54 protein-coding genes and 1 tRNA gene (2 of these 55 cut by a window edge) are annotated in these 56844 nt (G+C 70.0%); 24 read left to right on the forward strand and 31 right to left on the reverse strand.

What is annotated here, in order from left to right; genetic code table 11:
* The 3 genes from F4553_RS18285 to F4553_RS18295 all read right to left on the reverse strand — a co-directional run.
* On the reverse strand, positions 1-974 hold the 5' portion of the coding sequence (locus F4553_RS18285) for a type I restriction endonuclease (RefSeq protein WP_184837631.1). The gene continues 106 nt to the left of window position 1, outside the view; the window shows 974 of its 1080 coding nt (coding positions 1-974); the start codon lies at positions 972-974; its stop codon lies off the left edge, out of view.
* A 396-nt stretch (positions 975-1370) separates the two neighbouring features.
* Positions 1371-2042: an ABC transporter ATP-binding protein gene (locus F4553_RS18290; protein WP_184837633.1), complete on the reverse strand. Its 672-nt coding sequence runs from the start codon at positions 2040-2042 to the stop codon at positions 1371-1373.
* On the reverse strand, positions 2043-3356 hold the full coding sequence (locus tag F4553_RS18295) for an ABC transporter permease (protein ID WP_184837635.1): 1314 nt from the start codon (positions 3354-3356) through the stop codon (positions 2043-2045).
* Between the two features lie 148 nt (positions 3357-3504).
* Between F4553_RS18295 and F4553_RS18300 the strand changes: the two genes are divergently transcribed.
* Together F4553_RS18300 and F4553_RS18305 are read left to right on the forward strand one after the other, a co-directional pair.
* On the forward strand, positions 3505-4170 hold the full coding sequence (locus F4553_RS18300) for a response regulator transcription factor (RefSeq protein ID WP_184837637.1): 666 nt from the start codon (positions 3505-3507) through the stop codon (positions 4168-4170).
* On the forward strand, positions 4167-5213 hold the full coding sequence (locus tag F4553_RS18305) for a sensor histidine kinase (RefSeq protein ID WP_184837639.1): 1047 nt from the start codon (positions 4167-4169) through the stop codon (positions 5211-5213). The genes F4553_RS18300 and F4553_RS18305 overlap by 4 nt, the downstream gene beginning before the upstream one ends.
* On the opposite strand, the gene F4553_RS18310 is transcribed toward F4553_RS18305, so the two are convergent.
* Complete coding sequence (locus F4553_RS18310) at positions 5206-6360, reverse strand: acyl-CoA dehydrogenase family protein (protein ID WP_184837641.1); 1155 nt, start codon at positions 6358-6360, stop codon at positions 5206-5208. The two genes, F4553_RS18305 and F4553_RS18310, sit on opposite strands and share 8 nt — an antisense overlap.
* A 192-nt stretch (positions 6361-6552) precedes the next feature.
* Between F4553_RS18310 and F4553_RS18315 the strand changes: the two genes are divergently transcribed.
* The 4 genes from F4553_RS18315 (at position 6553) to purE (ending at position 14769) form a co-directional block, all read left to right on the forward strand.
* Positions 6553-7974: a UDP-glucose dehydrogenase family protein gene (locus F4553_RS18315; protein ID WP_184837643.1), complete on the forward strand. Its 1422-nt coding sequence runs from the start codon at positions 6553-6555 to the stop codon at positions 7972-7974.
* Positions 7975-8209: 235 nt separating this feature from the next.
* Entirely contained in the window at positions 8210-13087 is a 4878-nt protein-coding gene (locus F4553_RS18320; RefSeq protein ID WP_184837645.1) for an SCO7613 C-terminal domain-containing membrane protein, read from the forward strand.
* A 24-nt stretch (positions 13088-13111) separates the two neighbouring features.
* Positions 13112-14287, forward strand: a complete 1176-nt coding sequence (locus tag F4553_RS18325; RefSeq protein ID WP_184837647.1) for a 5-(carboxyamino)imidazole ribonucleotide synthase — start codon at positions 13112-13114, stop codon at positions 14285-14287.
* Entirely contained in the window at positions 14284-14769 is a 486-nt protein-coding gene (gene purE / locus F4553_RS18330) for a 5-(carboxyamino)imidazole ribonucleotide mutase (RefSeq protein ID WP_184837649.1), read from the forward strand. Before F4553_RS18325 ends, purE begins: the two co-directional genes overlap by 4 nt.
* 174 nt (positions 14770-14943) lie before the next feature.
* On the opposite strand, the gene F4553_RS18335 is transcribed toward purE, so the two are convergent.
* The 4 genes from F4553_RS18335 to F4553_RS18350 form a co-directional block, all read right to left on the reverse strand.
* Complete coding sequence (locus F4553_RS18335) at positions 14944-16929, reverse strand: asparagine synthetase B family protein (RefSeq protein ID WP_184837651.1); 1986 nt, start codon at positions 16927-16929, stop codon at positions 14944-14946.
* Between the two features lie 48 nt (positions 16930-16977).
* Positions 16978-18999, reverse strand: a complete 2022-nt coding sequence (locus tag F4553_RS18340) for a thioredoxin domain-containing protein (RefSeq protein ID WP_184837653.1) — start codon at positions 18997-18999, stop codon at positions 16978-16980.
* Positions 19000-19074: 75 nt separating this feature from the next.
* A complete protein-coding gene (locus F4553_RS18345; RefSeq protein WP_184837655.1) occupies positions 19075-19425 on the reverse strand; it encodes a hypothetical protein in 351 nt (116 codons plus the stop codon).
* 116 nt (positions 19426-19541) lie between these two features.
* A complete protein-coding gene (locus F4553_RS18350) occupies positions 19542-20525 on the reverse strand; it encodes a helix-turn-helix domain-containing protein (protein ID WP_184837656.1) in 984 nt (327 codons plus the stop codon).
* A gap of 181 nt (positions 20526-20706) precedes the next feature.
* Here F4553_RS18350 and F4553_RS18355 point away from each other — a divergent pair, with 181 nt between their 5' ends.
* Complete coding sequence (locus tag F4553_RS18355) at positions 20707-20916, forward strand: hypothetical protein (RefSeq protein WP_184837658.1); 210 nt, start codon at positions 20707-20709, stop codon at positions 20914-20916.
* 301 nt (positions 20917-21217) lie between these two features.
* Here F4553_RS18355 and F4553_RS18360 read toward each other — a convergent pair whose 3' ends face one another.
* Positions 21218-22579, reverse strand: coding sequence for a CBM96 family carbohydrate-binding protein (locus F4553_RS18360; RefSeq protein ID WP_312875252.1), 1362 nt, complete (start codon positions 22577-22579; stop codon positions 21218-21220).
* A 190-nt stretch (positions 22580-22769) separates the two neighbouring features.
* On the opposite strand from F4553_RS18360, the gene F4553_RS18365 reads away from it, so the two are divergent.
* The 4 genes from F4553_RS18365 to F4553_RS18380 all read left to right on the forward strand — a co-directional run bounded on the left by F4553_RS18365 (position 22770) and on the right by F4553_RS18380 (position 26433).
* Positions 22770-24032, forward strand: a complete 1263-nt coding sequence (locus F4553_RS18365) for an MFS transporter (protein ID WP_184837662.1) — start codon at positions 22770-22772, stop codon at positions 24030-24032.
* Positions 24029-25027 (forward strand): TolB family protein, encoded by a 999-nt coding sequence (locus F4553_RS18370; protein ID WP_184837664.1) that lies wholly within the window; start codon positions 24029-24031, stop codon positions 25025-25027. Before F4553_RS18365 ends, F4553_RS18370 begins: the two co-directional genes overlap by 4 nt.
* Positions 25028-25072: 45 nt before the next feature.
* A complete protein-coding gene (locus F4553_RS18375; protein ID WP_312875253.1) occupies positions 25073-25858 on the forward strand; it encodes a GNAT family N-acetyltransferase in 786 nt (261 codons plus the stop codon).
* 83 nt (positions 25859-25941) lie between these two features.
* Entirely contained in the window at positions 25942-26433 is a 492-nt protein-coding gene (locus F4553_RS18380) for an anthrone oxygenase family protein (protein ID WP_184837666.1), read from the forward strand.
* On the opposite strand, the gene F4553_RS18385 is transcribed toward F4553_RS18380, so the two are convergent.
* Positions 26430-26936, reverse strand: coding sequence for a DUF2269 family protein (locus tag F4553_RS18385; protein ID WP_184837668.1), 507 nt, complete (start codon positions 26934-26936; stop codon positions 26430-26432). The genes F4553_RS18380 and F4553_RS18385 overlap by 4 nt on opposite strands.
* A 57-nt stretch (positions 26937-26993) precedes the next feature.
* Between F4553_RS18385 and ilvA the strand changes: the two genes are divergently transcribed.
* Positions 26994-28214: a threonine ammonia-lyase gene (gene ilvA, locus F4553_RS18390; RefSeq protein ID WP_184837670.1), complete on the forward strand. Its 1221-nt coding sequence runs from the start codon at positions 26994-26996 to the stop codon at positions 28212-28214.
* A gap of 83 nt (positions 28215-28297) precedes the next feature.
* Here ilvA and F4553_RS18395 read toward each other — a convergent pair whose 3' ends face one another.
* The 3 genes from F4553_RS18395 to F4553_RS18405 form a co-directional block, all read right to left on the reverse strand.
* Complete coding sequence (locus tag F4553_RS18395; RefSeq protein ID WP_184837672.1) at positions 28298-29203, reverse strand: hypothetical protein; 906 nt, start codon at positions 29201-29203, stop codon at positions 28298-28300.
* 135 nt (positions 29204-29338) lie between these two features.
* Positions 29339-29830, reverse strand: coding sequence for a transcription elongation factor GreA (gene greA / locus F4553_RS18400; RefSeq protein ID WP_184837674.1), 492 nt, complete (start codon positions 29828-29830; stop codon positions 29339-29341).
* Between the two features lie 84 nt (positions 29831-29914).
* Positions 29915-30352, reverse strand: coding sequence for a DUF4307 domain-containing protein (locus F4553_RS18405; RefSeq protein WP_184837676.1), 438 nt, complete (start codon positions 30350-30352; stop codon positions 29915-29917).
* A 78-nt stretch (positions 30353-30430) separates the two neighbouring features.
* On the opposite strand from F4553_RS18405, the gene mca reads away from it, so the two are divergent.
* From mca to F4553_RS42465, 3 genes are all read left to right on the forward strand, one after another.
* A complete protein-coding gene (gene mca / locus F4553_RS18410) occupies positions 30431-31309 on the forward strand; it encodes a mycothiol conjugate amidase Mca (RefSeq protein ID WP_184837678.1) in 879 nt (292 codons plus the stop codon).
* The gene (locus F4553_RS18415; RefSeq protein ID WP_184837680.1) at positions 31306-31506 is read left to right on the forward strand and encodes a hypothetical protein; all 201 of its coding nucleotides are present in this window, start codon (positions 31306-31308) and stop codon (positions 31504-31506) included. Before mca ends, F4553_RS18415 begins: the two co-directional genes overlap by 4 nt.
* 238 nt (positions 31507-31744) lie before the next feature.
* Positions 31745-34240, forward strand: coding sequence for a putative bifunctional diguanylate cyclase/phosphodiesterase (locus tag F4553_RS42465; protein ID WP_221469941.1), 2496 nt, complete (start codon positions 31745-31747; stop codon positions 34238-34240).
* Positions 34241-34364: 124 nt separating this feature from the next.
* Here the strand turns inward: F4553_RS42465 and F4553_RS18425 are convergent, their stop codons facing one another.
* Together F4553_RS18425 and F4553_RS18430 are read right to left on the reverse strand one after the other, a co-directional pair.
* Positions 34365-35765, reverse strand: a complete 1401-nt coding sequence (locus F4553_RS18425; RefSeq protein ID WP_376776225.1) for an amidase — start codon at positions 35763-35765, stop codon at positions 34365-34367.
* Positions 35766-35797: 32 nt separating this feature from the next.
* The gene (locus F4553_RS18430) at positions 35798-36937 is read right to left on the reverse strand and encodes a cystathionine gamma-synthase (RefSeq protein ID WP_184837685.1); all 1140 of its coding nucleotides are present in this window, start codon (positions 36935-36937) and stop codon (positions 35798-35800) included.
* Positions 36938-36960: 23 nt separating this feature from the next.
* Between F4553_RS18430 and msrA the strand changes: the two genes are divergently transcribed.
* A complete protein-coding gene (gene msrA / locus F4553_RS18435; protein WP_184837687.1) occupies positions 36961-37620 on the forward strand; it encodes a peptide-methionine (S)-S-oxide reductase MsrA in 660 nt (219 codons plus the stop codon).
* A 99-nt stretch (positions 37621-37719) separates the two neighbouring features.
* Positions 37720-38658 carry a toll/interleukin-1 receptor domain-containing protein gene (locus tag F4553_RS18440; protein ID WP_184837689.1) on the forward strand — a complete coding sequence of 313 codons (939 nt, stop codon included), beginning with the start codon at positions 37720-37722 and terminating at the stop codon, positions 38656-38658.
* Between the two features lie 54 nt (positions 38659-38712).
* Here F4553_RS18440 and F4553_RS18445 read toward each other — a convergent pair whose 3' ends face one another.
* Genes F4553_RS18445 through F4553_RS18455 form a run of 3 tightly spaced genes read right to left on the reverse strand, consistent with a single transcriptional unit; the run spans position 38713 to position 40327 of the window.
* Complete coding sequence (locus F4553_RS18445) at positions 38713-39681, reverse strand: NAD(P)-dependent alcohol dehydrogenase (RefSeq protein ID WP_184840869.1); 969 nt, start codon at positions 39679-39681, stop codon at positions 38713-38715.
* A 29-nt stretch (positions 39682-39710) separates the two neighbouring features.
* Positions 39711-40007, reverse strand: coding sequence for a hypothetical protein (locus F4553_RS18450; protein ID WP_184837691.1), 297 nt, complete (start codon positions 40005-40007; stop codon positions 39711-39713).
* Positions 40004-40327, reverse strand: coding sequence for an ArsR/SmtB family transcription factor (locus tag F4553_RS18455; protein ID WP_184837693.1), 324 nt, complete (start codon positions 40325-40327; stop codon positions 40004-40006). The genes F4553_RS18450 and F4553_RS18455 overlap by 4 nt, the downstream gene beginning before the upstream one ends.
* Positions 40328-40450: 123 nt before the next feature.
* Between F4553_RS18455 and F4553_RS18460 the strand changes: the two genes are divergently transcribed.
* Positions 40451-40960: an inorganic diphosphatase gene (locus F4553_RS18460; RefSeq protein WP_184837695.1), complete on the forward strand. Its 510-nt coding sequence runs from the start codon at positions 40451-40453 to the stop codon at positions 40958-40960.
* A gap of 68 nt (positions 40961-41028) precedes the next feature.
* On the forward strand, positions 41029-42090 hold the full coding sequence (locus tag F4553_RS18465; protein WP_312875254.1) for a fatty acid desaturase family protein: 1062 nt from the start codon (positions 41029-41031) through the stop codon (positions 42088-42090).
* Positions 42091-42173: 83 nt separating this feature from the next.
* Here the strand turns inward: F4553_RS18465 and F4553_RS18470 are convergent, their stop codons facing one another.
* On the reverse strand, positions 42174-42344 hold the full coding sequence (locus tag F4553_RS18470) for a hypothetical protein (RefSeq protein WP_184837696.1): 171 nt from the start codon (positions 42342-42344) through the stop codon (positions 42174-42176).
* A 256-nt stretch (positions 42345-42600) separates the two neighbouring features.
* Entirely contained in the window at positions 42601-43455 is an 855-nt protein-coding gene (locus tag F4553_RS18475; protein WP_184837698.1) for a peptidase associated/transthyretin-like domain-containing protein, read from the reverse strand.
* A gap of 189 nt (positions 43456-43644) precedes the next feature.
* Between F4553_RS18475 and F4553_RS18480 the strand changes: the two genes are divergently transcribed.
* Entirely contained in the window at positions 43645-44118 is a 474-nt protein-coding gene (locus F4553_RS18480) for a DUF4352 domain-containing protein (protein ID WP_184837700.1), read from the forward strand.
* On the opposite strand, the gene F4553_RS18485 is transcribed toward F4553_RS18480, so the two are convergent.
* The 6 genes from F4553_RS18485 to F4553_RS42990 form a co-directional block, all read right to left on the reverse strand.
* Positions 44087-44407, reverse strand: a complete 321-nt coding sequence (locus F4553_RS18485; RefSeq protein ID WP_184837702.1) for a 4a-hydroxytetrahydrobiopterin dehydratase — start codon at positions 44405-44407, stop codon at positions 44087-44089. The genes F4553_RS18480 and F4553_RS18485 overlap by 32 nt on opposite strands.
* Positions 44408-44416: 9 nt before the next feature.
* Positions 44417-44734 (reverse strand): antibiotic biosynthesis monooxygenase family protein, encoded by a 318-nt coding sequence (locus F4553_RS18490; protein WP_184837704.1) that lies wholly within the window; start codon positions 44732-44734, stop codon positions 44417-44419.
* Between the two features lie 239 nt (positions 44735-44973).
* Positions 44974-45333: a hypothetical protein gene (locus tag F4553_RS18495; RefSeq protein WP_184837707.1), complete on the reverse strand. Its 360-nt coding sequence runs from the start codon at positions 45331-45333 to the stop codon at positions 44974-44976.
* 108 nt (positions 45334-45441) lie between these two features.
* Entirely contained in the window at positions 45442-46809 is a 1368-nt protein-coding gene (locus tag F4553_RS18500) for a choice-of-anchor A family protein (RefSeq protein ID WP_184837709.1), read from the reverse strand.
* A 38-nt stretch (positions 46810-46847) separates the two neighbouring features.
* Positions 46848-48206 carry a cystathionine beta-synthase gene (locus tag F4553_RS18505; RefSeq protein WP_184837711.1) on the reverse strand — a complete coding sequence of 453 codons (1359 nt, stop codon included), beginning with the start codon at positions 48204-48206 and terminating at the stop codon, positions 46848-46850.
* Between the two features lie 4 nt (positions 48207-48210).
* The gene (locus tag F4553_RS42990) at positions 48211-48549 is read right to left on the reverse strand and encodes a YkvA family protein (protein WP_376776226.1); all 339 of its coding nucleotides are present in this window, start codon (positions 48547-48549) and stop codon (positions 48211-48213) included.
* A gap of 190 nt (positions 48550-48739) precedes the next feature.
* On the opposite strand from F4553_RS42990, the gene F4553_RS18515 reads away from it, so the two are divergent.
* The 3 genes from F4553_RS18515 to F4553_RS18525 all read left to right on the forward strand — a co-directional run bounded on the left by F4553_RS18515 (position 48740) and on the right by F4553_RS18525 (position 51872).
* Entirely contained in the window at positions 48740-49720 is a 981-nt protein-coding gene (locus tag F4553_RS18515) for an SGNH/GDSL hydrolase family protein (RefSeq protein ID WP_184837715.1), read from the forward strand.
* A gap of 22 nt (positions 49721-49742) precedes the next feature.
* On the forward strand, positions 49743-50534 hold the full coding sequence (locus tag F4553_RS18520) for an SGNH/GDSL hydrolase family protein (RefSeq protein WP_184837717.1): 792 nt from the start codon (positions 49743-49745) through the stop codon (positions 50532-50534).
* Positions 50535-50624: 90 nt separating this feature from the next.
* Positions 50625-51872: an acetyl-CoA C-acetyltransferase gene (locus F4553_RS18525; protein WP_184837719.1), complete on the forward strand. Its 1248-nt coding sequence runs from the start codon at positions 50625-50627 to the stop codon at positions 51870-51872.
* Here F4553_RS18525 and F4553_RS18530 read toward each other — a convergent pair whose 3' ends face one another.
* Together F4553_RS18530 and F4553_RS18535 are read right to left on the reverse strand one after the other, a co-directional pair.
* Positions 51873-52166: a hypothetical protein gene (locus tag F4553_RS18530; protein ID WP_184837721.1), complete on the reverse strand. Its 294-nt coding sequence runs from the start codon at positions 52164-52166 to the stop codon at positions 51873-51875.
* A gap of 1 nt (position 52167) precedes the next feature.
* Positions 52168-52248, reverse strand: a tRNA-Leu gene (locus F4553_RS18535).
* An 81-nt stretch (positions 52249-52329) separates the two neighbouring features.
* Here F4553_RS18535 and F4553_RS18540 point away from each other — a divergent pair.
* A complete protein-coding gene (locus tag F4553_RS18540; RefSeq protein ID WP_312875255.1) occupies positions 52330-54153 on the forward strand; it encodes a DUF6311 domain-containing protein in 1824 nt (607 codons plus the stop codon).
* Positions 54154-54233: 80 nt separating this feature from the next.
* Here the strand turns inward: F4553_RS18540 and F4553_RS18545 are convergent, their stop codons facing one another.
* The 3 genes from F4553_RS18545 to F4553_RS18555 all read right to left on the reverse strand — a co-directional run.
* Positions 54234-55640: an NAD(P)/FAD-dependent oxidoreductase gene (locus tag F4553_RS18545; RefSeq protein ID WP_184837722.1), complete on the reverse strand. Its 1407-nt coding sequence runs from the start codon at positions 55638-55640 to the stop codon at positions 54234-54236.
* Positions 55641-55820: 180 nt separating this feature from the next.
* The gene (locus F4553_RS18550; RefSeq protein ID WP_184837724.1) at positions 55821-56363 is read right to left on the reverse strand and encodes a hypothetical protein; all 543 of its coding nucleotides are present in this window, start codon (positions 56361-56363) and stop codon (positions 55821-55823) included.
* A 13-nt stretch (positions 56364-56376) separates the two neighbouring features.
* Positions 56377-56844 carry the end of a DUF58 domain-containing protein gene (locus F4553_RS18555; RefSeq protein ID WP_184837726.1) on the reverse strand. Its footprint extends 918 nt past the window's final position, so the window shows 468 of its 1386 coding nt (coding positions 919-1386); its start codon lies off the right edge, out of view; the stop codon is at positions 56377-56379.

Below are 56844 nucleotides of genomic sequence, written 5' to 3' on the forward strand. Positions count from 1 at the left end.
GTGCCGAGGTATTTCCTGGACTTGCCGTTGAAGTGCAGGCGCGCGATGGGTCGACGGTTGTTGTCGTCGAGCAGAATCGCGAAGTACGACTTGGCGTCGCGTCCCACAACCCGTTGCGGCTTGACCTCACTGCACGCGATCGCCTTGACGATCTGGAAGCCGGTGAGCTCCTCCAGCGTGGTCTCGACTTCGGTTTCCCGATCGCCTTCGCTCACCGCGTCAGCCTCCGGTGTCTCCTCGACAGGCTGTGCGGGAGTGTTCACATATAGCGCGCTCTTGAGCCGGTCATTCACCTGATCCCTGACGAACTGCGCGGCCGCCTTCGCCACGAGTGGCCGGTACTGCTCACGCACCTTCTGCGTAAACGGTCCGTCGTGAAGGCGCACCGCAAAATACCGGACCCAATCGTCGTCGGGTTCCTTGAACTGATCCGCCATCGCCCGCTTGATCTGGCCGAGCAGCTTCATCTCGCCGGCCGCGAAGATGAGGGAGTCGAGATCGAAACCTTCCTTGGAGAGCTTGCGCAGCTCGGCAAGGTTGGCATCGTCGACGTCTTCCAGATCCAGCACGAGGAACGGCTTCTCGTCCATCAGGTTCGGAGCGTCGAGATCGGTGTAGAAGTGGTAGACCTGACCGTTGGTGAGGATGGCGATTCGCGCCTTCGTCACGGAGAAGTACCGGTACAGCTGCGACGCATGCTCGACCTTCAGCGAATCGCGGGGGTGCTTGCATTCGATGAGGATCTGGACATCGTCGCCACGCTTGATCGCATAGTCGACCTTCTCTCCCCGCTTGGTCCCGTAGTCTGCCGTGAACTCGGGCACGACCTCCAACGGATTGAACACGTCATAGCCGAGGATTCGCTCGATGAACGGCATGACGAAAGCGTTCTTGGCAGCCTCTTCCGTCAGAATCACCGCCCGGTGGTTCCGGACCTTCGTGGCGAGCGCGGCGATCTGCTCCTCGATATCCATGTAGCACACACCTCTGCGAATCCTGCGTCGACCACGGCACCCGTGCTTCTTCGGTGCCTCATCAACAGCCGAGTCCCGATCCTGGGACGACCACCGGATGTTATCGAGCGATTGCGGAGCGCGTACCCACGAAAACCGGCCGACTGCCCCCTCCGTTCGTCGAACAAATACAGCAGAAGGAACCGGCCACGGTATCCATATCGCACCGGACGCCCATCAGAATCGTCGTGGGCCATCGCCGGCCGCGACGGCGACGCCCTACAGCGCGGCTGGAACGCCGGCGGGCGTACCCGCTGATGGCGCCCAGCTCCCGCTTCCGCTGTCGGGACGTGGCTACGACGAACTGGTGGACTTCATCATCAGCCCGTGCACCGGCATCACGACTGATCGCCGTCATCAGCCATTGCCGGCCCCGACGGTGATGCGGCCTTTCGCCAGTGTCAGTGCCTGGTCGGATTGGCGGGCCAGGTGGGTGGAGTGGGTGACGACGATGACGCAGGTGCCCTGCTCGTGGGCGAGTTCGCGAAAGATGTCGATGATGCCCTGTGCGGTGTCGGCGTCGAGGTTGCCCGTCGGTTCGTCGGCGAACAGCAGGTCGACCTCGCAGGCCAGGGCACGGGCGATCGCGACTCGCTGCTGCTGCCCGCCGGACAGCTGCATGACGTTGCGGTGCGCGTCGTCCGCGGTGATGCCGACGCGTTCGAGCAGCTCCACCGCCCGGCGGCGGGATGACCGGTGTCCCGTGATCTCCATTGCGGTGCGGATGTTCTGGGCGGCGGTCATATAGGTGAGCAGGTTGTAGGACTGGAAGATGGTCGCGGCGTGCTTACGACGGTAGGCGCCCAGGCCGAGGGTGCGCAGGTCGGTTCCGCGGTAGCGGATGGTGCCTTCGGTGGGCAGGTCCAGTCCGCTGGCGAGGCTGAGCAGGGTGGTCTTACCGCTGCCCGATGGGCCGAGAATGCTGGTGAAGGTGCCCGCTGCGAAGGTGTGGCTGGCCTTCTTCAGCACCCAGCGCTGCTTGCGGGCGCCCTGGTAGGCATGGCTGACGTTGTCGATCTCGAGGATCATCTATTCGCCTTTCGTGAGGATTTCGCGAGGTTGCAGGCCGACGATCCGGAAGGCGGGGACGGCGACGGCGATGAGCGCGATGAGCAGGCCGATCAGGCCGACGCTGACGATGTCGCCGACTCCGAGCAGGACGTCGAGCTTGTCGATGGGGGCCAGGGCCGGTTCGAGGTCGACACCGGCCCGGCCGGGGATCGGCACGGTCGGCGGCGGTACGTCGGCCAGCTGCCGGCCGAGCAGGGCGTCGGTGACGGGTTGGGCGAGTAGTCCGCCCAGCGCGGTGGCACCGGCCAGAGCGACTGTGGCGATCGCGAGGACCTCGGTGATCTGTTGCGCGACCAGGCGCCAACGCCGTTCGCCCATGGCGAGCAGGACACCCAGCTCGCGGCGGCGTTCGCGCAGCCATAATGCGATGAGCAGGCTGACGATGGCGGCTCCGGCGACGCCGACCAGTCCCACGGTCACCCGGGCGAACGATGCGACGTTCTGGATCGGGCCGATGAGCTGCTGGTACTGCTTGTCGTTGACGGTCAGGCCGAACACGTTCATGTCGAGCCCGGCGGCGGTGGCCTGCTTGCGGAGCGCGTCGAGCTGAGCGGGGTCCTTCAGGGTGTAGACGGCCTCGTTGATCCGCATGCCGCCGTCGAGCTTCTCCTCGGGGTTGAGGCGGCCGAGTGCGTCCAGCGGGACGTACATGAGGTTGCCCGGATCGGACTGCGGGGAGGCCCACTGCTTGGGCGACTGCGCCGGATTGCGGTAGACGCCGACGACTTCGAACTCGCGCAGGTTGCCACCGCCGGCGGTGCCGAGCTTGACCTTGCCGCCGACCTTGAGCCGATTGGCCTGTGCCAGCCGCTCCTCGACCACGACGACGTCGCGGTCCTTGTCGGCGCCGGTGAGTCCCCGGCCCTCGACGATCGTGAACTGGCCGTCGCGAAAGTCTCGCAGCTGCTCGGTGTCGCGCACGCCGTGCAGCGGCAGCACCCGATCATCGCGCATATCGGCGGGCAGACCGCTGGGAGGCGGGATGGTCGAGGCCGGTTTCAGATCGGACGCCGAGGCGTTCTCCAATGTGTAGTTGTAGCCCCTGACCAGGTCAGAGGTACCGATTTTGTCGGCGGCGGTCGTGCTGAGCCGAGCGTTGTCGGGCAGCGTCCCGCCGAATCCACCGTTGGCGAAGGCCTTGTCCATGTCCCACTGAAGCGTGGCCTGCGCCCCGACCCGCCCCTTGGCCGCGGTCGCTGCCGCGTCCGCGGCACGCTGCACCAGCAGGCCGCCCATGACCAGGGTGCAGATCGTGACAAACAGGCCAAACATGATCAGAGTACGGCCTCTGCGTGCGAGCAGGCTCAGCCCCGCTCTCTTGACGAAGTTCATGCCGGTCAGCTCACCAGGCAGCGTGTTTTCCCAGCGTCTGGTCGTTTCCATACGCCCGCCATAACCCAGACATGATGGACTTGACCATGTGCGAGTGCTGATCGTGGAAGACGAGCCCATGCTGGCCCAGGCGCTGGCCGCCGGGCTGCGCCACGAAGCCATGGCCGCCGACATCGCCGCCGACGGACAGCAGGCCCTCGACCGGCTCACGGTCAACGACTACGACATCGTGATCCTCGACCGCGACCTGCCCGTCATCCACGGCGACGATGTCTGCCGACGCATCACCACCGACCATCCGCACTGCCGGATCCTCATGCTCACCGCCGCCGTCCGCCTGGGCGACAAGGTGGCCGGACTCACCCTCGGCGCCGACGACTATCTGGCCAAGCCCTTCGACTTTCCCGAGCTGGTCGCCCGGCTGCGCGCGCTCAGCCGCCGCATCACCCCCGCCCAACCACCCGTCCGGCACTTCGCGGATCTCACCGTCGACCCGCACCGGCGCCACGCCTACCGGAAAGGCCGCTACCTCGACCTGACTCGTAAGGAATTCGCCGTGCTGCTCCTGCTCGTGCAGGCCGAAGGCGGTGTCGTCAGCGCAGAGCAGCTGCTGGAGAAGGCCTGGGACGAGCACGCCGACCCGTTCACCAATGCGGTACGCATCACCATCTCGACACTGCGCCGCAAACTCGGCGAGCCCTCGCTGCTGCATACCCGGATCGGCGAGGGCTATTACCTGGAGGAGCCACGATGACCGTCCGAGCGCGGCTGACCCTCATCTATGGCGCGCTCCTCGCCCTGGTCAGTGCCCTGCTGCTGACCATGGTCTATCTCGTCGTCCGCTACGTGCCGCCATACACGATCAGCGCCGTCGACATGCCCGACGTCGGCATGGGCCAGGCGATCGCGGTGACGCGCTCGAACTTCCTCGACGTGCTCGTCTGGGCCTGCATCGCGGGCTTCATCGTCGTCACCGGCCTGGGCCTGCTCGCCGTCTGGGTCGTCGCCGGGCGGGTACTCAGCCCGCTGGACCGGATCACCGCCACCGCGAGCGAACTCGGCAGCGGCAACCTGCATGAACGCATCGCCCTGTCCGGCCCGGACGACGAACTCAAACGCCTCGCCGACACCTTCGACAGCATGCTCGCCCGCCTGGAGCATGACTTCGACGCCCATCAGCGCTTCGCCGCCAACGCGGCGCACGAACTGCGTACCCCGCTGGCCTCGTCCCGGACGCTGTTGCAGGTGGCGCTCGCCAATCCGGCCGGCTACACCGTGGAGGGCCTCTCCGTCCAGCTGCTCGCCGCCAACGAACGCAGCATCCAGACCACCGAGGCGCTACTGGCCCTGGCCGACGCCACCCACGCCCCGCTGGAGCCGGAGGTCGTCGACCTGACCGAACTCGTACGCTCGCTGCTGCCCGCCGTCGGCGTCACCGCCCGGCTCACACCGTCCTGTGTCGACGGCGATCCGGCCCTGCTGCGGCACCTCGCCGGCAACCTGATCAACAATGCCGTCCAGCACAACATCCCCGGCGGCCGCGTCACCGTCACCGTCGCCGACGACACCCTGACCGTCGCCAACGACGGCCCGCTCGTGACCGACGTGGACCGCCTCTTCGAACCGTTCTATCGCGCCTCGGGTCGAAGCCACACCGGCCACGGCCTGGGCCTCGCCATCGTCCGCGCCGTCGTCGACGCCCACCACGCCCGCCTGACGGCCACGCCCAACCCGACCGGCGGCCTCACCGTCGCGGTGAGGTTCACCGGGCAGGCCGAGCGCGGCGAGGCTAGATGACGCCCTTGAGCAGCTGCCGAGCCATGACGATGCGCTGGACCTGGTTGGTGCCCTCGTAGATCTGCGTGATCTTGGCGTCGCGCATCATCCGCTCGGCGGGGAAGTCCTTGGTGTAGCCGTACCCGCCCAGCACCTGCACGGCGTCCGTCGTGATCTCCATCGCCGCGTCCGACGCGAAGCACTTCGCCGCCGCACCGAAGTAGGTCAGGTCGGCGTCCCCGCGCTCCGAGCGCGCCGCCGCCGCGTAGGTCAGCTCCCGGGCCGCCGTCAGCTTCATGCCCATGTCGGCGAGGAGGAACTGCATCCCCTGGAAGTCGGCGATCGGCTTGCCGAACTGCCGGCGCTCCTGGGCGTACGCCAATGCGGCGTCCAGCGCACCCGCCGCGATCCCGACGGCCTGGGCGGCGATCGTGACCCGGGTGTGGTCGAGGGTCTTCATCGCGGTGGCGAACCCGGTCCCCGGCTCGCCGATGATCCGGTCCAGCGGCACCCGCACGTTGTCGAAGTAGACCTCGCGCGTCGGCGATCCCTTGATGCCGAGCTTGCGCTCCGGGGCGCCGAAGCTGACACCCGGATCCGACTTCTCGATCACGAAGGCGGAGATGCCCTTGGGCCCGATGCCGGGGGTCGTCACGGCGAAGACGGTGTAGTACTCGGAGACGCCCGCGTTGGTGATCCAGCGCTTGACACCGTTGAGAATCCAGTGATCTCCATCACGGTCTGCCCGGGTCGTCATGGAGCCCGCGTCACTGCCGGCCTCGGGCTCGGAGAGGCAGTAGGAGAACATCGCTTCGCCCCTGGCCACCGGGGTGAGATAGCGCTCCTTGAGGGCTTGGTCACCGGAGAGGAGGAGGGGCATCGTGCCGAGCTTGTTGACGGCGGGGATGAGGGAGGAGGAGGCGCACGCGCGGGCGACCTCCTCGATCACGATCGCGGTCGCGAGCGCGTCGGCACCGGCACCGCCGAACTCGGCCGGGATGTGCGGGGCGTGGAAGTCGGAGGAGCGCAGAGCGTCATAGCTGGCCTGCGGAAACTCGCCGTTCTCGTCGGCGGCCGCGGCGTTGGGCGCCACCTTGGCGTCGCACAACTCGCGCACAGCCTCGCGCACGGCGATGTGATCCTCGGAGAGCTGGTAGAGATCAAACATGGCGCGGTCCTCCCACGGTCTCGCAATGTACCGACCAGTAGCTTAACGCCGCCTCAGTTCAGCGAATCATCCGAGTCTGACGTAGGCTGCTTCACCAGTTGCCCTGACCGGCGTAGGCTCGGCGTTCTCACGTCTCGACCGGGGTGGGGACCAACAGTTGAGACGCAGCCGATTCAGAGCGGAGACGATGGCGTGACGATTCCGTACCCGACCACGTTCGTACCCAGCGCCTCGGTGACCCCACCCTCCGGCGCGGCCCGTCCCCGGCTGACCTTCCTGGGCTGCGGTTACCTGGGTGCCACCTACGCGATCTGCTACGCGGAGCTCGGCTACGAGGTCATCGGCTACGACGTCGATGTCGCGAAGATCGAGAACCTGTCGCGCGGCGAGGTCCCCTTCCACGAGCCCGGACTCGATGAGCTGCTGCGGCGCAACGTCGCCTCGGGCCGCCTGCGCTTCACCACGTCGATCGAGGAGACGGCCGACTTCGGCGACGTCCACTTCATCTGCGTCGGCACCCCGCAGCGCTCCGACGGCATGGGCGCCGACCTGCGCTATGTCGAGGCCTCGGTCACCGACCTCGCCAAGAACCTGTCCCGCCGCGCGCTCATCGTCGGCAAGTCGACCGTCCCGGTCGGCACCGCCGAGTGGGTCGAGCGCCTCGTCGAGAAGCACACCTCCGAGGAGCTGGGCGTCGAGGTCGCGTGGAGCCCGGAGTTCCTCCAGGAGGGCTTCGCGGTCGAGGACGTGCTGCGGCCCAACCGGATCGTCGTCGGCGTCAAGACCGAGTGGTCCAACGCCCTGCTCTACGCCGCGCACAAGGGCGTCTTCGACCTCGCCTCGACCGAGGACCGCGAGGTCCCCGTCGTCGTCACCGACTTCGCGACCGCCGAGCTGGTCAAGGTCGCGGCGAACGCCTTCCTCGCCACGAAGATCAGCTTCATCAACGCGATGGCCGAGGTCTGCGAGGTCGCCGGCGGCGACGTCACGCAGCTCGCCAAGGCGATCGGCTACGACCCGCGCATCGGCAACCGCTTCCTGCAGGCCGGTGTCGGCTTCGGCGGCGGCTGCCTGCCCAAGGACATCCGCGCCTTCCAGGCCCGCGCCCAGGAGCTCGGCGCCGGTGAGGCGCTGCGCTTCCTGCACGAGGTCGACCTGATCAACCTGCGCCGTCGGGCCCGGGTGCTGCACCTCGCCGCCGAGCTGCTCGACCGCCGCCAGGGCCCCGCGGGTCCCGACCTCGCCGGCGCCCGCGTGGCCGTCCTGGGCGCGACCTTCAAGCCCAACTCCGATGATGTACGCGACGCGCCCGCCCTCGCCGTCGCCGGCATGCTGCACGAGGCGGGCGCCGATGTCCGGGTCTACGACCCGCAGGGCATCGACAACGCCCGCAAGGCACACCCGGAGCTGACCTTCGAGAAGTCCCTGCAGGAGGCCGTCGCCGAGGCGGACCTGGTCTGCGTACTCACCGAGTGGGCCGAGTTCCGCAACGCCGACCCGGCAGCGCTGGCCGCGATCGTCGGCAAGCGCCTGGTCATCGACGGCCGCAACTGCCTCGACGCGTCGGCGTGGTCGGCGGCCGGCTGGACCTACCGCGGCCTCGGCCGCCCGTAATACTGAATTTTAATGCTGGACACACCGCAATAACTGCAACAAAAGTCAGGATCGATTCGGCACGTCGGATCGATCCTGACTTTTGTTCTAGGACATGCGGCGTGTCCAGCATTAAAATTCAGGGTGGGGTGCGGGTTCGTTGATCCGCATCCTATTCGTGCCTAAATGGGGCTGTTCAAACCTTGCCTTGATTAGGCATGCTGAGGCGACGACGTGCGCGCCTCGGAGGTAGCAGATGGAACAGACCCAGTGCTCCATGTGCGGCCGACTCCGCGACCCCGCCCAACGCTGTCCGAGCTGCGGAAACACCGCCGAGGACCTCGCCGCCGAGCTGGACCGGCTCAACCGGGCGATCGCCGACATGAGCGCCGAGGACCTCACCCTCGCCTCCGCCCGCTCCGGCCTCAGCAAGAAGATGCAGGCGGCCCTGCACCAACGGCGTCTCATCCAGCACGCCGAGCAGGAGCGGCTCAAGGCGGCGAATACCCCGAAGCAGCGCCGACTGCGGCGTAACGACCCGCCGCCCACCGGCTCCATCCCCGCCCAGGGCACCGGGCCGGACCGGCCTCGCGTGGCGCCGCTGCTCAATCAGCCGGCGCCCGAGACCTCGGCCCGTTCGGCGCAGAACCTGTTGCTCGCCCTCGGCGGCCTACTGCTCGGCGTCGCGGCGATCGTCTTCGCCGTCGTCGCGATCAGTTCCTTCAGCCCGGCCGCCCGGGTCACCATCCTCACGCTCGTCACGCTGCTGCTGCTCGGCGGCGCACCGTTCCTGATCAAGGCTCGGCTCACCTCGACCGCCGAGACGCTCGCGACGGTCGGCCTGGTGCTGGTGCCGGTGACCGGCTATGTCGTCGGCATGCTGCCCGGTGTCACCGCCTCGATGACGATCGTCTCCGGGTTCGTCTTCGCGGTCACCTCCGCCGTCGCCTACGGCTATCACCGGCTCACCCTGCTCACCTCGGCCCGGTACGCCGTGGTGATCGCCGTGCAGCCTGTCGTGCCGTTGCTCGCCTTCGACCTGATCCGCGGACCGGCCGGCTGGGCGCTCGTCTTCGCGCTGATGGCCGGTGCCAACGCGGTGATCGCACGTGCCGTGGAGCACTCGCACAGCATGCCGCTGCGGGTGGGCGGCAGCCGCAACATCGGCGACTTCGTCCACCGGCCGGTCGTGCTCGAGGGCGCCTGGTCGAGCTACTGGCTGCGCGAGCTGACCTGGGTGCTGCACGGACTCACCGTCATCATCGCCCTCGCCTTCGGCACGTTCGCGATGATGAGCGCCGACGAGCCGTGGGCCGCCGCCCGGGCGGGCGCGACGGTGCTGCTCGCCGCCGGAATCGGCTTCGCCGGTGCGTCGGTCCTGGCGCTGAAGCCGCTGCCCGAGGTCACCGCCGGAATCCTGACGATCGCGGTCATCGCCGTCGTCGGCCGGGTCACCGCGCTCGCCCTGCCGGGTCGCGAGCTGCTCGCCGTCGCGGTCGCGGCGGTGGTGACCGGGCTCGGCGTCCGGCTGCTGCCCCGAGCCGCCCGACGCGGACCGCAGATCGCCGCGAGCGTGGCCCTCGCGATCATCGGATTCTTCGTGCTCAGCGGCGTTCTCCGGGCGGCGATGGCACCGATTCGGGCCGCGTTCCCGGCCTGGCGCGCCGACCTGAGCACCTTCGGTGTGCGGATGTCCGACGCGGCCGGCCCCGACGGCTGGTCCCTCGTGACGACGATCGCCCTGGTCACGATCGCGGCGGCACTCGCGCTGCCGCCGTCCTTCCGACGCGAGGCGGTCGTCGCGGGTGCCACGCTCACCGGGCTCGCCGCTCCCGCGTCGCTGGGGCTGAGCTGGATCGCCACGCAGTGGCTGCTCACCGCGTGGGCCATCGCGATCGCGGCGGCCGGTATCGGTGTCGTGGGGTCGGCGGTGCCGAGCCAGCGGTTGCGCCTGCCCAGCTTCTCCCGCATCCGCAACCAGGACGGGAGCACGATCGGCCTCTCCGACCGGCTCTTCGGCCCGGTCGTCGAGACACCGGTCGCGCCCGGCCTCGGCGCGGGCACCCGGCGTGCCGCCCGGGCCCACGTCGCGGGCGTCACCATCGTCGGGCTCGCCGCGATCCTCGCCTCCGTGGCACGGCCCTGGTCGACCGCGAGCGTTCTCGTCGCGATCAGCGTGGCGGGCGTGCTCCTCGCCGTCGCGCAGCGGCTCCTGCGCACCGCGGCACCCACCGCCGTGATCGGCGACGCCTGCGCCGGTGCGGTCGCCCTCGCCTTCCCCTCGGCCGTCGCGGCCTCCGTCGTCACCCTGGCGCCCGACGCGCCCACCTCGACGGTGCTCGCCTGCGCCTGCCTCGCCGCGAGCGGCACCCTGGGCTATGTCGCGATGCGGCTCGTCGCGCAGCGCCACATCGGCACACCGTTGGCGGTCGGCGCCGGGCTGGGCGCGCTGGCGATCACTCTTGCGACCTTCGGCGTACCCAACGCGACGGTGCTCGACACGCTCGTCGCGACGGTTCTGCTGGTCGGGGCCGTGCTGCTGGGTCTGAGCAGCTCCATCGACGCCGGGCGGCAGCGCGCCGACCGGCTCCTCGACGGGGCCGACTACGCGGCTGCCGCGGTCACCGCCGGTGGTGTCGCCGCGCTGGCCCGGGCCGCGTCGCTGATCGCACCCGGCATCTGGGTGCTCTCCACCGCGATCATGGTGCTCATCGTCTCGGCCTCGGTGCAGTTGATGCCCGAGGAGTGGCGGCGCGGCCCGATCGCCGGTGTCACGATCGCCGGTGCGGTCGTCCTCGTCATCGCCGGCTACCCCGCGCTCACCGGCGGGTTGCAGGCGATCGCCGTACCGGGCGGGTTGTGGGAGGGCGACCTCGGCAGCGTCGCCGCCGCGTCGTCGCTGGGCTGGCAGGGACCCGCCGCGCTGGTGGTCCTGGCCTGCGCCGCAGCTCTCGGCCTGCCCAAACCGCTCGGCTATGACGCCGCCGGGCTCGCCGTCGGGCTCGCCACGGTCGGCACCCCGGCCGCGCTCGGCGGGCCGTGGTGGTCACCGATCGTCATCGGCCTGGCGATCTCCACCGGATACGCCATCGCCTCCGTCATCGCCCCGGAACCCCGCGCGGGCTATGCCCGGCTCACGGTCGCGGTCGCCCTCGCGCTCTACGCCTTGGGCTCGTCGCTCGTCCGCGACTGGACGACCGCCGCCGCACTCGGCGTCGTCGCCCTCGTCTGCGTCGTGGTCGCGGCCCTCGTCGCCGGGTACGCCAGGATCCGGCTCGGTGACACCAGCATCGACGAGGAAGGTCCCGAGGGCCCGCACCTCAGCCTCATCGGTGGCACCGCGACGGTCGGCGCCCTGCTCGCCGCGCCCGGTGCCGTCGCAGCGCTCGCCGCCACCATGGACCGCGACCCCCGGACGATCCTCGCCGCCTGTCTCGCCACCACCGCCGTCGGTGTGGCGATCCTCGGCGCGGTTCGCAAGGCGGTCCCGGCGTACCTGGGGTGGGCGACGGTCGGCGTCTCCGCCGGTGGCACCATCGTGGCGCTCGCCGAGCTGACCCTGCCCCACCCCACCGGCGTCTACGCCGCCGCGGCGGCCCTGATGTGCGTGCTCATCGAGCTCATCCGCACCGGTACGCCGATGGTGAAACCGATCCGGCCGACCACGCTGGAGCAGCCCGCCTTCCGGCCCGACGAGGCGGTGCGGTGGCGGATCGCGGGGTGGAGCCCGGAGCTGCCGCAGTGGCGCCGCTGGCCGTCCTACCCCGCCGCCGGTGCGTTCGTCGCCGCAGCCCTGCCCGCGCTCATCGCCGTCATCGCCATCGCGCCGACGATCCGGGAAGCGATCGCCACGCCGTACCGCAGCCTCGACGCGATCTGGGAAGGACCGCCCGCGGGAATCGGATCGGCGGTCAACGCCACCGCCGTGCTCACGGCGCTGCTGCTCACCATCGCCGCCGGGATCGCCGCGATCGGTTTCGGCGGCGGGGTCACCAGGTCGGTCACCCGGGTCACCGCGATGGCCGGGCTGACGCTGCTCATCCTGCCCACGGCACTCAACCTCTCCTGGTCTGCGCGGGTGCTCGCCGGGCTCACCGTCTTCACGGTCTGCGTGCTCAGCGTGGCGCTGACGGAGCCTCCCACCGACTCCGACACGGACCGGCCGCTGCGGACGGGGCGGTTGGGCGTACTCCTCATGGGTCTCATCGCCGGTGGGGCGGGCCTGGCCGGCGCGCTCGCGACTCCCGGCATGACGATCTTCACCTTCGGCGGCGCCGTCGCCGTCGGCGCGGCCGCCGCGCTCGGCGGCCGGAGCCAGACCGCGCGCATCCTGGGCTGGCTCGGCGCCTCGGTCGCGGCGGAGCTCTTCGTCGTCGCCATCAGCATCGACGCCGGGCTCGCGCCGCAGTGGACGGCGTTCGGTGTGCTCGCGATCGGTGCGCTGCTCATGACCGGCGCGACCACCCTGCCCCGGCTCGCCCGAGTGGAGGCCGAGTATGAGGCCGCGACCGTCGAGTGGGCCGGGCACATCGCGGCGATCATCGCCCTCGTCGTGGTCGTGCGGGCACCGCATTACATGGCGCCGCTGCTCGCCGCCTGGGGTTCGGTGATCGGCATCGCCCTGATGCGGGCCGGGCTGCGCCCCAACCGCCGGATTGTGCTGCTCGGTGCGATCGGGCTCACCCAGATCATCGCGTGGTGGCTGATCGGCATGTCCGCCGAGAACGTCTCGCCGGAGGCCTACACGGTGCCGTTCGCCGCCGTGGCGCTCATCGTCGGTGCGATCGAGCTGCGCCGACGCCAGGAGCTGCTCGACAGCTGGACCGCCTTCGGGCCCGGGCTCGTCACCGCCTTCGGACCGACCGTCGTGATCGTGCTGGTCACGGAGGCCGCCCCGATCCGGGAGGTCGGGCTCATCGTCGCCGCCGTGCTGACCCTGATCTACGGCTCGGTCCGGCGCCAGCAGGCACCGCTCGCGATCGGCTCGGTCGTCACCGCGATCGCCGCGCTGCACGCACTCTCGCTGGTGAGCCCCTGGCTGATCCTGGTGCCGCTCGGCATCACGCTGGTCATCCTCGGCGCCAGCAGCGAGCGCCGCCGCCAGTTGAGCGAGGGCTACCGGACGCTCCAGTAACGTGAACATTTAAGCTGCTAGGCGATGGATAACCGGACTGGACTACCCGTGGTCGGCATGGTGGGTGGCGGCCAACTGGCCCGCATGACCCACCAGGCGGCGATCGCCCTTGGGCAGTCACTACGCGTACTCGCCACCTCCGCCGACGACGGTGCCGCCCTGGTCGCGGCCGATGTGCAGCTCGGCTCCCACGACGACCTCGCCGCGCTGCGGACCTTCGCCAAGGGCTGCGACGTGGTCACCTTCGACCACGAGCACGTCCCGGGCGAGCACATCCGGGCGCTCGCCGACGACGGCGTCGCGATCTATCCCGGAGCCGACGCCCTGATCTTCGCCCAGGACAAGCTCGCGATGCGCCGCCGCCTCGGCGAGCTCGGCGCACCGATGCCCCGCTGGCGCGAGGTCCAATCGCTCGACGACATCACCGCCTTCGCCGACGAGACCGGCTGGCCCGTGATCGCGAAGGCGACCCGGGGCGGCTATGACGGCAAGGGCGTCTGGGTGCTCCGTGACCCGGCCGCCGCGCAGGAGCTCGTCGCCACCGGCACGGCCCTGATCGTCGAGGAGCGCGTCGCGCTGCGCCGCGAGCTCGCCGTGCAGGTCGCCCGGTCACCGTTCGGGCAGGTCGCGGCCTATCCCGTCGTGGAGACCGTGCAGCGCGACGGCATCTGCGTCGAGGTGCTCGCCCCGGCTCCCGACCTCGATCCCGACCAGGCCGCGCAGCTCCAGGAGCTCGCGATCCGGCTCGCCACCGAGCTCGGCGTCGTCGGCATGCTCGCCGTGGAGCTCTTCGACGACGGCAAGCAGGTCACCGTCAACGAGCTCGCCATGCGGCCCCACAACTCCGGTCACTGGACCATCGAGGGGGCCAGGACCAGCCAATTCGAGCAGCACCTGCGCGCGGTCCTCGACTACCCGATGGGCGACACGGGCCTGACGGCGCCGGTCGTCGTGATGGCCAACGTCCTCGGCGGACCCGAGGGCGGCATCTCGATCGACGAGCGGGTGCACCACCTCTTCGCCCAGGAACCCGGCGTCAAGATCCATCTTTATGGCAAGCAGATCCGGCCCGGTCGCAAGGTCGGACACGTGACCGCGCTCGGCTCCTCGCTCGCCGACACCCGCGCCCGAGCCGCTCGCGCGGCGCACTGGCTGCAGTTCGGCACCGCACTGCCCGAGAACGAGGGAGACCCCGCATGACCGTCGGCGTGATCATGGGCAGCGACTCGGACTGGCCGGTCATGCAGGCCGCCACCGAGGCGCTCGCCGAGTTCGGCGTGCCCTTCGAGGTCCAGGTCATCTCCGCGCACCGGACCCCGGTCGCGATGATCGAGTACGCCCAGGGCGCCGCATCGCGCGGCCTCAAGGTGATCATCGCGGGCGCGGGTGGGGCCGCACACCTGCCGGGGATGGTCGCGTCGACCACCGCGCTGCCGGTGATCGGGGTGCCGGTGCCGCTGAAATACCTCGACGGGATGGACTCGCTGCTGTCGATCGTGCAGATGCCGGCCGGGGTTCCGGTGGCGACGGTGTCGATCGGCGGGGCTCGGAACGCGGGACTGCTGGCGGTGCGGATTCTTGCTGCCGGGGACGCTTCTCTGCTGGCCGCGATGGAGGCTTACCAGGAGTCGTTGGTCTCGGTGGTCGCCGCCAAGAATGCCGCCCTGCTGGAGTCGCTGTAGCGGTCAGCTCCCATCGGTGCCGAGTTTAGGACCAACTCTTCAAGAGTTGCGGCGATCTTGGCGACCCGCCGCAGGCGTCACCGGCGCAAGCGGCGGCTGCGGGCAGCAGCAGCAGACAGTGGCGGGCAGCGCCGGGGTCGTAGCGAGTGCTGCGACTCGGCGGCGGCGTGGCGGTCAGCGGCGGGACTTGGTGGGCTTGGCCTTGCGGGTGGACGGGGTGGCGTGGACCGTGGCCCGCGGGGCCGCCGCCGGGGCGTGAGCGGCGATCACCATCGGGGTCAGCTCGGTGGACGAGCCGAAGGGATCCCCTGCGGCGAGCGCCAGTGCGATGTCGGGATCGCCCGGACCGGACCAGCCGATCACCCGGCCACCGCTGATGACGGCGCAGCCGCGGAACCCGCCCCACGCGGCCGCGGACAGGTTCTTCTCCAGCACGGCGCTGAGCTGCTCGGCCACGAGATCGGGGCGGTCCGGGCGAGGGACCACGCTCACGTTCGCCGGTGAGACCGCCGACGGCCGGGGCAGGCCGACCGCGCGCATCTCGATCATCCGGGAGGCCCACTTACGCGGGAGCAGGAGGGCACCGGCGGCGCGGAGGGCTCCGCCGTGGTCGATGACGGCCTGGACCTGCCACGGTTCGTGCCGGGCTAACCTCGCGAGGCAACGCGCCAGCCCGCCCGGCCGCAGCCGCCACACGTTGCGAGCGAGCCCCTGCGCGACGGCGACGGGCTTGGCTGCGACAAGGAGGTACCACTGCTGGCGCAGGCGGTCGGCGGCTTCGGTGGCGTGGAACGCGAACCGCTCCACCACGAGATCGTCGGCGCGCAGGGCCTCGGTGGTGATCGCGTGGCGGCTCCACTCCTTGCCGTTGACCCGCAGGGACGGCGACGGTACGCGAGCCGACGCCACCGGCTGCGCCACCAGGGTGAGCCAGCGCTCCACGACGAGCCGGCGGAAGAGTGCCTCGGCATCGATGCGGCGTCCGCTGAAGAGCCCGGTGAGTACGCCGACCTGCGACTTCAGCCGCGCGTGCACGAGCGGGGTGAGCTGATCGTCGGTCATCCCGGCGAGCACCTCGACGACACGCGGGTCCGCAGCCGGGCGTCCGCTCGCGGCGCGGGCGGGAAAGCGCAGCTCGACGCCGTAGCGGCTGGCTACGCGGTCGGCGAGGCGCGGGAGGTGATCGCCGTGGGTGGCGCCGTCGAGGAGCACGTCGACCTCGCCGCCGGTGGCGCGTACGGTGGCCCAGATGAGGTAGCTCTCCAGGTCGGGCATGGGCTCGCCGACATCGTGCAGGAAGCTGTCGAGGTCGAGCTCGTCGGCGAAGCACGGCGTGGCCCGGTGCCGGAAGCTGCCCCTCGGGAGCGAGCCGAGCAGGGCGTGTTCGGGGGTGCCGCTCTCGAAGCCGGGGAAGTGCGTGGAGAAGACGGCCAGCGGCAGCGCCTCCATCTCCTCCCCGTGCCGCAGCGCGGCCTCCAGCGCCGTGGCGGTTCCGGCGGAGAGCGACACGCGGCAGCCGACCCGGCGGCTCACCGAGCGCAGCGGCAGCGGGCGCACCTCGGCGACGCGCCCGGTCGGTTCGTGGACGATCGCCTGCTCGGCGGTGACGACGACGACCTGGCCGGGCAGGACGCGGCGGATCTCGGCGAAGAAGGTGGCGGCCGTGTCGTCGCAGCGCCCGGTGGCGAGGAACCGTTCGACCACGGCGCTGTCGGGGTCGGCGGGCACCCCGGCCGCGATGAGCGCGGCGGGTTCGGAGGCGACGAGCGCGCCGCTGCGGGTCCGCGCGTAGTACAGCGGTGCGCCGTCACCGTTGCGCGCCAGCACCAGGCCGTCGCGCACCGGGTCCGCCAATATCAGCGCGTACGCCGAGGAGCCCCCCACCAGCCCCGACGGTCCCCGCTGGACATACTCCCCGACCAGCGTGCCGACCTCCGCAACGCCGTCGACGACGACCGTGCAGCCGTCGACCTCCTGGATGTGCGGCAGCGCCGCCCGGATCACCACGGTGAGCCGGCCGAGGGTGCGGTGCGCGTGCTCGGTGCCTCTGGCGCTCAGCGCGCGGGAGAGCGCCTCGCTGATCTGCTTCAGCTCTTGCTGAGCTGCTGCTTTGGGAGTGTTGCCTGGTGTGGTGCGCAGGAGTGCGGCAAGCCCGGCCATGTCCGGAAATGCTAGCCGCATATGTCCGAATAGCCAGGACAAAGGATGCTATTGGGTGAGAACTGTCGTAAGGTCGACAGCCGTCGTCACCGGACGATCACAGACAAAGCCCCGGCAGACGTACGCGGTGGGCGTACCCCCCAGCATGGGACGACCCGCGAGGAGCGGGACGCCCGGCTTGTCGGTCTCGCCCACGACGATGACCGCACCCGGCGGTGCCAGCCTGATCGCGGTGGCGACGAGCTCGTGCGCCGGGTCGTCCGTGACTATGGCGATCTCGACCGGACCGCTGAGCAGGGCCTCGGCCGCTGCGGCGGACGCGCCCGCGAAGCGCGGATGCCGTGCGATCAGCGGGGCCACCCGGGCCAGCGCGGCCTCGGCGACCTCACGGTGCAGGCTCGACCCGGCGAGCGCGGAGTAGGTCACCAGCGCGTTGACGACCGAACCGAGCCCGCTCGGCGTCGCGTTGTCGGTCGGATCGGCGGGCCGCGTGACCAGCTTCTCCGCGTCGTCGGCCGTGTCGAAGAAGCCGCCGTCGCCGTCACCGAAACGGGTGATCGCGATCGTCAGCAGCAGCTCCGCGCGGGACAGCCACCTCGGATCGCCGGTGAGCTGGTGCACCGCGCAGAACGCCTCGGCGAGGCAGCCGTAGTCCTCGAGCACCCCGGCGGGCTGGCCGACCGTGCCGCCGAGCGAGACCCGCCGCAGCCGCACGTCGCCGTCGGACTCGACCAGGTGCACCCTCGCCAGCAGGGACGCGGCGCGGACCGGCGCGATCAGCTCCGCCGGCGACCAGCCGTGGTCGACGTCCATCGCACCCTCGACCTGGACGTATTCACACATCGCGGTGATCGCCATCGCCGCCCAGGACGCGATGACCTTGTCGTCGGTGGCCGGCTGCGGGCGCTGCTCGCGGGCGTCGGCGAGCGCCCGGCGAACCTTGCGCCAGCGCTCCTGCACCTCGGGGCTCGCCTCGTCGATGTCACGGGCCAGCCGCAGCACGCTGCTCCCGTGCTCGAAGGTGCCCTCCGCCGTCACCTCGAAGAGGTCGGCCGCGAACGCGCCGTCCTCCTCGCCGAGCACCTCGACGAGCTGCGCGGGCGTCCAGACGTAGGTGGTGCCCTCGACCCCGTCGGTGTCGGCGTCCCACGACGAGAAGAGGCCGCCCTCCGGCGTCGTCATCTCGTGCACCAGGAAGCCATAGGTCTCCCCCGCGATCCGGCCCGCCATCGGATCGCCGGTCAGCCGCCAGAGCTGGGTGTAGACCCGCAGCAGCAGGGCGTTGTCGTAGAGCATCTTCTCGAAGTGCGGCACGGTCCAGTGGCCGTCGACCGCATAGCGGTGGAAACCGCCGCCGACCTGGTCGTAGATGCCGCCACGGGCCATCGCCTCGGCGGTGTGGCGCACCACGTCGAGGACGGATTCGTCCCCGGTGCGCTGGTAGTGCCGCAGCAGGAAGTGCAGCGCCAGGTGCGGCGGGAATTTGGGTCCGCCCTCGCCGAAACCGCCGTACCGTTGATCGTGCGACCGCGTCAGTGCCGCCGCGGCCGCCCCGAGCACCTCCGCCGTCACCGGCTGACCCGGCCCGATCACGCCCGGCGTGATCGCCTCGACGACGGCGGCACCCTGCTTGACGATCTCCTCGCGCTGGTCGCGCCACGCCTCGCCGACCGCCAGCAGCAGCTTGCCGAACTGCTCGCGCGGGAAATAGGTCCCGCAGAGGAACGGCGTGCCCTCGGGGGTCGCGAAGACCGTCATCGGCCAGCCGCCCTGGCCGGTCATCGCCTGCGTCGCGGCCATGTAGACGGCGTCGACATCGGGGCGCTCCTCCCGGTCGACCTTGATCGCCACGTAACCAGCGTTGGCGATCGCGGCGATGCCCTCGTCCTCGAAGGACTCGTGCGCCATGACGTGGCACCAGTGGCAGGCCGCGTATCCGACGGAGATCAGGACCGGGACGTCCCGGCGCTTCGCCTCCTCGAACGCCTCGTCACACCACGGCCACCAGTCGACCGGGTTGTCGGCGTGCTGCAGGAGATAGGGCGAGGTAGCGCTACCGAGCCGATTCACTCGGCCACTCTCCCACACCGCTTCCGGCGGTGCTGCCGGTGTCCCAGCGAACACCGGCAGCACCCACCAGCGGAACTACTGCCAGTACTGCAGGCAGTTGAGGGTCATGCCCGTGTTCACCGACGTACCGTTCGGCCGGGTGTAGGTGACCCCGATCGAGAAGCGCAGGTTCGCCGCGCACTGGCCGTAGAGGCTGCTGTGGCCGTTGCCCGCGGCCACGACCGACCCGTTGTACTTCCAGACCTGGTTGGTCAGCGGACCGGCGTCCAGAATGACGCAGGTGTAGTGGTAGTAGCCGCCGGACTCGCACTCGAGCAGTCCGGCCGGGTTGATGCGGGCGCTCGCGGGCGAGGACATGGCCACGGCACCGACCACGGCGAGTGTGGTGGCCGCCAGCGTGGCCCCGAGACGCGACAACATGCGCATGGTGACTTCTCCTCCGGTGAGACATTGATTGCGGGCCCTGAAATTAGCCAGCCACATGTGTCCTCACCAGGGATTTGACAGGGCAGCAACCGGTCGTTGCCGGTTTGTGCCAGCGGTCAGCCTTCGGCGCGTACCCATCCGCGTCTTGCCGCATGGACGCCGGCCTGGAACCGGCTTTCCGCAGCGAGCCGCTCGACGGCGAGGGAGATGAGCCGGCGCACGGTCCGCACCGAGAGGTCCAGCCGCCGCGCGATGGTCTCGTCCTTGTGGCCCTCGGCGAGCATCGCGACGATCCGGTGCAGCCGGTCCTCCTGCGCGTCCCACGCCTCCCCCTGCCCGTCGAAGGGCTGGGCCGCCTGCCACAGGGTGCGGTGCAGCACGATCAGCGGCTGGACCAGGGCGGGGCTGTGCAGCACGAGCGCGCCGCGGCCGGGCGACTCGGTGTCGACCGGCACCACGGCGGTCTCGCCGTCGATGACGAACAGCAGCACGGGCGGGTCCGGGTGCAGCCGCACCTCGTCACCGGCCGCGACGACCTCGCCGAGGTACTCCCGCATGGCCTCGCTGATCTGCACCGCGGTGGAGAAGATGGATCTGCTGCGCACGCCCCGGGCGCGAGTCAGCTCGTCCATGGACCGGCTGGCGGCCAGGGCGCGACGCGACGGCGCCGGTCCGGGATTGACGGTCCAGACCTCGCGCCGAGCGGCGACGGCGAGCTGATAGAGCCGCGAGCGCACCGCGTCGGCACCGATGACCTGCTCGATCAGGCCGCCGAAGACCTCGCTGCGGCCGTTGACGAATTCGGCCACGAGGTCGGCGACGCCGCCGCGAAGGTCGGCCAGGGCCGCCCGCCGCGCCTCCAGGGCCGCCTCCTCCTGCGCGATGAGGAGCTCCAGCGCCCGCTCCGGGGGCTCCACCCGGAACCTGCGCCCCTTGGCCTGGTGCGGCGTGACGAGGCCGCGCTCGATGAGTTCCGCGACGGCCGCGTCGGCCGGGCCGTCGAGCGCCAGCGTCAGCGCGCTCGGGTCCAGGCCGGGATCGGCCAACAGGAGGGAGTACGCGGACTCGGCCTGAGCCGATATGCCGAACGTCTCGAACATGCCGCCTCGCAGACTTCGACCGGGCACGACGCGGCGCCGCATGATCGTGTCGGCGCCGACACTTTCGCACCATACCCATGGATGGCCACTTATGGACATGGCCCCTTGTGGCAGTCGGTTCCACTGGATCGGAAGGCCCCGAATCCCGATACTCGGATGGCTGGACGCGGAGGAGAAGACGATGGGTGCACCACGACGTACGCCTGGCAGCAAGACCATCCGGCTGATCGCCATCGCGGTCGCCGGGGTGCTCACCGCGGTCATGACTGCGACGCCGGTGCGGGCGGACCCGCCGCAGTGTCCGCCGCTGGCCCAGCGCAACCCGCCACCGCCGCCGCAGCTGTGCATCCAGCCGTGGGTCTGGCCGGACGACGACCGGCCGGCGCCGTGATCCGGTGTCGTCGTCCGTCGACGTCGCCATGCCCCCCCGCGTGACAGCGGCGATGTGCAAGATCGTGCTTCTTCCCGGAAGTAGTCCCCACGGAGCCTGTCCGTAGGGGCTACTTCCGGGAAGAAGCACGATCTTGCAGGCTGGTAGGGGCAGTTTCCTGGAACCTGCGCGATCACCGCCGAGCCTTCGAACCTCGGCGGCGCTTGATCGCACCATCTTCGGGGAAGAAGGTGCGATCAAGGTGCATGATCACACCTTCTTCCCCGAAGATGGCCGGACCTTCCAGCAGCAGCCGCCGCCGTCAGTGGCAGTTGTTGGTGCCGCTGTCGGCGTAGGTCTTGCCCGCCTGCGGCACGAACTGCCAGTCGTAGCTGTTGGCGTGCAGCGTGAACTTCAGAACGCCCCACGTGTCGCTGTTGCGGGCCTCGCTGTTCGCCTGGATCGTCCCGAACCCGTAGAAGCCCGCGCCGCCCATACCCGCCACGAACGACCGGATCCCGCGCGTGTTGTCGAGCCCACCCGACGGGTTCATCGGCGCGAACCGCTCGTACTGGTGGTTGTGCCCGGTCACCACGACGTCGGCGTTGTAGTCGTAGAGCGCCTGGTAGAGCGGCCGGGTCGAGGTCGAGGGGGCGTGGTTGGCACCGGAGGTGAAGAGCGGGTGGTGCCAGTAGGCCAGCGTGCACGACTTCGCCGACGCGGCGAGGTCGGCGCGCAGCCACTGCTCCTGCGCCGAGCCGGCCGACATGCTGATGTTGGAGTTCAGCGAGACGATGTGCCAGTTGCCCAGGTCATAGGAGTAGTAACCCCGTCCCGACGGTCCGGCGACGGAGCCGTAGTAGCTGTAGTACCCGGTCGCGCCCGACGTGTTGTAGTCGTGGTTGCCCGGCGCCGGACGGGTCCGGGCGAGGTGCCTGCCCCAGGTCGGCGCGTAGTAGGAGTTGAACTCCGACAGCGTGCCGTTGGTGTAGACGTTGTCGCCGGCGGTGAAGACGGTGCCCGCGATGTTGTCGAGCAGCGCGGCGGTGGCCGTGTCACCCGAACCGGAGTCGGCGATGTCGCCGGCCCCCACGAGAACCGGGTCACCTGAAGGCGGAGAAACCGACGGGGACGGCGACGGCGTCGTGCCCGTGGTGATCACGAGCTGCGGCGCGTCGGCCCCGCTCTCCCGGGTGTCGTAGTAGGCACCGTCGCTGTTCGACGAGGTCGCGCCGAAGCTGAAGGTGCCGTTGCCGGTGACGTACGAGGTGACCGTCACCTCGTACCAGGCGTCCTTGGTGACCGACCCGAGCGTGCCGAGAGTGGCCCCGAGCGCGGGCTGGTTGTTCCAGTTGGTGCCGGTCTCCGTCCAGGTGTTGCTGGCGACGGCGCGGAAGGTGCCGCCCGCGACGCTGCCATCGTTGCCGCTGATCGTGCGCAGCCGCAGCTTGGCGCTGGTCACCGTGCCGGTGACGCCGGTGACGGTGAAGCGCAGGAAGGAACGCCGGACCGGCGAGTTGTCGACGACGATCTGCGCCGACGTGCCGTAGTTGGTGGTCGCGGTGTCGCTCTGGACGTAGGTGTCCGCGACCGGGGTGAACGTGGCCGTCGCGGCGGCGGCGGGAGCGCTCGTCGTCAGCACGGCGGTGGCGGCGATCAGCACGAGCGCGGAGCCCGTGGTCACTGCCAGTCGAATGTGGCGGTTGCCCATCCGGCAGTCCCTTCATGGTGGGGGTTTGTCGGAAGGAATTTAGGGAACTGGATGAACCACTCGCCCAAGACTGGGTAAACGTTCGGGGGCGACACCGATTGTTCACCTGGTGCATGTCGAGCGATGGTTGTCCGCACATCGATGGTGAACACAGGATGTCCGCGTGTACCTGTCGACGATCAGCCGGCCGACGACGGAGCCGACCGAGGGGCAGCCGCGTCGTCGCAGGCTCATCGCGATCAGCGCCAACGTCTTCGCCCTCGGCGCGGTCAGCCTCGTCACCGACATCTCGTCGGAGATGGTGAGCGCCGTCCTGCCGCTCTACCTCGTCCTCGGCCTGCAGCTCAGCCCGATGGCATACGGCGTGATCGACGGCGTCTACACCGGAGCGACGGCGGTGCTGCGGCTCGTCGGCGGCTACCTCGCCGACCGGTTCCGGGGGCGCAAGGTGATGGCGGGCATCGGTTACGGCATCTCCGCCGTCGCCAAGCTGGGCCTGCTCGCGGCGGGTCGCTCCGTCACCGGCATCGGCCTCGTCATCGCCGCCGACCGGATGGGCAAGGGGCTGCGCACGGCACCGCGCGATGCCCTGATCACGCTCTCCACCCCGCCGGAAGCGCTGGGCCGGGCCTTCGGGGTGCACCGGATGATGGACAGCTTCGGCGCCTTTCTCGGCCCGCTCGTCGCGCTCGGGGTGCTCGCGGCGGCGGGCGGCTCCTATGACGCGGTCTTCGTGACGAGCTTCTGCGTCGCGGTCCTCGGTGTGGTCCTGCTGGTCCTCTTCGTCCGCGACCGCCACGATCCCGGCCCGTCTCCGGTCCGGGCGGTCCGCCCGCGCGAGGCCCTCACACTGCTCCACACCCGGCCGGTACGCCGACTCGCGCTCGCCGCCTGCCTGCTCGGTCTCGCCACGATCGGCGACGGCTTCGTCTTCCTGCTGCTGCAGCGGCGCGAGGAGCTGAGCATCGTCTGGTTCCCCCTCCTCGCCGTCGGCACCAGCCTCGCCTATCTGCTCCTGGCCGCCCCGATGGGCGCCCTCGCCGACCTGGTGGGCCGGGTGCGGGTGCTGATCGGCGGCTACACCGCCCTCGTCCTCGCCTACCTGCTGCTCTTCGGCCCGCTCGGCGGCTGGCCGATGCTGGTGCTGACACTGGGCCTCTACGGGCTCTTCTACGCCGCGACCGACGGGGTGCTGATGGCTCTCGCCGGACCGGTCCTGCCGGAGCGCCTGCGGACGACCGGGATCGCGCTGATCCAGACGGGTCAGGCGCTCGCCTACCTCGTCTCGTCGGTCCTGTTCGGCGCCGCCTGGCAGGTCTGGGGTCCGGCTGTGGCGAGCCGGATCGCCGCGGCAGCCGTCGTCCTGGCGATCATCGCCACCGTGTTCCTGCTGCTCCGCCCCGCCGCCGAGGAGTTGCCCGCGTGACCGCGCTCTCCACTCGCGGCCGGATCGTGATCGCCGCTCTCGCCACCGTGGTGCTCGCCGCGGGTGCGGTCGGCTACATCCGGATCGCCGCGGCGAAGGAGCCCGTGCCGGTGGCGTCGAGCCACGTCACGCTGAGCCCCGGTCCGCGGCTGCTGGTCAGTACGGGTCGGCACCTCGCGGTGATCGACAGCGGGACCGGTGTGCGGACCGTGTCGGCGCTGGAGTGCGTACGCGTATATGCAGCCGCCGGCACCGGCTCCTGCCTGCGCCCGCAGTCGCCCTGGGCCTATGAGCTGGTCGTGCTCGACGCGGACCTGCGCGAGCAGCGGGTGATCCCGCTGCCGGGCCTGCCCAACCGGACCCGGGTCTCGGCGAGCGGCCGGATGGTGGCGTGGACCACCTTCGTCGGGGGCGACTCCTACAACAGCGGCGGATTCTCCACCCGCACCGGCATCCTGGACACCCGGACCGGCGCGCTCACCAGCACGCTGGAGGGGTTCGCGGTCACCATCGACGGGCGGCCGCACCGGGCGGCGGACGTGAACTTCTGGGGCGTCACCTTCACCGCCGACGACAACCGCTTCTATGCCACGCTCGCGACCGGCGGCAAGCGCTACCTGGTCGAGGGCGATCTCGCCGCCCGCACCCTGCGTACGCTCACCGAGAACGTCGAGTGCCCGTCGCTCTCCCCCGACGGGACCCGGATCGCCTTCAAGCACGCCGTCGACGGCGACCCGACGAAGGGGTGGCGCCTGTCGGTGCTGGACCTGGCCTCGATGCGGGTCACCCCGCTCGCGGAGCCGGCGAGCGTCGACGACCAGCCCGCGTGGCTGGACGACGCCACGATCGCCTACACCCTGCGCGGCAGCTCCGGCGACCCGAACGTCTTCAGTGTCCCCGCCGACGGTTCCGGCGCACCGACGCTGCTAGCCGCCGACGCCGAGTCCCCCGCCACCCTGTCCCCCACCCCGCTCCAAGACCGCCGCAACTCTTGAAGAGTTGGTGTCATCGCCCGCCGCCCTTCTCGTTACGCTCCGGCAGTGGCATCACCCGACAGCCCGGCCCTGCGCAGCGTCCACGACCGTGCCGAGCTGGCAGCGATCTTCCTCACCGACCCCGCCCTCTACGCCTATGAGCTGGGCGACCTCGACGACTTCTTCTGGCCCTACACCACCTGGTACAGGCGAGGTGACGACGTCGCCCTCGTCTATCACGGCTCGGGCGAGCCGACGCTGCTCGCCATCGGCCGCCCCGACCAGGTCACAGGCCTGACCGAGCTGCTCGCCGAGCTGCTGCCGCTGCTGCCGCGCCAGGTCTACGCGCACATCACCGCGGGTGCGGAGAAGGCGGTCGAGAGCCGCTTCCGGGTGGAGCCGAGCGGGCTGCACCTGAAGATGGCGCTCACCGACCCGTCCCGCCTCGGTGCGGGCCCGGCCGATGCGGTGCTGCTGACCCGCGTCGACCTGCCCGAGCTGCTGGAGCTCTATGCGACTGCCTACCCGGGCAACGGGTTCGATCCGCGGATGATCGACACGGGGCAGTATGTCGGCATCCGGCGCGGCGGTGCGCTGGTCGCGGTCGCGGGGGTGCACGTGTGGTCGCCCGCCTATCGGGTGGCGGCGCTGGGCAACGTGACCACCCTGCCCGAGCTGCGCGGTCAGGGCGTCGGCAAGGCTGCCGTCACGGCGCTGTGCCATCACCTCGCGGCGACGGTGGACCACGTCGGGCTCAACGTGAAGGCCGACAACGCCGCCGCCGTCGGCCTCTACGCCGGACTCGGATTCACCGTTGTGGGTGAATACCACGAGCTCATGTTGAGCTCATAGGAGTGATCTGCCCGGCGGTGGGGTAAGCGGGGCGGCATGACGCATACACCGCTTTCGATCATCATCGCCCCGGGGCGTGCCGCATGACCGCCTTCCAGACCGTGGTGCTGATCGCCGCCACGATGACCGTCGGCCTCGCGGCCGGGCTCTTCGCCGCCTTCGCCTACTCGGTCATGCCGGGATTGGACAAGGCGGGCGACAAGACCTTCACCGAGGCGATGCAGCAGATCAACAATGCCCTGGTCAACGGGTGGCTCGTGCTCATCTTCGTCGGCGGGGCGGTCTTCACGCTGCTGATCAATGCGCTCTACCTCTTCGGCGACGGCGGGGACGCGACACCGTGGCTCATCGCGGCACTCGTGCTCTACCTCGTCGCGGTGGTCGTGACCTATGCGGTGCACGTACCCCTGAACAAGCAGATCACCGAGGACGGCGGCCCGAGCGAGCGCGCCGCGATGCGCGACCGCGTCGAGGGCCCCTGGGCCGGCTGGAACGTCGTCCGGGCCGTGAGCTCGACCGCCGCCTTCGGCTGCCTCATCTGGGCGACGGTCCTCCACGGCGCGATGATCTTCTAGAACGGCCGGATCGTCATCAGCATCGTGATGATCGCGAAGACGAGCAGGACGAGGAGCCCGGCGCCCGAGACCCGGCCGGTCAGGGCGTCGAGCTCCTCCTTCGTCTTCAGGTCGGTGCCGGTGGCGGTGAGCGAGACCGGCTGCGCCGGGTCCTCCTCCTCGGGGCGGATCAGCACCCCCGCCTCGACCATCCGGGCCGCCTTGCGCAGCGCGGGCACGACGTAGACGAAGACGACACCGAGCGCGACGACATAGAGCGTGGTCGAGACGATGATCCACGGGTCCCGGAAGGAGTACCTCGCCGACGACGACATCGTCGCGAAGCCCAGCAGGGCGGTGAGGATGGAGCCGAGGCCGTAGACGTTCATCTGGTTGGCGGCCACCCGCACGCCGTCGGCGCTGCGGCGCTGGATCGCCCGGCGGCCGACGAACGGCGCCACCATCAACGGCCCCACCAGAAGCACGGCGCTGAGCACATGGAGCGCGTCGAGAAATGTCGTCATGCTTTGGGATGATATGCCCGATGTGCTCGAAGGCGCGGATGGTGGGACGATCAGCGGGTGAACCCGGAGCTGATCACCATCGACGACATCTACCGTGCTCGCGACCTCCTCCAGGGGATCATCCGCTTCACCCCGCTCGAACCGAGCCGCCCGCTCACCGCCATGCTCGGCGGGCCGGTCTGGCTCAAGTGCGAGAACCTCCAGCGCGCCGGGTCATACAAGGTCCGCGGCGCATACACCCGGATCGCCCGGCTCACCGCCGACGAGCGGGCCCGCGGCGTCGTCGCCGCCAGCGCGGGCAACCACGCGCAGGGCGTCGCGCTCGCCGCCGCCGCCAACGGCGCGCGGTCCACGGTCTTCATGCCGGTGGGCGCGCCCCTGCCCAAGGTCGCCGCCACCAAGGGGTACGGCGCAGCCGTCGAGCTGGTCGGCGCCACGGTGGACGAGGCGCTCGTCGCCGCACAGGAGTTCGCCGAGCGGACCGGCGCGGTCTTCATCCACCCCTTCGACCACGCCGACGTCATCGCCGGGCAGGGCACGGTCGGGTTGGAGATCCTCGAACAGTGCCCCGAGGTGCGCACCATCATCACCGGCGTCGGGGGCGGCGGCCTCATCTCCGGCCTCGCCGTGGCGGTCAAGACCCTGCGACCGGACGTTCGCATCATCGGCGTGCAGGCGACCGGTGCGGCGGCCTTCCCGCCGTCACTCGAAGCCGGCCGACCGGTCAAGCTGCCCGGCCTCTCCACGATCGCCGACGGCATCGCCGTCCTGCGCCCCGGCGACCTGACATACGCACACGTCAGCAAGCTGGTGGACGAGGTCGTGACGGTCAGCGACGAGGAGATCTCGCGTACCCTCCTGATGCTTTTGGAACGCGGCAAGCTGGTGGTGGAACCGGCCGGGAGCGTGGGGGTCGCGGCACTGCTCGCCGGAGTGGTGCGGGTGGAGACGCCGGCCGTGGCGATCCTGTCGGGGGGCAACATCGACCCGCTGCTGATGCTGCGCGTCATCGAGCACGGCCTGGCGTCGGCCGGGCGGTTCCTGCGTTTCACGGTGCGCTGCGCCGACCGCCCGGGACAGCTCGCCTCGCTGCTGGCGCTCATCGCCGAGCAGCGGGCCAACGTCGTCGACGTGGCGCACCAACGCCACGACCCGCACCTGCGCCTCGGCGAGGTCGCCGTGGACCTCTCGGTGGAGACGCGCGGCTCGGAGCACTCGGACCGGCTCCTGTCACGTCTGCGCGAGGCGGGCTACACCGTCGCCCTCGCCGCGGCGTAGCCGAGACTGCGGCCCGGCTGAACGAAAAGGCCGCCGGTGTGTCCGGCGGCCTTTCGTAGAACCTGTCTAGCGGCTATGCCGGGTCAGCGGGTCGGCGCGGGACGCCGCGGCTGGAGGCCGTGGGCACCCTTGGCGCCCTTGACACCCTTGGCCTTCATGCCGGTGCTGACGAACTCGTCGTTGAACTGCGAGTAGTAGTCGCTGACGACGAAGCCCACGATGTCGATGATGACGCGAGCGGTGCCGGTGACCTTCACCCGGAGGAGGCGCTCGTAGTCGATCGTCGTCTGGGTGAAGTTGGCGATGCCGACGCCCTTGACGTAGTTGATCGACGAGTTGCCCGGCCAGTCGTCGCCCTCGCCCCACAGCGCGGCGTAACCGGCGGCGGCACCCACGACGGTGAGGTTGGCCTGGACGGCCATGACACCGTAGTTCAGGGTGAAGATCTCGGAGAGGTCGATCACCAGCGACGGGTTGTTACCCGCCACCGGAATGGCGTTGCCGGGGCTGGAGGTGACGTTGCCCGACGCCAGCCGCGCGACGAAGTCGGGGTTGGCGGGAGTGGCGCCGTGGGCCACCGTGAAGTAGGAGTCGAAGTACCGGTACGACTGCATCGGCACCACCATCGTCGCCCAGGTCGGCGAGTAGAGCATGTTGACCTGCTTGGCGCCGGAGACCCCGTCGGCGAAGCCGACCGTGCTGACGTCACCGTACTTGTCGACGACGACGCTGCCGACATCCTCGGCCGACGTGAGCGAGCTGTTGGGGGACGGCGCGATCCGCAGAGCCGGACCATCGGGGCTGGTGACCACCAGCGCGGTCTCGCTGGCGGTGCCCGTGATGATCGTCGGGCCGAGGCTTCCGGCCGCCGCCGCCGGAGCAGCGTTGACCGCGGTCACCACGCCCGCCGCACCGAGGCCGGCAGCGACGGTGCCGGCGCGGCGGAGCAGGCGACGACGGTTCAGCTCGGGAGTTGTTTCTTCTTGCATGAGTGTGGGGTGTCCCTCCGTGTGGATGGCCGTTTCACCGGCCTGAGCCAGCTTGCCAAAACCTGCTGGCACTGACAACCCACCATTTGTGCAGCTTCGCGACAATGAAGCCGACGCAGGACCCACCCGACCAGGTCAGCCCGCGTACGGCTCGAACTTGACGACCGTCACCTTGATCTGCGAACCGCTCGGTGCCGTGTAGCTGACCGAGTCGCCCGGCGAGGTGCCCAGAATGGCCTTGCCCAGGGCGGACTCGGGGCTGTAAACGGTGAGGTCGGTCGTCGCCGAGATCTCCCGCGAGCCGAGCAGGAAGGTCTCGCTGTCGTCCGCGTCGTCGTCGAAGTAGATCGTCACCACGGTGCCCGGTGCGACCACGTCGCTCTCCGCCGCCTCGCCGACCCGCGCGTTGCGCAGCAGAGTCTGGAGGTAGAGGATGCGCGCCTCGGCCTTGCCCTGCTCCTCGCGGGCGGCGTGGTAGCCGCCGTTCTCCCGGAGGTCGCCCTCCTCGCGACGAGCATTGATCTCCGCCGCGACCGCGCCCCGGTTGGCGATGTGCTCATTCAGCTCAGCCTGAAGTCGGTCGAACGCGTCCTGGGAAAGCCAGGTCTCAGGCGTCGTCGCGGTCACGGCGGGCTCCTTGCGGTTGGTCGGCACTGCGGCCGAGGGCGATAGGCGAAACGTCAAACTTACCAGTGACCTACGCCACTGTGGTTAACGCAGTGTTGCGCCGCTTCCGGCGGGGACGCAACCCTCGACTTCGCCGGTGACCGGTCGGTCACTCGTGACGAGGCGATGCGTCGCCACCGTGCGGGCCGGATCGACCCCAGCATCGACGACTATCATATCCCGGCCCACCTCGACACCCGCCGCATTACGCGCCCGCACGATGCACGAGGCGGACGCACCGGCCGGGATCCGGACGATGAACTCGACCGAGACCTCGCGGTCGGCCAGGGAGAACCTGGTGACGGCGGAGCTGTAGTCGGTGTCGCCGTAGGCCTGGTAGAGGCGCACCCCGATCCACCCGGTCATGGCGAGCATGATCACAGCGAGAACGCCGATGAGCAGCCTGGACGTGGGCTTACCGGAGCGTCGCCGACCGTAACGACCGGGCGGGAAGACCGGCGCGGTGACGGGTGTCTCAGTCATGACAGCGGATCCTCCTTCGCGAGTGTCGGACGGGCCAGCGACAATGTCCTTGAGCATTCTCGCACCCGAGGAGATCCGATGACCCAGCAGCTTCGCCTGATGGCTGTGCACGCCCACCCGGACGACGAGTCGAGCAAGGGGGCCGCGACGATGGCCCGCTATGTCCGCGAGGGTGTCGAGGTGCTGGTCGTGACCTGCACCGGAGGCGAGCGCGGCGACATTCTCAACCCCAAGCTCGCCGACGACCCCGAGGTGCTCGCCAACATCGCGGACATCCGCAAGCAGGAGATGGAGCGCGCCCGGGAGATCCTCGGCGTCGACCAGGCCTGGCTGGGCTTCGTCGACTCCGGCTGGCTCGAGAACTACGACCCCGCCAACGCGTCCGACCTGCCCGAGGGGTGCTTCGCCCGCGAGGAGATCCCGGTCGCGGCCGAGCGGTTGGTCCGGCTCATGCGCGAGTTCCGCCCGCACGTCGTCCTGACCTATGACGAGCACGGCGGCTACCCGCACCCCGACCACATCCAGTGCCACAACATCAGCGTCGCGGCGTTCGACGCGGCCGGCGACCCGGAGCAGTTCCCGCAGGCGGGCGAGGCGTGGCAGCCGCAGAAGCTCTACTACCACATCAGCTTCACCAAGGCACAGTTCCTCGCCATGCACGAGGCGTGCCTGGCGGCCGGCATCGAGAGCCCCTATGGCGAGCGCCTCGAGGACTGGCCGGACGAGTGGGACAAGGGCAAGCGGATCACGACGCGCATCGAGTGCGGGGAGTATTTCGCCCTCCGCGACGAGGCCCTCAAGGCCCACGCCACGCAGATCGACCCCGACGGCCCCTGGTTCCGTGCTCCGCTCAACATCCGCCTGGCGGCCTGGCCCACCGAGGACTACGAGCTCGCCAAGTCGTTTGTGGAGACCGAAAAGCCGGAGTCAGATCTGTTCGCGGGGGTGCGGTCATGATCGCTGAATTCCTCGCCGACCCCAACAACTTCGGTGACACCCGCTCGGGCGGGCTCGCCGGACCGATGGGGCTGCTCATCATCGTGGTGCTCGGCGCGACCACCGCATTGCTGATCCGCAATATGAGCAAGCGCATCAAGCGGCTGCCAGACTCCTTCGACCAGCCCAAAAGCGACCCGGCGAACCCCGACGGATAGTCACGTTCCGGCAGAAACGGCTCCTCGAGACTGTTTTTCGGGAGCCGTTCGTCGTAGCCTTCCACCGGGACGCATGTGACGTCACGAGCACGCATGCGCCCGAATACGAGGATGGCTTCCCTGGCAACGATTCCCGCCAGGACCACCCTCACAACTGAGGGGGTGCGGCGTGGCGCTTGACTCCAAGTCGCCAACGGCCGCCCAGGCACACTCCACCGTGGATGCCTGGGCTCGCCGCGTGTTCCGCATTTCCGGCGCTGCGGACCTGCCACAGGCGGCTCGCTGGCTCGTCCTCATCACCTTCCTCGGCGGTCTCGCCGCTGCGGTCGGCGGATTCGTGATCTCGCCGATCAGCGCGTGGGACGACTTCGCGATCGTGGTCGGCCTCGTCTGCATCTCCCAGCTGGGCCGGCTGCGGATGCCGATCGGGCGCACCACCTTCAGCACCGGCTGGGGCGAGGCCGCGCTGATCGTCTCGCTCTACCTGGTGCCCGCGGGCTGGGTGCCCGCCGCCGTCGGGCTGGGCGTGATCCTCGCCAAGGTGCTGTTGATGATCTCCACCGACGAGCCCCGGTCGCTCGTCGATCTGATCCGCAGCTCCGCCTCGCTGACCCTCGCCTCCGCGCCGGCCGTCGTGGTCGCCGAGTGGCTCTCCAACCCCAGCGGCGCCACGCTCAACAGCGAGGTCGTGGTCGGCCTGGTCGCCGCCGCCCTCGTCTACTTCACGGGCACCGCGATCCTGCTCGGCCTGCATTTCCGCATCCGCGACGGCCTCCCGATCGGTGCCTTCCTCAAGCGGGCCCTCAGCAGCGGCAGCACGCTGATGATGATCGGCAACCTCGTCGTCGGCCTGATCATCTTCGGCCTGCTCGAGAACGACCGGCGCTGGCTCATCTCGCTGCCACCCGTGCTGTGGCTGCTGCAGCAGACCTACACGCACCGGCTGCGCGACTCGCAGGAACGTCAGGGCTGGCAGGAGTTCGCCTCCGTCACCAAGGCCCTGCAGCGGCACTCCGAGGAGCCCCGGATCGCCGAGTCGGGCGTCGAGGGCGCGCTGCGTCTCTTCGACGCGACCGAGGTCGAGCTCGACGTGCTGCAGCTCGAAGGCGGCTTCCTGCGCTATTCGCGCCACCCCGGCGATCCCGCCGCGACCGTGACCAAGCTGCCGATCCGGCCCACCGTCGCGGGCGACCCGATGACCGTCGCGCGTGACCTGGAGTTCGCGGGCGGCCCGGTCGGCACGCTGACACTGCGCTTCGCCAGCCCGGCCGCGATGCGCCCGCGCGACCACTCGGCATTCGCCGCCTTCACCGACGCCCTCGCGGTCGCCCTGCACGACGCCGCGACCCATGCCGCCCTGCGCCGCGCCACCGACCAGGTCGCCGACGACTCCGTGCGCGATCCCCTCACCGGCCTGCTCAACCGGGGCGCGCTGCTCCAGCGGGGTGACGAGACCCTCCGCGGCCTGCCCCGAGGGCTCCCCGTCGCGCTGCTCCTGCTCGATGTCGACAACTTCAAGGAGATCAACAACACGCTCGGCCACCTCGCCGGTGACGAGCTGCTCCAGATCGCCGCCAACCGGCTCAGTGACCTGGTGAGCGACTCCGAGATCCTGGCCCGCCTCGGCGGCGACGAATACGGGCTGCTCCTCACCGACCTGCCGGACGACGAGCCCGGCGGCGGCGCCCCGCTGCGCCAGGCGATGCGGCGGGCCCGCCGGGTCGCGGCTGCGCTCGCCGAGCCGGCCGAGGTCGCCGGGGTGACCGTCTCCACCGAGACCGCGATCGGCGTCGTCGCCGCGGTCGCCGACCGCATCGACATGTCCGAGCTGCTCCGCCGCGCCGACATCGCGCTGCACGAGGCGAAGGAGGGCGGCACCCGGGTCGTCTCCTACGCCGCCTCGCAGGACGAGGCGAGCACCGACCGGCTCGCGCTCGTCGCCGAGCTGCGCAGTGCTCTCGATGTCCACGACCAGATCGTGCTCGCGCTGCAGCCCGCGATCGACCTCGCCACGGGCGCTGCGACCGGCGTCGAGGCGCTCGTGCGCTGGCGTCACCCGAGGCGCGGCAAGCTCAACCCGATCGACTTCGTCCGCACGGTGGAGGCGAGCGAGCTCCTCGGCCCGTTCACCCGCTACGTGATCGACAAGGCGCTCGCCTCGGCCGCCGAGTGGGGCCTCGAAGGCGTCGACGTGCCGGTCTCGGTCAACCTCTCCGCCCGCAGCCTGCTCGACCCCAAGCTGCCCAGCGACGTCGCCGAGCTGCTCAAACGCCATCAGGTGCCGCCGCGCCGACTCGTCCTGGAGATCACCGAGACCGTGGTCATGAGCGACCTGCGGGTCATCGACGAGGTCCTCGGCGAGCTGCGCGAGCTCGGGGTGCAGCTCTCCGTCGACGACTTCGGCACCGGCTACTCCTCGCTGACCTTCCTCACCCGCATCGCGGTCGACGAGGTCAAGGTCGACCGCAGCTTCGTCCGCGCGATGGCCGACTCGCCCGAGGCCGCCGCGATCGTCCGCACCACGGTCGACCTGGGCCGGCAGCTCGGCCTGCGGGTCGTCGCCGAGGGCGTGGAGACCCACGAGCAGCGCCGCGAGCTGACCCGGCTGGGCTGCACGGCGGCGCAGGGCTTCCACTTCTTCCGCCCGATGCCCGCCGACGAGATCACCGCAGCGCTCCGCAGCCTTCCGGAGCAGCCCACACCGGACAAGGCAGCCGAGTCCACCGGGGTCTGATTCGCTTTCGCTTCATGCTTCGCGGCATCCCGCCGGTGCCCGCGATCCGGCTGCGCCGACACCGCGGCAGGATCGCGAACCAGCGGATCGCGGGATGCCGCCCGCGTCGCCGGAGGCGGCGCCGTCAACGCGGCCAGCCCGGGGCGTGGCGCTGCCAGGGGGCCTGGAGTTCGAGCTGTCCGGCGATCGACAGGAGCAGGAGTTCGCTGCCGGGCGGGCCGACGAGCTGGACGGCTGACGGGATGCCGTCCGGGCGCACCCCGACGGGGACCGTCATCGCGGGCAGGCCGGCGATGTTCCAGGGGGCCGCGAAGGGCGCGTACTGCATGCTGGCACGCATGTTGGCGGTCCAGGAGCGGCTGTGCCAGTCGAGGGCCGCGGGCGGCGTGGTGGCGAGCGCAGGCGTCATCAGGACGTCGTAGCCGCCGTCGGTGAAGAACGCGATGCTGCGCTCGCGGAAATCGGTGCGGTCGGTCTCGCGTACATAACCTCTGCGCCAGGACCACTCCCCCAGCGCGATGTGGCGGCGGGTGCGGGCCTGGAGCGTGGCCGGGTCGATCCCGGCCGCGGCCGCGTCGCGCCAGGCCGCGGCGAACCACGTGGCCATGCCACGAAGACCGAGACTGCTCGGGTACGCCGGGTCGGCCCCCACGATGGCGTGGCCCGCGTCGCGCATCATTCCGGCGGCGGTGTCCACGGCTTCCCGGTTGGGTGTGTCGGCGGTGATGCCACGCACGGGTGAGCGCAGCGAGACGGCGACCTTGAGCGCGCTCGGCGGCGTGAGCTTCACGGCGTCCCGACCGGCGAGGACGGCGAACCCGACCGCCGCGTCGGCGACCGTGGTGGTGAGCATCCCGTGCTCCACCAGCCCGAACCAGTCGTCGGCGCCCATCTGCGCGGGCACCACGCCACGGCCGGGCTTGAGCCCGAGCAGCCCGCAGCAGGCGGCGGGGATGCGGATCGAACCGAGCCCGTCGTTGCAGTGCGCGATCGGCACCAGCCCCGCCGCGACCGCTGCGGCGGCACCACCCGATGAGCCGCCGGGAGTCCGGTCGAGCTGCCACGGGTTGCGGGTGACGGCCGTCTCGTCGTCGGTGACCGCCCAGAGCCCGAGCTCCGGCATCCTGGTCAGCCCGACGACGACGGCACCGGCACCGCGCAGCCGCCGGACCACCTCGTGGTCGGCCTCGGCGATTCCGCTCGACGCGGCGGCCGATCCGTTCCAGGTGGCGGAGCCCGCGACGGCGGTGTTCTCCTTCACGGCGATGGGTACGCCGGCGAGCGGCAGGTGGCTCAGCTCCGGCTGGTCGTCGACCTTGGCGGCCTCGGCGGCGGCCTCGGCCGGGCGGAGGACCCGGAAGGCGTTGAGCTCGGCGTCGTGTGCCCGGATCTGGTCCAGGTGATCGGCGACCACCCTGGTCGCGGAGGTGTCACCTCGGCGGACAGCTCGGGCGATCTGCTTCGCGGTCGCGCCGACCCAGGTCTCGGCCATGCCCTGATCCTCCCGAACGGTAAGGGCGCCCATCCATATTGGATGGACGCCCGAAACCGCCAGGATCAGCCTCGCAGTGCCTGATCCAGATCAGCGAGCAGGTCGTCGGCGGTTTCGATGCCGACTGAGAGTCGCACGAGGTCCCCCGGGACTTCAAGCGCAGAGCCCGCAACACTCGCGTGGGTCATCTGTCCAGGGTGCTCGATCAGGGATTCGATGCCGCCCAACGACTCGGCGAGGGTGAAGAGCTTCGTGTTGTTGCAGACCGCGATCGCCCGGTCCGTGTCGCCGAGCCGGAAGCTGATCATGCCGCCGAAGCGGCGCATCTGCTTCACGGCGACCTCGTGCCCGGGGTGGTTCGGCAGCCCCGGGTAGAGGACCTGCGTCACCTTCGGGTGCCCGACCAGGAATTCCGCGATGCGCTCGGCGTTGTCGCAGTGCCGCTCCATGCGTACGGCCAGGGTTTTGAGGCCCCGCAGGGTGAGCCACGCGTCGAACGGACCGTTGATCGCGCCCATCGCGTTCTGGTGGAAGGTGAGCCGCGATGCGAGGTCGCTGTCGTTGACGACGAGCGCACCACCGACCACATCGGAGTGACCGCCGACGTATTTCGTGGTCGAGTGCACGACCACGTCCGCACCGAGCGCGAGCGGCTGCTGGAGGTAGGGCGAGGCGAAGGTGTTGTCGACGACGAGCAGCGCACCCGCGTCACGGGCGACCCCGGCGAGCGCCGCGATGTCGGCGATGCCGAGCAGCGGGTTGGTCGGCGTCTCGACCCAGATCATCTTCGTCTCGGGCGTCACCGCCGCGCGGACCGCCTCGACGTCGGAGAGCTTCGCGGCCGTCCACGAGACCCCCCACACCTGGGCGACCTTGGCGAAGAGCCGATAGGTGCCGCCGTAGGCGTCGTCGGGGATGACCACATGATCGCCCGGGCGGCAGACCGTCCGGATCAGGGTGTCCTCGGCCGCGAGACCGCTGGCGAACGTGAGACCCCTCGAACCTCCCTCGAGGGCGGCGAGGCACTCCTGGAGGGAGTCGCGGGTCGGATTGGCACTTCGGGAGTACTCATAGCCCAAACGGGGAGAACCGACGGCATCCTGCGCAAACGTGGATGTCTGGAAAATGGGCGGGATCACCGCGCCTGTTCGCTCGTCCGGTTCCTGGCCGGCATGGATGGCGAGCGTCTCAAAGCCAAACGTCATGCCCGCCACGCTACCTTTAAGGGATGTTCCTTCGGCGCAAGAAGCTCGACCTGCCCACGTCCGAAGAGGCGCTTGTCGGCCGGTCCGTTCCGATCACCGTCGCTCCGACCCATACCGTCCTCGGCACACCCATGACCGGACCCTGGCCCGACGGCTTCGAGGTCGCCGTCGTCGCCATGGGCTGCTTCTGGGGTGCCGAGCGCATCTACTGGAAGCTCAAGGGCGTCCACTCCACCTCCGTCGGGTACGCCGGGGGTATCACCCCCAATCCGAGCTATGACGAGGTCTGCAGCGGCTACACGGGGCACACCGAGGTCGTGCAGATCGTCTTCGATCCGGCGGTCATCTCGTACGAGCAGATTCTCAAGGTCTTCTGGGAGAACCACGACCCGACGCAGGGGATGCGCCAGGGGAATGACGTGGGGACCCAGTACCGGTCGGGGATCTATACGACCACCGACGAGCAGCTGCGGGTCGCCCTGGCGAGCCGGGACGCGTTCGCGCCGGTGGTGGCCCGGGCCGGCCTCGGCGAGATCACCACGGAGATCGCGCCGCTGGGGACCTACTACTACGCCGAGGACTACCACCAGCAGTACCTCTCGGACAGCAAGAACCCGGACGGCTACTGCAACATCGGGCCCAACGGCATGAGCTGCCCGGTCGGCGTAGCGAAGACGCCCTAACCACCAGATCTTGAGTAGTTTCCGCCGTTATGGCAGCGGAAACTACTCAAGATCTCGACGGCGTGGGGTTCCAGCGCGCCTGCGGTAGCGTGCCGGAGCATGACCGGCCACGTCTTCATCAGCTACAGCCACGGCGGTGACAGCGCCTACGTGAAGCGGCTGGCCGATCATCTGACCAGCGCCGGCATCCCGGTCTGGTTCGACCGCGACATCATCACCGGCACCCGCTGGGAGCGGGTCATCCGCGACCAGATCGACACCTGCGCAGCGCTGATCGTCGTGATGACGCCGCAGGCCGAGGAGTCCGAGTGGATCAGCCTGGAGATCAACCGGGCAGTGCTCAAGCAGCGCCCGATCCTGCCCCTCCTCCTCGCCGGTGACGGCTTCTTCCGCCTCAGCACCGTCCAGCACGAGAACGTCACCGGCGGCCGGATGCCCTCAGCCGCATTCATCAGCCGTTTGCGCGCCCACCAGGGCAGCCACGAGCCGACGGCGTCCGCATCACGGCCGCAATCCCGGCGGCCGAGCCCATTGATCCTGCGGCCCACGCTGCCAAGCCCGCTGGTCCTGCGGCCCGCACAGGGGCACACGAACATGGACTTCTGGAGCACCCTCATCCCGACCCACACCTTCGCGCGCGCCGCAGCGCTGGACGGCGATCATTCCGCAGCGGTCAGGCTCTACCGCATGATCGTCGACCGCTCCGCCGAGCAGGGACAGCAGGATGATCCGCGCCACCTGGACGCGCGCACCCATCTCGCCTATCACCTCGGCGAGAGCGGTGATCGCACCGGAGCGGTCAGGCTCTTCGGCGAACTCATCGCCGATCGCACCCGCCTGCAAGGCGCCGATCGCGCCGACACCCTCTGGGCGCGTCACCACCACGCCCGCAACGTGGGCGAGAGCGGTGATCGCGCAGAAGCGGTCCGGCTGCTCCAGGCGCTCATCGCCGACCGCACCCGACTCGCAGGCTTCCCCGGCCTGCTCGACGCGGCAAAGGAGCTGGACAAGAAGTGGCTGGCCTACTTCTCCGCCTGAACCAGCCAGAACCACCGAACGCGGGAGCAGTCGCACGACCGCTCCCGCGCCGGGTCACACCGTGATGACGACCTTGCCGCGAGCGTGCCCCTCGCCCAGATAGGCCAGAGCAGCAGCGGTCTCCGCCAGCGGATAGACCCGATCCACCACCGGCACCACCTGCCCGGACGAGATCAGCTCCCGCAGCACCACCAGATCGGCCTGCCGGCACGACGACATGAACACCCGGATCCGCTGCCGGGTGAAGCGCGCCAGCACCACCGCCTTCAGCAGCCGGCCCACGCTCCCGATCCAGCGCCCGCCGTGCCCGCTGTTGGGGATGAACGTCCCCGTCGGTGCCAGCACCCGGCGGCACGCGGCCAGCGGATGGTTCTCCACATTGTCGAGGATGACGTCATAGACCCGGCCACCCGCGGTGAAGTCCGCCTGCGTGTAGTCGATGACGTGATCGGCGCCGAGCGACCGCACCAGCTCCACGTTGGGCGTGCTGCAGACCCCGGTCACCTCCGCGCCGAACGCCTTGGCGATCTGCACCGCGAAGGTCCCGATCCCACCGGCCGCACCGTTGATCAGCACGCGCTGGCCGGCCATTACACCGGCCTGGTCGCGCAGCGCCTGCAGCGCGGTGAGGCCCGCCATCGCGACCCCCGCCGCCTGCGGGAAGCCGAGGTCGGCCGGCTTCACGACGAGATCGGCCGGAGCAGCGATCACATACTCCGCGAACGAGCCGTCGCACCGGCCGAAGACCTCGTCGCCCACGCGCAGGGCCGTCACGTTCCTGCCGACCGCTTCGACGAGGCCGGCCACGTCCGTACCCAGGATCTGGTTCTTGGGTTTGCCCAGACCGGCGCCGGCGAGCCGCAGGATGCGCGGCTCACCGCGCAGGAAGCACAGGTCGGCGAAGTTGGCCGCGGCCGCGCGCACGCGCAGCAGCACCTCGTCGTCACCGGGCACCGGCCGGGGAAGCTCCACCAGGTCGAGAACGGCAGGTGGGCCATAGGCTTCGTGGGCCACCGCCCGCATCCGGGCGGTCGCGGTCACATCGTCGACGATCATTCGACGGTACGCAGGATCTGCTCGATCGCCGTCGTCTGCGACCTCAGCTCGGAGACACCGGCCGCGACCCGCTGCTGCGCGTCGAGGGTGTTCTCGGCGAGCTGCTCATACCGGCTGACGAGCTGTCGCAGCCCGTCCGCCTGCGCCGCCGCGAGCTTCGCCTTGCGGAAGTCCATGAATCCGGCGAAGACGAAGAGCACGAGGACCAGGCCGAGGAAGGTGATGCCGAGCAGGAAGATCGTGTTTGGCCACTCCGAGGTGGTGGCGGACTCGGCGGCGATGAGGTCGATCATGACGGCTCCTTACGGGTGAGTGTTGTGACGGCCTCGGCGAGCACCGACGCGGTCAGATGCAGGTCGAACTCCGCGACCTCGAAATACTTCATGGCTTTGCCGTCCTCGGAGAGCTCAAGGCTGCCGACGATCAGGCCGACGGCTTCGAGTCGCTGCAGGTGCATGTGCAGCAGGGGACGGCTCACACCGATCTCGCGGGCGAGATGGCTGACGTAATCGCGGCCCTCCGAGAGCTTCGCCACGATGCGCAGCCGGATCGGATTGGCCAGGGCGGCCAGCATCTCGACCAGTTCGTCACCTGTCGGCTGGGCCATAGTCATCTAGTTCCTTCATGTGTCAGAACTTTCTTACACATGAAAGCGTAGCACAGCATTACAGCCCAGGTAGGGTGAGTGGGTAGCGCACCGTGCCCTGCACCATCAGCCGGAAGGCGGACCATCGGCATGGAGTTCGACGTCACGATCGAGATCCCCAAAGGCAAGCGCAACAAATACAAGATGGACCGGGCCACCGGCCGGATCCGCCTGGACCGCACGCTCTTCACCGCCACGCAGTACCCGGCCGATTACGGCTTCATCGACGACACCCTGGGCGAGGACACCGACCCGCTCGACGCGTTGGTGCTGGTCCAGGAGCCGACCTTCCCCGGTTGCGTGATCCGGTGCCGGACGATCGGCATGTTCCGGATGACCGACGAGAAGGGTCCGGACCCCAAGGTGATCTGCGTGCCGACCTCGGACCTGCGGCTCGCCTACCTGACCGACATCGCCGACATGGAGCACTTCCACCGGCTGGAGATCGAGCACTTCTTCCAGGTCTACAAGGCGCTGGAGCCGAGCAAGAGCATCGACTTCGAGCGGGGCGGCTGGGCCGGGCGGCTGGAGGCCGAGGCCGAGATCAGGAGCTCTCAGCAGCGCGGTCGGGCGATGCCGGTCGATTCAGCCCCGGAGTAGCCTGGAGGCAACGGTTGCCCCGGACCCCGGCGACGCGCCCTTTTCCGCGTCGAACGCCCGGAGGACTCGTGAGCACCATCGACTCGACCATCACGCCTCTGCGCCCGGTGGCGCCCCCTCGCCGAGGCAGCGACTACTCCCTCCTGCTGACGCAGGTGAAACAAGCCGGGCTGCTGGACCGGCGCAGGTCCTACTACGCGGTGCGGATGGCGATCAACGCCGTGCTGCTGATCGGCGGCTGGACCGCTTTCGTGCTGCTCGGCACGTCCTGGTGGCAGGTCGCCACGGCGGCCTTCCTCGCGGTGGTCTTCACCCAGATCGGGTTCGTCGGCCACGACGCCGGCCACCGGCAGATCTTCCGCTCCCGGCGGGCCAACGACCTGGTCGGGATGCTCCACGCCAACCTCGCGATCGGGTTGAGCTACGGCTGGTGGGTGGAGTCGCACAGCCGGCACCACGCCCACCCCAACCAGGAGGGCAAGGATCCCGACATCGCGATCCGGGCGTTGGCGTTCAGCTCCGACCAGGCCGGCGCTCGCGGCCGGATCGCCGGTGCCATCTATCGGTACCAGGCGTTTCTCTTCTTCCCGCTGCTCCTCGGGGAGGGCTTCAGCCTGCACGTCGACAGCGCGCGTGCGGTCGTCCGGGACCGGCTGCCGCACCGGGGCTGGGAGCGGCTCCTGCTCGGCTCCCACCTGGTGGGGTATGCGGGTTTGATCTTCTTCGTGCTGCCGCCGCTGCCCGCGATCGGCTTCATCCTGCTCCAGCAGGGGCTCTTCGGGCTCTACCTGGGCTGCTCGTTCGCGCCCAACCACAAGGGCATGCCGATCCTCGACCGCGCCGACGCGACGGACTTCCTGCGGCGTCAGGTGCTGACGGCTCGCAACGTACGCGGTGGGCCGCTCACCGATCTGCTGCTCGGCGGTCTGAACTACCAGATCGAGCACCACCTCTTCCCGAGCATGCCCCGGCCGACGCTGCGCCGGGCACAGCCGATGATCCGGGCGTACTGCCTGGAGCACGGACTGCCCTATCTGGAGACAGGTCTGGTGGAGTCCTATCGACAGGCCCTCGTCCACCTGCACACGGTGGGGCGCAACCCGACCAGCGGCATCGCGGACAGCCGATGACGGGCGTGTAGCCGGTCGTTCCTGGCCGGAATTCCGGCCGGTCACGACCGGCGGGCACAGCCCGGTCGGCGACCGGGCTCCGCTCAGCTGGACTGGCCGACCAGCTCGGCGACGTCGATGCCGAGCGTCTTGAGCAGGCCGGAGTTGGTCTCGAGATCAACGACATCGGGCAACTGCCGGTCGACGAAGGTCGCCCGGTCATCGAGACCCTTGCGACGCAGCTGCTCGAGGATCTTCGCTTTGTCGACCTTCATGAGTCATCTCGCTTGGTCTTGGCCTTTTTGGCGGCGCGCTTCTCCTTGAGGGTCTTGCCGGGCTTCTTGGTGGTGGATTTCTGGGGAGATTTGTCCGACATGAGTGGCTCCTTCACCGGCGACGGGTCGAGCGGGTGCAACCAGCACGGTCTGCAAGCGAATGCCAGAAACGCCATGGGCGTATGAGAGTGATCGCAACGATCACCCACCACTCTACGCTGCTCGCGCCCTCATCGATGTCGGCCGCTGCGAGCGGTCACGCCCCGTCGCGGTCGGAGTCGGCGTTGAGGACCATGGCGCCGAGGTAGCCCGCTCCGTCGGCGGTGACCTTCATCAGCATCGCGGGCTTGTAGATGCCGTCGTCGTCGTTGAAGGTGTCCCGCCCGGTCCGCGCCGCGTAGGGCTGCTCGGTGAAGACCTTCGTGTTCATCGCCTCGTCGAACATGAGCTGGGTGGTGAGCACCCGGGCGTTGCTGACGTGCACCATCGCGTGGATGTGCACGGTCCGGCCCCTATACCACCCCGGCCAGATCGTGGTGAACTCCACGATTCCCTGTGCGTTGGTCACCTGGGCGCCGCGCAGGTAGCGCTTGTCGTCGGTCGGCGTCAGATCCATGCCGCCACCGGCTTCTCCCCCACCGCCGCCGGGCTGACCGCTCGGAGGCTGACCGCCACCGCCGGGTTGACCGCCGCCGCTGCCGGTCGACGACGACTCGGCGCCGGAGTAGAGCCCGTCGGCATCGCAGTGCCAGATCTCGATGACCGCGTTGGGCAGCGGCTGGCAGGTCTCGCTGTCCTGCAGCTTGAACGCGACCTTGAGCTGCTTGCCCGCCCGATCCTCGCGGATGTCGCTGCGGACCTTGTCCGCGTCGAAGTAGTAGGGCCCCTGGGTCGCGGACGGGCTCAGCGTGCAGGTCCCGGCATCGACGAAGAGCCCGCCGAGGTCGGCCGTCGTGGTGGCCGCGGGCGTGACCGTCTCGCCGGTCGAGGTCGTCACCGCCGTCGCCCCGTCGCTGCCGCAGGCCGCGAGCAGGCTGCCGAGGCCGATCGAGCTGACTCCGGCGAAGATCGCCCGACGGCTGACCCGCTGTCCCTCGTGGTCGTGTCCCATGACTGGATCCCTCCTGTGCCCGGTCGCTGCTGTCGACCCCGAGGCTAGGGAGGACGCGTGGGCGTTTCCTCGGGACGATCTGGGTGCGGCCTGGGTGGGTTATGGCAAGCCGCTGAACTCGCCCGATTCCCCGTGGGATCATTAATTTGATCATGGTTGGGGCGGGACGGGGGCGAAATGTTCACCACGGTGTTCGCATCGTTGCTGCTCACAGCGGCCCTGGTCGCGCCGACACCCGCGCCGCAGGATCAGGTCGACCCGCTCACATTCGGTTCCGAGCACGCCGCGGTCTGGGACGACGGCGTCGAGGCGAGCGTCGTCTCGGCCCGGATCTTCGCGCCGACCGGCAACGCGGTCGGCCTGGCGCCGACCGAGACGGGCATACGGATCACAATCAAGATCACGAATGGTACGCCGGCCCCGCTCGACCTCACCGACGCCACCGTGCGGCTGAAGACCGGACCGGACGGCGTACAGGCGGCACAGATCTTCGACATCGAGAACGGGCTCAGCCTGGGCTTCGAGGGCACCGTCGCACCGGGGCGGTCCGCCACGGCGGCATACGGGTTCTCCGTGCCACCCGACAACACCGACCTGCTGGACGTGGAGATCACGCCCGTCGACGGTTATCTCACTGCACTGTTCGAGGGGCGGGCTTCGTGAAGGCCTCCCGCAGGATCGCCTCGATCCGGGAGGCGAGCTCCAGGTCGAGCGCGGTGACACCACCATCGGAGTGCGTGGTGCAGAAGAACGTGAGCCGGCGCCAGCGGATGTCGATGTCGGGGTGGTGATCGAGCTCCTCCGCCACGACCGCGACCCGATCGACCACCCCGATGGCCTGCGGAAACGTGCCCAGCTCGGCAACGCGCGAGAGCCCTGCGGGGCCACCGGTCCACTCACCGAGGTCGGAGAGGGCGGCATCGATCTCGACACCGGTCAATAGGAGCGCCATACCCAGACGCTACGCCCGATTCTGATAAGCGCGCTCGACCTTGGCGACGTGGATCGCCCATTCGGCGTACCAGTCGGTGCGGCCACGCTCCCGGGCCAGCGTGTGCTCGGCGTTGCGGCGCCAGCCCGTGATCGACTCCTCGTCGCGCCAGTAGGAGACCGTGATGCCCAGCCCGTCGGGGCCGCGGGTCGAGTCCATCCCCAGATAGCCGGGCTGCTCCGCGGCGAGCTCCGCCATCCGGTCGGCCGTCTCGGCGTACCCGTCGTCGGCCGGTTCGCGGCGCGAGGTGAAGACGACGGCGTAGTAGGGCGGTTCGAAGATTGGCATGCCATTGATTGTGGGCGAGGGTGCGGTAGCGCGGTAACTGCGGGGGAACCGAGTTGACGCACCCTCGCCCGGAGCCCGCCCGAACCCACGCGCCTGGCCGGAGGCGCTGGAGATCGACGGAGGCTGTCGACCTGGGTCGACGGGCGGGTTGTGGTGGACCGCCTGCTGGCGGGCGAGCGATCCACCGGGTTGGACGTTGCCCGCATCCCTGGGAGGTGAGGCCGGAACGTCCGAGGAGGCTAGTCGAAGAGGCCGCGGTTGGTGCCGGACCGCCCGCTGCGCCCTACTGACTCAACGGCGGTGTCGAGTCCGAGGTTGCTCGCAGCGGCTGTTCGACCGCCGAGGTCAGCGCGCCAGCTCGGCAGCGCGCGGAGTCCGTTCATGTCGTGCCGTGCGGTCCAGCCCTCGCGCCAGGGCCGGCAGGCGGCCGCCGCCGCTCGCTCGGCCAGCCGACGCGGCGGGCAGGGCCACGCCTGGCCGCACCATGTGCAGTGGTTGTCGCTGTCGGGCGCCGGATGGCGGTCGCACATCTGCTGCGCGTCCCGCCAGAGCAGGCGGTCCTGGACGTCGGTCGGTTCCGCATGATCAACGCTGACCACTAGCTTCCCCCCACTACACATCGGAGTGGCGGCCAGATCGCCGCAAGTTCCTGACATGGGAGTCAACGCGTTGGTCAAGCCAGACGCTCGGACAAACTGTGCGATTTGTCAGTTGCGACGCAACGAGGCACGCAGCAGCAGCGCGCCCATGGCGACGAGCAGCACTCCACCGGCTGTGATCAGCGTCAACGGCATACCGGTGAGCGGCACCGTCCCCATCGCGCCGGTCCCACCGGCCCCGCTGGGCGCCGCGGGCACCGGCGCACCGGAAGGGGACGGCGAGACCGAGCCGGTGGGCCCGGGCGGGGCGAGTGACCCGTCCGATCCGCGCGAGGCCGACGCCGACGGAGACGGTGACGGTGACGCCGTCGTGGGAGAGGCCGAGGGGGACGTGCTCGGCGAGGCGGAGGTCGGCGACGGGGACGGCGCCCCGCACGAGAGCTCGGCGGCGAACGGGAAGTCGTGCACCTCGCCCGAGGTCATCCGGAAGCTCTGCGCGACGATGCCGCCCTCGACATTGCTCGGGTTGTCATCCACGAAAGAGGCGGTCGGCGCGAAGATCGTGCCCTCGATGCTGTCGCCGCTGTCGTGCACGACCGTCGTGGCGCCCGGGAAGTTGATCAGGATGTAGGGCGCCTGCTCGCCGCCGACCCCGGCGAAGTTGGGCGAGTGCCAGCTGAAGTCGCCCTCCACGTCCGCGGTGTCCACGTTGATCAGCAGCGGCGACGTGAGGGTCGGCTGGTTGACGAAGGCCAGCTCCACGATGTTGTCGAGGTCGGTCGCGGAGATGGTGAGAACGTTGGTCATACCCGGGGCGAGGACGATCCGCGCGCTGGTGGCCGGTGGGATCGGCGAGGTGATGGGGATGCCGCGTCCGTCCCGGAGGATCACCGTGTTCGGGCAGGTGGCAAGGGCTGTCGAGCGCTGCCGGTACGCGGTGAAGATCGACGTGAAATCCACCGGCTTGGCGGGGCCGACGGTGGCCGGGCTCTGCCGGACGGTGAGTTCGATCCGGGGCAGCGCGTCGTAGTCGTCCGTCGGCAGGATCCGGGTGTTCACCGGGGTCTGGTTGTTGTCGAGGTCGCGGACGACGGTGCCGGCGAGGGCGCCCACCTTGGCGTACCCACCATGGAGGACCCGGAGTCCGGCGGTGGGTGAGCTGTCGGCGAAGTCAGCGCGACCACCGATGACCAGGGCGGACGCGACCGCATCGCCCGGCGCGACGAAGGTGCCGATCGTCTTGGCCGCGACGCCGAAGGGGCCGCCGAGGGTGAGGTCGCCGCCGACCGCGAGCGGGCCCTCCATCTCGTTGCCGGCGACGAAGGCGTCCTGCTCGACGAGGACCTCGAAGCCCAGGCCGCCGTCGAGGGGGTTGAGCGGACCGACCGGCGCAGCCCTCGCCTGGCCCGTCACCGCAAAAATGATCATCGCGGCGGCCGAGGCGGCCGCCGCGATGATCATTCGACTCTGCGCCATGGGCGCAGGATATCTTAGAAACGGACAAAAGCCACTTACTAGACCAGGTGGGTCAACAGGTCCTGCCGCGTGAGTACGCCGACCGGCTTGCCGTCGACCAGCACCAGCGCGGCGTCGGCCTTGGCGAGCAGCGCCACCGCCTCGGCGACCGGCTGACCGCCACCGATCATCGGCAGCGGCGGACCGATGTGCTTGTCGAGAGCGTCGTGCAGGTGCGCCTGACCGGCGAAGAGCGCGTCGAGCAGATCGCGCTCGGCGATCGACCCGGCGACCTCGCCCGTGACGACGGGCGGCTCGGCCTTGAGCACCGGGAGCTGCGAGACACCGTATTCGCGCATGATGTCGATCGCGTCGCGGACCGTCTCCGTCGGGTGCACGTGCACCAGCTCCGGCATCGAACCCGACTTCGCACCCAGCACATCGGCGACCGTGGGCCCCTCGACGGCGAGGAAGCCGTAGCGCGACATCCAGTCGTCGTTGAAGACCTTCGACAGGTAGCCGCGACCGCCGTCGGGCAGCAGCACGACGACCACGGCGTCCGGACCGGCCGAAGCGGCGACCCGCAGCGCGGCGACGGCCGCCATGCCGCAGGAACCGCCGACAAGCAGGCCCTCCTCGCGGGCGAGGCGGCGGGTGAGCTCGAACGACTCGCGGTCGGTGACCTCGATGATCTCGTCGCAGACCGTCCGGTCGAAGGCGGTCGGCCAGAAGTCCTCGCCGACACCCTCGACGAGGTAGGGCCGCCCCGTGCCACCGGAGTAGACGGAGCCCTCGGGGTCCGCACCGATGATCTTGACTTGGCCGCCGGAGATCTCCTTGAGGTAGCGGCCGACCCCGGAGATGGTGCCACCGGTGCCGACACCGGCGACGAAGTGCGTGACCCGGCCGTCGGTCTGCTCCCAGATCTCCGGCCCCGTCGTCTCGTAGTGCGAGCGCGGGTTGTGCGGGTTCGAGTACTGATCGGGCTTCCAGGCACCGGGGATCTCGCGAACGAGCCGGTCGGAGACGTTGTAGTAGGAGCGCGGGTCCTCGGGCGCGACCGCGGTCGGGCAGACCACCACCTCGGCACCGTAGGCACGCAGGACGTTCTGCTTGTCCTCGCTGACCTTGTCGGGGCAGACGAAGACGCAGCGGTAGCCCTTGGCCTGCGCGACGAGGGCGAGACCGACTCCGGTGTTGCCGCTGGTGGGCTCGACGATCGTGCCGCCGGGCTTGAGGAGTCCCTCCGCCTCGGCCGCCTCGATCATGCGAGTGGCGATGCGGTCCTTCACGGAACCGCCGGGGTTGAGGTACTCCACCTTGGCGAGCACGGTGGCGGACAGACCAGCGGAGACGTTGCGGAACCGGACCAGCGGGGTGTTGCCGATCAGGTCAACAACGTTGTCGACATAGCGCATGACCTCAGCCTACGACGTCGCCTTCGATGACTTCGCCCGGCCGCCCGCTAGCCCTCGGGGCGCTCTTCTGGCGCCGCCCGCCGTCGGGCTGACGTGGCGGATTGCTCCCCGGCTGATTGAGTAGGCCCTGCTCCCAGGCGAGGAACCGGTCGGTCTCGGCGAGGAAGGCACCCGCGATCCAGGTGACGACGAAGAGGTCGTCGATGAGACCGGCAAACGCGAGGAAGAGCTCCGGGATCGCGTCGATCGGCGACACGACGTAGATGGCACCGATCGCCATCAGGAAGAGCCGACCGGCCCCGTCGTATTTCCCGCGCATCGTGGCCCAGATCATCCTCGGCATGGCGCCGAGCCTGACGCCCAGGCCAGGACCGCTCTTGCTCGATGACAACGCGCGCCACAGCGCCCGGAAAGCCGCCGTGCGCCCCAACGTGCGTCCCATAGTCACCCCGCTCGACTACCCTTGCCGACATCCGGACTCTCGGGGACGTTTACCCGGCCCCGAGAAGGTGAATCCTACTCTGGGGGAGGCCATGAGTTCCGATTCTCGCGGACGCCGCATCGCCCGCCTGGCGGCGTTCAGTGGCGGCGCGATCTGCGCCGCCGGGATCGTCACGGCGGGGGTCCTCTTCGGCCAGGTGGAGGTCGCGCGGCGGACGATTCCCCTCGCCGAGGCGCCGCCGCCACGGACGGACGGCCGATACGGCCAGCGCTTCAACGCCCCGCCCGTGACCGTCGCCGTGCTCGGCGACTCCTCCGCGGCGGGATACGGCGTGCGGCGGGCCCGGCAGACACCCGGCGCGCTCATCGCGACCGGCATCTCCCGCCGGCTGAGCCGCCCCGTCGAGCTGCGCAGCTTCGCCGTCGTGGGCTGCACCTCCGCTCGCATGTGGCCGCAGGTCGAGGCCGCGCTGGAGCTGCGACCCGACCTCGTCATCATCATGATCGGCGCCAACGACGTGACCCACTCCGACAGCCGGGCGGCCGCCGTGCGCTACCTCGCCGACGCCGTTCGGGCGCTGCGCGCCTGCGGTGCCGCAGTGGTCGTCGGCACCTGCCCGGATCTCGGCGCGGTGCAGCCGATCCGGCCGCCGCTGCGCTGGCTGGCCCGTCACTGGAGCAGGCAGATGGCGACCGCCCAGACGATCGCCGTCGTCGAGGCGGGCGGCTGGACCGTCTCCCTCGGCGACCTCCTCGGGCCGCGTTTCGCCGCCGAGCCGACCCGCTTCTTCGGCGACGACCGCTACCACCCCTCCGCCGAGGGCTATGCCGCAGCGGGCGCCGCGTTGCTGCCCACGAGCCTCGCCGCACTCGGCGCACGAGAAGTCACACCTGTTGACACGGCCGTCGACGGGGTACGGTCGCTTCCACGGGCCGCAGCAGTCGCGGCCCGCCGTGCTGGCACAGAGGTGAGCGGCGCCCAGGTCGGGGGCCGTGACCGCGGGCCGGCCGGACGCTGGGCCAAACTGAGACATCGCATGCGCTGGCACGAAGAGCTGGGGCGTGCCACCTGACTGGCACGAGGGGTTACACGCTATGACGCTCCTGGGGAAGGTCGGTCGTGCCGCAGCCGTGGCACTCGTCGCGGGCACGGTCGGCGGCGCCGCCGTGCTCACCGCTGAGGCGGTCATCGCGAGCCGTCGTCGCTATGCCCAGCCCGCGCTCGGACTCAACCTGCGCACCTCGATCGGCGAGCCCACCGCTCCCCCGCTCCGCCTGGTGATGCTCGGCGACTCCTCGGCGCTCGGCGTCGGCGTGGACCGCGTCGCCGACACCGTCGGCGGTCAGCTCGCCACCCTGCTCGCGGCCGACCGCAGCGGCACCGGACGCCGGATCGAGCTCGCGAGCGTCGGCGTCTCGGGCTCGCGCTCCAAGGACCTGGCGACCCAGGTGTCGCGGTCGCTGCTGGGCGAGCGCCCGGATGTCGCCGTCATCCTCGTCGGCGCCAACGACGTGATCGGCATGCGCCGGCCCGGTGAGGCCGCCGCCTATCTCGCCTCGGCCGTGCGCCGGCTGCGCGAGGCGGGCGTCGAGGTCGTCGTGGGCACCTGTCCCGATCTGGGCGCCGCGCGGGCCATCGCACCGCCGCTGCGCCAGATCGTCGGCTGGATGGGGCGCAAGACGGCGCGGGCGCAGATGCGCTCGGTCCACGCCGCCGGTGGCGCCGTCGTGGATCTCGGTGCCGAGACCGGTGCGGTCTTCCGGGCCGACCCGGCGACGCTCTGCCATGATCGTTACCACCCCTCCGCCGACGGCTACCGGGTGTGGGCTTACGCCTTGCTACCCGCCGTGGCGCAGGCCGCCGGAGTGTCGCCACGCCTGCCATAGGCGGCGCGCCGAAATCGCAAAACCGCTGGTAAACATGGGTGACAAATGCCACGCTTCATTTTGTTACCTAACAGTCGTTAAGGTCGAGGCATGACCGAAGCCGTGATCGTCGCCACTGCCCGCTCGCCGATCGGGCGGGCCGTCAAGGGATCCCTGAAGGACCTCCGCGCCGACAACCTGACCGCAACCATCATTCAGGCGGCCCTCGCCAAGGTGCCGCAGCTCGACCCCCACCTCATCGACGATCTCTACCTCGGCTGCGGCATGCCCGGCGGGGAGCAGGGCCACAACATGGCCAAGGTCGTCTCGACGCTGATGGGGATGGACTACCTCCCGGGCGCCACCGTGACGCGCTACTGCTCGTCGTCGCTGCAGACCACCCGGATGGCCTTCCACGCCATCAAGGCGGGCGAGGGCGACGTCTTCATCTCGGCCGGTGTCGAGATGGTCTCCCGCTTCGTCCGCGGCAGCGCCGACAGTCTGCCCTCCGAGGCAGCCGCTCTGGTCGGGGGCCCGTGGGACAACCCGCTCTTCGACGCCGCCAACGCGCGGACCAAGGCGCGGGCGCAGGCGGGCACCCCGACCTGGCACGACCCCCGCCAGGACGGCGAGCTGCCCGACATCTACATGACGATGGGCCAGACCGCGGAGAACCTCGCGGACCTCTACGGCATCACCCGGCGCGAGCTGGACGAGTTCGGCGTCCGCAGCCAGAACCTCGCCGAGAAGGCGATCATCGACGGCTTCTGGGCCCGGGAGATCACCCCGGTGACGCTGCCCGACGGCACGGTCGTCTCGAAGGACGACGGCCCCCGCCCCGGCATCAACTACGAGGCGACCTCGCAGCTCAAGCCGGTCTTCCGCCCCGACGGCCTGGTCACCGCGGGCAACTGCTGCCCGCTCAACGACGGCGCCGCCGCTGTGATCATCATGTCCGACACGAAGGCCCGGGAGCTCGGCATCACGCCGCTGGCCCGGATCGTCAGCACCGGCGTCACCGCGATGAGCCCCGAGATCATGGGCATCGGCCCGGTCGGCGCCTCCCAGCAGGCACTCAAGCGGGCCGGCATGACGATCGACGACATCGACCTCGTCGAGATCAACGAGGCGTTCGCCGCGCAGGTCATCCCCTCGCAGCGCGACCTCGGCGTCCCGATGGAGAAGCTCAACATCATGGGCGGCTCGATCGCCGTGGGCCACCCCTTCGGCATGACCGGCGCCCGGATCACCGGCACGCTGATCAACTCGCTCGACTGGAACGACAAGTCGATCGGCCTGGAGACGATGTGTGTCGGCGGCGGCCAGGGCATGGCGATGATCCTGGAGCGCCTGAGCTGATCAGCTGTCACGGAGCGCGTGGCGGAGGGCGGTGACGTCCGCCTCCACGCGCTCCAGCACGTCCGGCGGCGGGTGGGCCGCCATCAGGTCCGCGGCCAGCACCCGCACCTGGTCGGCGAGGGCCGTGTCAGGCAAGGTGGGTACGCCGCGACGCGGCAGCCCCTCGGCATCGGCCCCCGCGTCGGCGAGCACCTGCACGAGCGCCCTGACGGCGTCGGCGTGCCCACGCCAGCGGGCGGGGGTCCAGTGGCTGATCTGGCGCACGAGCAGCTCAACCGAGGATGCGAAGGTCACGTGCCCGGGGCGGGATTCGAACCCGCACGCCTCTCGGCAGCCGGGTTTAAGCCAGCCGTGTCTGCCATTCCACCACCCGGGCCCGGGTAGTTTGCCGGGCATTACCGTAGCTCAGGGGAGATGTGGTGCGCACTCCTTAACCATTCGGCGTTAGGGTCATGTGGTGACGCGCTCGGCCCCCGCACCCCAACTGACGCCGCCAGGACGCCCCACGCCGGACACTGTCGTGGACGGCGCAGCCGATGTGCAGGCCACCGCCGGAAAGCGACGCTGGCGCTCGCCGCGGCTGATCGACGCCGTGGTCATCGCCGGATTCCTCGCCTTCGCGGCCTTCCTCACCCACGGTCTCTGGCCGGACCCCGGTTCCCGAGCACTCGGGCTGAACCCGGCCGATCAGACCCTCTACGAGTGGTTCCTCGCCTACGACACGCGGATCTGGCACGGCGATTTCAGCCTTCTCAGTGACCGGCTCAACTCACCCGTCGGGGTCAACCTGCTGGCGAACACCACGGTGATCGCCCTCGGCGTCATCTTCGCGCCGGTGACCCTGCTCTTCGGGCCCGGGACCACCTTCGCGGTCCTCGTCGTCATCAACCTCGCCGGCACCGCCGCCGCGTGGTATCTGCTCTTTCACCGCACCTTCGGTGTCCGCCGGCTCGCCGCGATCGTCGGCGGCGCCTTCTGCGGCTTCGCGCCCGGCATGATCTCGCAGTCCAACGCGCACCTGCACATCACGGCGCAGTGGCTCGTCCCGCCGATGATCTGGGCGGTGATGCGGCTGTGGCGCGCCTCGGTCGACGACGACCGCCGTCGGCGGGTGACCAGTGGACTCGTCCTCGCCGGGCTCGTCACCGCGCAGCTCTTCGTCGGTGAGGAGACGCTCTTCCTCACCGCCCTGGCGCTGATCTTCTTCGTCCTCACCTACGCGGCGATCACCCGACCGTCCTGGCAGATCATCGGGCGCTTCGCGGGCGGGATGGCGATCGCCACGGGTGCGGCCACCCTGCTGCTCGCCGCACCGCTGTGGATGCAGTTCAAGGGCCCGCAGCATGTGCCGAACGGTCCGTTCAGCCCGCACTACTTCTCGGCCGACCTCGCGAGCTTCTGGGCCTTCTCCCCGCTGTCGATCGCGGGCGGTGAGGAGTCCTACCGGCTCTCCACCGGCGGCACCGAGCTCAACACGTTCCTCGGCTGGCCACTGCTCACCATGATCGCGATCTGCGCGCTGCTGCTGATCCGCAACGCCGTGGCGGCCTCGGCCACCATCGCCGGTCTGATCATGTGCGCCTTCTCGCTCGGCCCCGACATCGTCATCGCGGGCGAGCGCACCGGCCGCCCGGGGCCCTACGCGCTGATCGAGGGTGTGCCGATCATCGACGGCGCGCTGCCGATGCGGTTCGCGCTCGCGGCGATCCCGCTCATCGCCGTCATCCTGGTCCTCTCGATCAACCGGATCCAGCAGATCCCGGACCGGCCGATCCGCTGGGCCTGCATCGGCATGATCCTGATGTCGCTGCTCCCGCTGGTCCCGGGACCGCTGCCGACGGTCGCCCGGCCCGCCATCCCCCGCTTCTACACCGAGGGGCACTGGCGTTCCTGTACGCCGGAGGGCGGGGTGCTCGTACCCGTACCGCTCGCGACGCCACCGGCCCCGGAGCCGATGCGGTACGCCGCCTACAACATGGCGGCTTTCGGCATGCCGGAGGGCTTCTTCATCGGGCCCTACGGCATCCGGCAGCGGGCGTCGATCGGCACCTTCAAGCGCCCCACCTCGGAGCTGCTCGCCAAGGTCGCCAAGACCGGCAAGATCCCCCCGATCACGGAGAACGAGCGGGCCACGGCGACCTACGACATCTACCGCTGGAACGCCGACTGCATCGTGCTCACCGAGACGCCGCACCGCGCCGAGCTCCAGCAGGCGCTGGAGCAGCTCCTCGGCCGTCCCGGCACCCCGGTCGCCGACGCCCTGGTCTGGAAGATCCCCTAGCCGAGCCGGTTCCGCGCCGGTCCGCCGCAACGACAAGATCGCCGCAACTCTTGAAGAGTTGCGGCGATCTTGGTTATTGCCTACTTCGCCGAGCCGACCAGCGGCTTCGTGGCGACCGGCGCGGCCTTGACGACCGGCGGTGCCACGGGGACCATCGGGCCGGCGGCCTCGACGAACGGGTCGAGCGGATCGTGCAGGCCGCCCAGCGAGACGACCTCGCGGCGCAGGAACATCGCGAGCGTCCAGTCCGCGACCACCCGGATCTTGCGGTTCATCGACGGGATCCGGCTCATGTGGTAGGTCCGGTGCATGAACCACGCGGGCCAGCCGCGCAGCTTGATGCCGTAGACCTGGGCCACGCCCTTGTGCAGGCCGAGGCTCGCGACGCTGCCCACGTGCTTGTGGTGGTAGGGCTTGATCGGCCGGCCGCGCAGCAGCGCCAGGATGTTGTCGGAGAGCTGGTTGGCCTGGCGAACGGCGTGCTGGGCGCTCGGCGAGCAGAGCGGCAGCTCACCGTTGACGTCCGGGGTGCCGGTGACGTCCGGGACCGCAGCGCAGTCACCGGCCGACCAGGCGCCGTCGAGGACGTTGCCGTCGGCGTCCACGACCTGCAGCGTGGGCAGGCAGGTGATCGCGCCGCGCTTGTTGCGGGGCAGGTCGGTGTGGTCGAGCATCGGGCTCGGCTTGACGCCGGCGGTCCAGACGATCGTGTCGGCCGGGAACTCCTCGCCGTCGGAGAGCTTGACGACACCCGCGACGCAGCCCTCCAGCCGGGTCTCCAGCCGGATGTCGATCCCCCGGGCCACGAGCTGGCGGACCGTGTAGGCACCCATGTCCGGGCCCACCTCAGGCAGGATCCGGCGAGCGGCCTCGACCAGCACGAACCGGGCGTCGCTCGGCTTCAGCTCCGGGTAGTAGCGGTTGATCGCGTCCCGGACCATGTCCTCCATCTCGGCGAGCGCCTCGATGCCGGCGAATCCACCGCCGACGAAGACAAAGGTGAGCGCGCGGGCACGGGTCGCCGCGTCCTGCGTCGCGGCACCGACGTCGAGCCGGTCCAGCACGTGGTTACGCAGGTAGATGGCCTCGCCGATGGTCTTGAACCCGACGGCGTGCTCGCGCAGGCCCGGGATCGGCAGGGTCCGCGAGACGCTGCCGGGGGCGACGATGATGTGGTCGTACGCAAGCTCCAGGGGCGGACCGATGACCGGAGCCACGGTGGCGACCTTGCGAGCGTGCTCGACCTTCGTCACGGAACCCATGACGATCTTGCAACGCTTCAACTCGCGTCGAACCGGCACCACAGCGTGACGGGGGGAGATGTTGCCGGCTGCCGCCTCGGGCAGGAAGGGCTGGTACGTCATGTGTGGCTGGGGATCGACGATGATCACTTCGGCCTCACGAGCGCTGAGCTTGCGAGACATGCGCAGAGCTGCATAGAGCCCGACATGTCCGGCACCAACGATCAAGATGCGCTTCGGTTTCACATCTATATCTTCGCGGACCATCAGCGGATCACCGAAGCAGATAACGGTCTTTGTGAGCAGGCTTACGACCCCTATGACCTGGGCCACTGCGCCAGCGCACGATCGCCGCAACTCTTCAAGAGTTGGTCCTGAAACCGCTTGGGAACAACTCTTGAAGAGTTGCGGCGATCTTGGGCTGAGCTAGGGCTGGCGGCGGTAGAGGCGGGCCAGGACGCTGATGACGGCGAGAGCGGCCACGAGGCCGACGACCGAGGCGATCCAGGTGGTCTCCCAGCCGGTGACCATGGTCGAGCCGACGAGCAGCACCAGCGCCATCACCGCGGTGAGGCCGACGATGCCGAGGGACTTCGCGTACCACCGGACCAGGACGTCGGGGGCGAGGATCGCGTCGTGCGGGACGATCGCGGCGAGCGCCGCCGAGGAGTGCGCCAGGTAGAGCGCTGCGGAGAAGCCGATCAGCCGCCACAGGGTGAGCGACTCGGTCGCGTTGAGCAGGCCGATGAACCAGCCCACGACTCCGCCGAGCAGCACGAGCGTGACGATCCGCGTCCCCGGCAGCAGGCCGACGAGCACCGCCGCGAGACCGGCGGCGCCGACGGTCCGAGCACCGAGCGCCCAGGTCGGGATCGCCATGACGAGGGCGGTGAGCGTGAAGCCGAAGGCGAGCCCCCGGCAGAGCAGCGCGCCGGGGGTGATCCGGGCGACCTTCTCCAGCGCCTTCATCGCATCACAGCCTTCATCGGGTCACAGCCTGCGGCCGTCCGGAGAGCCGCGCCACGTCGCGCAGCACCAGATCCAGGCTGTTGGCACCGGCCCAGGGCACGACGGGTACGCCGTGCTCACGCAACTGTCCGACGACGTTGGCCCGTTCCAGCAGCCACAGCCGGTAGGACGCCGCCGACCAGGGGTTGCTCGCGTTGCCCGCCGCGATGGAGAAGTCCAGCGGCAGCGTGTCCACCGCCACCACGGACCGGCCGCCCCGGGCCAGCGTGGCGAGCATCCCCGCCGAGCGCGCGTCCACCAGCGGGGTCAGCACGACGACGAGGGCATTGGACGAGATCGCGGTGCTGAGCTGCTGCTCGGGCGTGACGAGGCTGATCCGGCTCGGCTTCACGTCGAGCAGCCACTCCAGGATCGTGAGATATTGCCGCCGCCCGCTCGCCGCCCGCAGCCGCCGCAGGCCGGAGCCGAACTCGACCATCGA

This window comes from Allocatelliglobosispora scoriae (assembly GCF_014204945.1).
In the GTDB taxonomy this organism is placed as follows: Bacteria; Actinomycetota; Actinomycetes; order Mycobacteriales; family Micromonosporaceae; genus Allocatelliglobosispora; species Allocatelliglobosispora scoriae.

Bases quoted from the DNA above. Each gene is read 5' to 3' on its own strand.
- F4553_RS18335 (WP_184837651.1), bottom strand. From the start codon at position 16,929: ATGGCCGGGCTTGCCGCACTCCTGCGCACCACACCAGGCAACACTCCC.
- F4553_RS18385 (WP_184837668.1), bottom strand. From the start codon at position 26,936: ATGACGACATTTCTCGACGCGCTCCATGTGCTCAGCGCCGTGCTTCTG.
- F4553_RS18425 (WP_376776225.1), bottom strand. From the start codon at position 35,765: ATGGGCGCCCTTACCGTTCGGGAGGATCAGGGCATGGCCGAGACCTGG.
- F4553_RS18505 (WP_184837711.1), bottom strand. From the start codon at position 48,206: ATGCGCTATGTCGACAACGTTGTTGACCTGATCGGCAACACCCCGCTG.
- mca (WP_184837678.1), top strand. From the start codon at position 30,431: ATGACCCAGCAGCTTCGCCTGATGGCTGTGCACGCCCACCCGGACGAC.
- F4553_RS18515 (WP_184837715.1), top strand. From the start codon at position 48,740: ATGAGTTCCGATTCTCGCGGACGCCGCATCGCCCGCCTGGCGGCGTTC.
- F4553_RS18485 (WP_184837702.1), bottom strand. From the start codon at position 44,407: ATGGCGCTCCTATTGACCGGTGTCGAGATCGATGCCGCCCTCTCCGAC.
- msrA (WP_184837687.1), top strand. From the start codon at position 36,961: ATGTTCCTTCGGCGCAAGAAGCTCGACCTGCCCACGTCCGAAGAGGCG.
- F4553_RS18450 (WP_184837691.1), bottom strand. From the start codon at position 40,007: ATGATCGACCTCATCGCCGCCGAGTCCGCCACCACCTCGGAGTGGCCA.
- F4553_RS18500 (WP_184837709.1), bottom strand. From the start codon at position 46,809: ATGGCGCAGAGTCGAATGATCATCGCGGCGGCCGCCTCGGCCGCCGCG.
- F4553_RS18290 (WP_184837633.1), bottom strand. From the start codon at position 2,042: ATGATCCTCGAGATCGACAACGTCAGCCATGCCTACCAGGGCGCCCGC.
- F4553_RS18440 (WP_184837689.1), top strand. From the start codon at position 37,720: ATGACCGGCCACGTCTTCATCAGCTACAGCCACGGCGGTGACAGCGCC.
- F4553_RS18520 (WP_184837717.1), top strand. From the start codon at position 49,743: ATGACGCTCCTGGGGAAGGTCGGTCGTGCCGCAGCCGTGGCACTCGTC.
- F4553_RS18325 (WP_184837647.1), top strand. From the start codon at position 13,112: ATGGATAACCGGACTGGACTACCCGTGGTCGGCATGGTGGGTGGCGGC.
- F4553_RS18470 (WP_184837696.1), bottom strand. From the start codon at position 42,344: ATGAAGGTCGACAAAGCGAAGATCCTCGAGCAGCTGCGTCGCAAGGGT.
- F4553_RS18405 (WP_184837676.1), bottom strand. From the start codon at position 30,352: ATGACTGAGACACCCGTCACCGCGCCGGTCTTCCCGCCCGGTCGTTAC.
- purE (WP_184837649.1), top strand. From the start codon at position 14,284: ATGACCGTCGGCGTGATCATGGGCAGCGACTCGGACTGGCCGGTCATG.
- F4553_RS18445 (WP_184840869.1), bottom strand. From the start codon at position 39,681: ATGCGGGCGGTGGCCCACGAAGCCTATGGCCCACCTGCCGTTCTCGAC.
- F4553_RS18455 (WP_184837693.1), bottom strand. From the start codon at position 40,327: ATGACTATGGCCCAGCCGACAGGTGACGAACTGGTCGAGATGCTGGCC.
- F4553_RS18345 (WP_184837655.1), bottom strand. From the start codon at position 19,425: ATGCGCATGTTGTCGCGTCTCGGGGCCACGCTGGCGGCCACCACACTC.
- F4553_RS18355 (WP_184837658.1), top strand. From the start codon at position 20,707: ATGGGTGCACCACGACGTACGCCTGGCAGCAAGACCATCCGGCTGATC.
- F4553_RS18430 (WP_184837685.1), bottom strand. From the start codon at position 36,937: ATGACGTTTGGCTTTGAGACGCTCGCCATCCATGCCGGCCAGGAACCG.
- F4553_RS18415 (WP_184837680.1), top strand. From the start codon at position 31,306: ATGATCGCTGAATTCCTCGCCGACCCCAACAACTTCGGTGACACCCGC.
- F4553_RS18310 (WP_184837641.1), bottom strand. From the start codon at position 6,360: ATGTTTGATCTCTACCAGCTCTCCGAGGATCACATCGCCGTGCGCGAG.
- F4553_RS18395 (WP_184837672.1), bottom strand. From the start codon at position 29,203: ATGCAAGAAGAAACAACTCCCGAGCTGAACCGTCGTCGCCTGCTCCGC.
- F4553_RS18350 (WP_184837656.1), bottom strand. From the start codon at position 20,525: ATGTTCGAGACGTTCGGCATATCGGCTCAGGCCGAGTCCGCGTACTCC.
- F4553_RS42990 (WP_376776226.1), bottom strand. From the start codon at position 48,549: ATGCCGAGGATGATCTGGGCCACGATGCGCGGGAAATACGACGGGGCC.
- F4553_RS18305 (WP_184837639.1), top strand. From the start codon at position 4,167: ATGACCGTCCGAGCGCGGCTGACCCTCATCTATGGCGCGCTCCTCGCC.
- F4553_RS18490 (WP_184837704.1), bottom strand. From the start codon at position 44,734: ATGCCAATCTTCGAACCGCCCTACTACGCCGTCGTCTTCACCTCGCGC.
- F4553_RS18525 (WP_184837719.1), top strand. From the start codon at position 50,625: ATGACCGAAGCCGTGATCGTCGCCACTGCCCGCTCGCCGATCGGGCGG.
- F4553_RS18460 (WP_184837695.1), top strand. From the start codon at position 40,451: ATGGAGTTCGACGTCACGATCGAGATCCCCAAAGGCAAGCGCAACAAA.
- F4553_RS18295 (WP_184837635.1), bottom strand. From the start codon at position 3,356: ATGTTTGGCCTGTTTGTCACGATCTGCACCCTGGTCATGGGCGGCCTG.
- F4553_RS18380 (WP_184837666.1), top strand. From the start codon at position 25,942: ATGACCGCCTTCCAGACCGTGGTGCTGATCGCCGCCACGATGACCGTC.
- F4553_RS18320 (WP_184837645.1), top strand. From the start codon at position 8,210: ATGGAACAGACCCAGTGCTCCATGTGCGGCCGACTCCGCGACCCCGCC.
- F4553_RS18550 (WP_184837724.1), bottom strand. From the start codon at position 56,363: ATGAAGGCGCTGGAGAAGGTCGCCCGGATCACCCCCGGCGCGCTGCTC.
- F4553_RS18475 (WP_184837698.1), bottom strand. From the start codon at position 43,455: ATGGGACACGACCACGAGGGACAGCGGGTCAGCCGTCGGGCGATCTTC.